We start from the raw sequence: 51146 nt of genomic DNA on the forward strand, positions 1-51146 counted from the left end.
CAAGTCAGGGGTTGGGGGCTGAGTGGCCCTCAACATCAAAAAATCGCAGCCTTCGGCAGCTCCTACAGGGGCATTACGCCGCAAAAACCTATACAGAAAATTTGACTTGTACAACTTCGAATCTATGATGAAGTTATCTTGTACAGACACAAATGTTTGTACAGGTTCAGATTCGAGGTGTTCCGATGTCCCAAGCCCCCGTCAAACCGAAAATAGCCATCAGCGCCTGCCTGATGGGGCTCGATGTGCGCTTCAACGGCGGGCACAAGGAATCGCGGCTGTGCAGCCGGACCCTCACTGATTATTTCGATTTCATCCCGGTCTGCCCGGAAGTGGCCATCGGCCTCGGCGTACCCCGCCAACCGATTCGGCTGGTGAGTGGTGCCGATCAACCCGAAGCCGTGGGAACCCTGGATCACAACCTGAACGTGACACAACCGCTGGCCACCTACGGCCGGGACATGGCAGCGCAGTTGGGGGATATTTGCGGTTATATCTTCATGCAAAATTCCCCGTCCTGCGGCCTGGAGCGGGTCAAGGTCTACCACGCCAACGGCACACGAGCGGACAGTGGCGGTCGCGGGATCTACGCCCGGGCCTTCTGCCTGCTGCACCCGGACTTGCCGGTGGAGGAAGACGGCCGGCTCAACGATCCGGTGCTTCGGGAAAACTTCCTCACCCGCGTATTCGCCTACAGTGCCTGGCAGCAGCTACGCCAGGAAGGCCTGACCCGGCGCGGCCTCACGGACTTTCACTCACGCTACAAATACCTGCTGATGGCTCACAACCCGGTGCAGTACAAAACCCTGGGCCACCTGCTGGGCAGCATGGGCAAAAACGATCCGCAGGAACTGGGCCCCCGCTATTTCAGCGAATTGATGGCGGCGCTGAAAAAGTGCGCCACCCGCCGCACCCATAGCAACGTCCTGCAACACCTCAGTGGCTACCTGAAACAAACCATCAGCCACGAAGACAAGCAGGAAGTGCAACAGCTGATCAGCCAGTACCGCCAAGGCATCGTGCCGCTGGTGGTGCCGCTCACGCTGCTCAAGCATCACTTTCGCCAACACCCTGATCCGTACATCGCCCAGCAGGTCTATCTGCAACCGCACCCGGAAAACCTCAGCCTGCGAAACGCCATCTGATGAAAAAAACACTCGACACCAGCGCCCGCGAAGACCTTGGCGATGACTTTGAAAAGGCGCTGGACGAAGGCTGGCTGCCGATCCGTGAAGTGGCGCGCCTGACCGGCGTCAATGCCGTGACCCTGCGCGCCTGGGAGCGGCGCTACGGCCTGATCGTGCCGCAACGCACACCCAAGGGGCATCGGCTGTTCTCGGCCGACCATGTACAACGTATCCAGGCCATCCTCACCTGGCTCAACCGTGGCGTCGCCGTCAGCCAGGTCAAGGAGTTGCTCGATACGCCGCCAGTATTCAGCGAGTCCGTCGACAACGATTGGCACACATTGCTGCTAACGTTGCTGCAGGCGGTCAGCGGATTGCAGGAACGCGCCCTGGATGACAACGTCAATCAGGCGATGGCGCTGTATCCGCCGAGAACCCTGTGCGAGCAATTATTGATGCCATTGCTGGCCGCTCTGGAGCAACGCTGGCAGGGCCAATTCGGTGCGCAGATGGAGCGGGGCTTTTTTTGTGCCTGGCTACGCAGCAAATTCGGCGCGCGCATCTACCATAACAATCGTCAGTTGCGCACCGCGCCAATGCTGTTGATCAATCACTCGGACCTGCCCATGGAACCTCAGCTGTGGCTTACGGCCTGGCTGATCAGCAGCGCGGACTGCCCGGTGGAGGTCTTCGACGGGCCGCTGCCTGTCGGCGAACTGGCATTGGCGGTCGAACTGCTGCAACCCCGCGGGGTTTTGCTGTACTCCAGCAAGGCCATGAACCTGGCGCAACTGCCGAAACTTTTCAAAGGCGTCAGTTGCCCAAAAATGATTGCCGGACCAACGGTGTGCATCCACCACGCCGAGTTGTCCGCAAGTACCACAGAGATCACTGACTTGTACCTGGCCGAAGATCCATTGTCGGCACATCAGGCACTCGTTCAGTGCGGGCTGATTTAAATGAATCGCATGGATCCCCCTATGCAATTGATCTGGCTGCGCAGCGACTTGCGTCTACATGACAACACCGCCCTCTCGGCCGCCGCGGCTCATGGCCCCTGCGTGGCGGTGTACCTGCTGAGTCCGGAGCAATGGCTGGAACATGACGATGCGCCCTGCAAAGTGGACTTCTGGCTGCGTAACCTGCGCGAGTTGAGCCGTGAACTGGCTCAACTGAACATTCCCCTGCTGGTCCGCCAGGCCCCCCGCTGGGATGACGCGCCCAGCGTATTGCTGAACCTGTGCCGACAGTGGCAGGTCAACGCCCTGCACCTCAACGATGAGTACGGCATTCACGAATCCCGTCGCGATGCAGCGGTCGCCCGGACGCTAGAGGCCGAAGGCATCGAAGTTCACCGTTACCTCGATCAATTGCTGTTCAAACCGGGAAGCGTGCTGACCCGGACCGGCACTTACTTTCAGGTCTTCAGCCAGTTCCGCAAAGTCTGCTACGAACGACTGCACCACTCACTGCCCAATCTGGTCCGTGCGCCGCACAAACAAGCGCCGCTGAACATTGCCAGCGATGCGGTCCCCTTGAGCGTCGAGGGTTACGCAACGCCCGGTGATCCTCTGCGCAGCCTGTGGCCGGCCGGCGAAACCGAAGCCCGCCGTCGCCTCGACAACTTTAGCGAAGCGCAGATCGACTACTACCAGAGCGAACGCGACTTCCCGGCAAAACCCGGTACCAGTCAGCTCTCGGCCTATCTTGCCGCTGGGGTGATTTCTCCACGCCAATGCCTGCACGCCGCGTTGAACAGCAATCAGGGTGAGTTCGAAAGCGGCAGCACAGGCGCCGTCACCTGGATCAACGAACTGCTGTGGCGCGAATTCTACAAACACATCCTGGTGGGCTACCCGCGAGTGTCCCGACACCGCGCGTTTCGCCCGGAAACCGAAGCGCTGGCCTGGCGCAACGCTCCCGATGAACTGGCCGCCTGGCAACAGGCGCGCACCGGTTTGCCGATCATCGACGCCGCCATGCGCCAACTGTTGACCACCGGCTGGATGCACAACCGCCTGCGCATGGTGGTGGCGATGTTCCTGACCAAGAACCTGCTGATCGACTGGCGCGAAGGCGAACGCTTTTTCATGCGTCACCTGATCGATGGCGACCTGGCGGCGAACAATGGTGGCTGGCAATGGAGCTCTTCCACCGGCACCGACTCGGCGCCTTACTTCCGGATTTTCAACCCGCTGAGTCAATCGGAAAAATTCGATCCCGAAGGTGTATTCATCAAGCGATGGCTGCCGGAGTTGGCAGGGCTGAATAAAAAAGATGTGCACAACCCCGCCAATCTCGGCGGACTGTTTGGTGGGGTGGATTACCCCTCACCGATCGTCGACTTGAACACATCCCGGACGCGTGCGTTGACGGCGTTCAAAAACCTGCCGTCACGACAATACGCCGCCGTTGGATCATGAATGACCGCCACCGGGATTATCTCGATGCCGGGGCTCTGCTTTATAAATGTTTACCCGTATTGGACCGGGCAATGGCCTGGCTGAAAAGGAGATTGGGATGAGTCGTACGCTCTCACGACGATACTGGCTGACCGGCGCCAGCAGCGGCATCGGTGCCGCCCTGGCTGAAGAAATCCTGAAAACCGGTGCGCACCTGGCCGTCAGTTCGCGCTCGGTGGCGCAGTTGAAAGTCTTGTCGCAACGCTATCCGGGGCAAGTGCTGGTTGTGGCCGGTGACCTGACCAACAGCCAGACCGTGCGCGAGATCGGCGAGCAGATTGCCGAGGACTGGGGTTCGCTGGACACCGTGATACTCAATGCCGGCACCAGCGAGTACGTGGATGCCAAGCAGTTCGATGCGTCGATTGTCGAGCACGTGTTGCGTACCAACCTGTTGGCCAGTAGCTATTGCATCGACGCCGCCCTGCCACTGCTGCGTGCCGGCACCGCACCCCATATGGTTGCCATGGCCAGTACGGTAACTTACCTGCCGCTGCCCGAGGCAGTAGCGTATGGCACCTCAAGGTCCGGGCTGCGTTACCTGTTCGAATCCCTGCGCATCGACCTGGCCCCTGAAGGCATAGAACTCACGGTGATCAGCCCCGGGTCTGTCGAAACGCCGCTGAAGGCGAAAAACGACTTTCCCATGCCCTTGAGCTGGCCGGTGGAGAAAGCTGCGCGGCACATCTTCGAAAAGCTCAAGGACCGACCGCTGGAAATCGCTTTCCCGGCTGCGTTCATGGCTGCCCTCTGGCCGCTCTCCAAACGGCCGGACCAATTGAAACTGGAGATCGGCAAGCGCATGGTGCGCAGCCAGCCACCGATCAAGGACCAACCCTGAAGATCGCCATCATCGGCAGCGGTATCCCGGACGCTCCGATACCTGGGCGTCCGTCAGACCTTTCACACAGCACCGGGTGACTGCCTTACACTGCGCGGCATGAAAACCATCCCCCATACGCAAATCGCGGAACCCGCAGTCACGTGCTCGACCTGCGCAGCCTGCTGCTGCCAGCTCGAAGTCATGTTGATCACCGACACGGGTGTGCCTGAACGGTTCATCGATACCGATGACTGGGGTGGGGAAGTCATGCTGCGTCTGGACGACGGCTGGTGTGCTGCACTGGATCGCAACACGATGATGTGCACCATCTACGAAAAACGTCCGCTGATCTGCCGGGAGTTCGAGATGGGCGCACCGGAGTGCATCGACGAACGCCTGGGGATTTCGACGGCGTATCGCTGAATTCAATTTCACCCTGAAACAAATGTGGGAGCGGGCTTGCTCGCGAAAGCGGTGGATCAGTCGACACTTTAATCGACTGACCTGACGCTTTCGCGAGCAAGCCCGCTCCCACATTTAGTACGGCGTTGCGTCTACAACGGCATCGTGTAATGCAATGCGTAACTTTCTACACCATCGTTCGGAGTAGCGATCCCTGCATTGGAATAGTGCGTTGCACGAACCCCGACTTCATGTCCGCCGGCAAAGCGCAAACCGAATCCAAAGCGGTCTTCAAACTGGAAGGCGCTGCCCAGATCGTTGCTTTCGACTTCGGTGCTGGCAAACGCCGCCACGCCAACCCCGAACTCGATGTAGGGTTTGACGTTCTGGCCGGAAAATTCATAAACGAGCACAGGCGAGAACGACAGGCTGTGGTTACTGGATTTCTCGTCACCTTCCCAATAGGTGTACGCGCCGTCCCAGTAACCGGTCAGACGCCCCACATCGCTCTGCCACCAACTCTGGTCCCAATCGAATTGCATGCCCAGTCGATACGTCATGGTCGAATCGCTGGTCTGACCTACCGCGAACTCCACACCTGCCGCCTGCGCTGTAAAGGTGTGCCCCATTAATGCGGCCGCAATCGCGGCCAAGCAGAATAGTCGCTTCACTAGAAACTTCCTTTTCCGAACGATTTCGTATGATTTTTTTGTTGCCTGGCCCAGCAAAACTATAGAAGTCAGCGATTTATCAGAAGTTCACCCCGATTTCTTCGTACTCCCCCCAGACAGCCTTCTACCGGTTGAAGCTTCGCACAACGCCAGAGGTATTCCACAGTATCGGCAAGATATTTCTGAAATGAAGCGGATCGGCGCTGGTCCAGAACTGCGCCTCACGGGCAGGCCCGGTGGCGAGCAGTTCGCGTTCGGCCAAAAGCCGCTGGAGTTGCCGCGCGACGGCGGCACCGGTATCGATCAGGCTGATGTCCGCGGGGATCATCTGCCGGAGCATCGGCTTGAGAAAGGGGTAATGGGTGCAGCCGAGAATCAGGGTGTCCGCGCCAGCCGCCAGCAGTGGCTCGACATACCCGGCCAACAGCTGACGCAGCTCGGCGCTCTGCAGATCGCCGTTTTCAATCAGCTCCACCAGCCCGGGACAGGGCTGGGTGATCACTTTCACGTCCGTGGCGAAGCGGTCGAGCAACGCGGCGAACTTGGCGCTCTGCAAGGTGCCGGTGGTGGCCAGCACCCCGACCACGCCGGAGCGGGTTGCGGCGGCGGCCGGCTTGACGGCCGGCTCCATGCCGACGATGGGCCATTCGGGATAGTCGCGACGCAAGTCGGCGACGCCGGCCACCGTTGCCGTGTTGCAGGCCAGCACCAGGGCTTTGGCGCCCTGCTGCTGAAAGAAATCGGCCATCACGCTGCAACGCTGCTGGATAAATGCCGGGGTTTTCTCGCCATAGGGCACATTGCCGCAATCGGCGACGTACATCAGCGTCTCGTTGGGCAGCAAGCGCTGGATCTCGGCCAGCACCGAGAGCCCACCGACACCGGAGTCGAACACGCCAATCGGCGCTTCACGCATGTTTCGACCCACAGACGCTACAGCCCGGATCACGCTTGACCCGCAATTCGCGAAAACGCGTGCCCAAGGCATCGATCAGCAACAGGCGCCCCACCAGTGGCTCGCCGAATCCGGCCAGCAACTTCAGCGCTTCAAGCGCTTGCAGGCTGCCGACCAGTCCCACCAGTGGACCGACCACGCCGGCCTCGCTGCAGGTCAGTTCGGCTTCGCTGCCGTGCCCGTACAAACAGTGGTAGCACGGACTCTCTGGCCGACGCGGATCGAACACCGACAGTTGGCCTTCGAGGCGAATCGCCGCACCGCTGACCAGCGGCTTGCCGGCGGCCACGCACGCGGCATTGACCGCTTCACGGGTGGAAAAATTGTCCGAGCAATCGAGGACCAGATCCACCCCGGCCACCACGGCGGCCAGGGAGTCTTCGTCCAGCGCCGCGCGATGGGCAATCAACCGGATCTCGGGATTGATCGCCGTCAGGCGCTTGATCGCTGAATCGACCTTGCCCATGCCGATGCTGTCGGTGTCATGAATGATCTGGCGTTGCAGGTTGGTCAGGTCGACCGTGTCGAAGTCCGCCAGGTGCATCTCGCCAATGCCGGCGGCCGCCAGATACAGCGCCACTGGCGCGCCAAGGCCGCCGAGTCCGACGATCAATACGCGGCTGTCCTTGAGCCGCAACTGGCCGTCGATATCGATGTGTTGCAGCAGAATCTGCCGACTGTAACGCAGCAACTCCTGATCATTCAGCACGGCAGGCGCCCCAGACTGATGCGTTGATGACCGCCCAGGTCGGTGCGGCTGTGGACTTCTTCAAAACCGCGGGTCAGCAGCAGGTCGCGGACCGCCTCGGCCTGATCGTAACCGTGTTCGAGCATCAGCCAGCCGCCAGCGTCGAGATGATCCGGCGCCTGGGCGACGATCAGACGCAAATCGTCGAGCCCGTCGACACCGGCCACCAGGGCACTGGCCGGCTCAAAGCGCACATCGCCCTCGACCAGATGCGGATCGGCCGCTGCAATGTAGGGCGGATTGCTGATGATCAGTTGAAAACGCTGACCTTCCAGGGCACTGAACCAATGGCTGCTCAGCACCTTGGCGTTATTCAGGTGCAGACGCTGGCGATTGCGCTCGGCCAGGGCGACGGCTTCCAGCACGCGATCCACGGCCGTGACGCTCCAGGCCGGACGCTCGCTGGCCAACGCCAGGGCAATCGCGCCGCTGCCGGTACCGAGGTCGAGCACCTTGGCCGGTGTGGCCGGCAACAATTCCAGCGCAGCCTCCACCAGCAGTTCGGTGTCCGGGCGCGGGATCAGCGTGTGCGGTGCCACTTCCAGGTCCAGCTTCCAGAAACCTTGCTGGCCGAGGATATAGGCCACCGGCTCACCGCTGCGGCGGCGCTGCAAATACTCGGCGAACGTCAGCGCCGCTTCGCTCGGCACGATACGTTCCGGCCAGGTGTGCAGGAAACTGCGGGACTTGCCCAACGCCGCCGCCAGCAGCAATTCGGCATCCAGACGCGCCGTCGGCGAGTCGGGCAGATCGGCGGCACGCAACAAACTGGCGATGATCGTCATTTACTCACCTATCGCCGCCAGTTGATCGGCCTGGTACTCGGCCAGCAACGGCTCGATCACCGCCTCGACGCCGCCGGCGAGGATCTCGTCGAGGGAATACAAGGTCAGGTTGACCCGGTGGTCGGTGACCCGGCCCTGGGCAAAATTGTAGGTGCGGATGCGCTCTGAGCGATCACCGGAACCCACCAGCAACTTGCGTTCGCTGGCGATGGCGTTGGCCGCGGCGGAGGTCTGCTGATCGTTCAGCTTGGCCGACAACCAGGACATCGCCCGGGCGCGGTTCTTGTGCTGCGAACGTTCTTCCTGGCACTCGACCACGATGCCGGACGGCAAGTGCGTAATGCGGATCGCCGAATCGGTCTTGTTGACGTGCTGGCCACCGGCGCCGGAGGAGCGATAGGTATCGATGCGCAGGTCGGCCGGGTTGATCTCGATGGCTTCCTGTTCGTCCGGCTCGGGCAATACCGCCACGGTGCAGGCCGACGTGTGGATGCGGCCTTGGGATTCGGTCGCCGGAACCCGCTGCACGCGGTGCGCACCGGATTCGAACTTGAGCTTGCCGTAGACGTTGTCACCCTCGACCCGGGCAATCACCTCTTTATAGCCGCCGTGTTCACCCTCGTTCTCCGAGAGGATCTCCACCCGCCAGCCACGACGCTCGGCGTAACGCGAATACATGCGGAACAGATCGCCGGAGAAAATCGCCGCCTCGTCGCCGCCGGTGCCGGCACGGATTTCGAGGAACACGTTGCGCCCGTCGTTCGGGTCCTTGGGCAGCAGCATGCGCTGCAGGTCGGCTTCGAGCGTGACCAGGCGTTCCTTGGCCTCGCGGACTTCTTCCACGGCCATTTCACGCATGTCCGGGTCGCTGTCCTTGAGCAGAGCCTGGGCGCCCTCGAGGTCATCCTGCACTTTCAGCAGTTCTTTATAGGTGCCCACGATCGGTTCAACTTCCGCGTACTCCTTGGAATAGGTACGGAATTTGTTCTGATCGGAAATGACCTCGCCGTCGCCCAGCAGGGCGGTCAATTCCTCGAAACGGTCCTGGAGAATATCCAGCTTATTGAGCAGTGACGCTTTCATTGCGGTTTTTTATCCGAAAAGCTATCCGATGAGCCCTCACCGAGGGCAAAGAGTTCCTGGGCCATCGCCAGCGCATCCAGGCGACCTTCGGCAGAGAGCTTTTTCAACTGCACGCTCGGTGCGTGCAAGAGTTTGTTGGTCAGCCCGCGAGCCAGTTGCACCAGCACTTCTTCGGCGCTGCTGCCGTTGGCCAGCAGGCGCTGGGCCTTTTGCAATTCTTCGTCGCGCAGGCGTTCGCTCTGTTGACGATAGGCCTTGAGCACGTCCACCGCCGCCAATTCACGCAGACGGACCATGAAGTCTTCGGCGCCGACCGAGACCATCTCTTCGGCGGCCTGGGCAGCGCCCTGGCGGCTCTTGAGGTTCTCGGCGACCACTTCGTGAAGATCGTCGACGCTATAGAGGTAAACGTCGTCCAACTCGCCGACTTCGGGTTCGATATCGCGGGGAACGGCGATATCCACCATGAAAATGGGTTTGTGCTTGCGCAGTTTCAAGGCACTTTCCACTGCGCCCTTGCCCAGGATCGGCAACTGGCTGGCGGTGGAACTGATGACGATATCGCTGCGCACCAGCTCTGCCGGAATATCCGACAGTAACACCGCATGGGCGCCGAACTGCTCGGCCAGGATGCTCGCGCGCTCCAGGGTACGGTTGGCGACCACGATGCGCTTTACCCCAAGATCATGCAGATGGCGGGCGACCAGGGTGATGGTCTCGCCGGCGCCGATCAACAACGCCTGGCTGCGTTGCAGGTCACTGAAAATCTGCTTGGCCAGGCTCACCGCGGCAAATGCCACCGACACCGGGTTCTCGCCGATGGCCGTGTCGGTGCGCACCTGCTTGGCCGCGTTGAACGTGGCCTGGAACAGCCGACCGAGCAACGGCCCGATGGTGCCCGCCTCGCGAGCCACGGCATAGGCCGACTTCATCTGGCCGAGAATCTGCGGCTCGCCCAACACCAGCGAGTCGAGCCCGGAGGCCACACGCATCATGTGACGAACTGCCGCATCATCTTCATGCACATAGGCGCTTTCGCGCAGCTCGTCGTAGCTCAAATGATGATATTCGGCCAGCCAGCGCAGCACGACGTCCGCCGACAGGTGATCCTGTTCTATATAGAGTTCACTGCGATTGCAGGTGGAGAGGATCGCAGCTTCGCGGCTGTCGGTGAGTCGGCAGAGCTGCTGCAAGGCCTCAACCAGCTGCTCAGGGGTAAAAGCCACGCGCTCGCGGACGTCTACTGAAGCAGTCTTGTGGTTAATACCGAGTGCAAGGAAGGCCATTCAAAGTCGCTGATGGTGACGTGAAGCCGGCAATTGTCCTACTTCGACGGAGTCAGAACAACTACTCGATATCTATCGCGCCGATGGGACGCCCCGGCTTGCGAGCCATTCTCGTTCCCGACCTGTAGGAGCTGCCGCAGGCTGCGATCTTTTGACTTTGTTTTTCAAGATCAAAAGATCGCAGCCTGCGGCAGCGCCTACAGGGGCATCGCGCAAGTACGGGGATTGGGTAAATTGGCGGGCCGGTTATGTTTGGCCTAAAGCTTGTGTCATGATGATCCGACCGCAGGTTAGTCGTCCTCTTCCTATATGAATAGATCTTCCGCGTTGCTCCTCGCTTTTGTCTTCCTCAGCGGCTGCCAGGCCTTGGCACCCGTTTCGTCGGACGGTACGCCGCCGGTTGAAGACAGCACCCCGGCCCCTGAAAAGCCGAAGGTCTACAGCTCCTTCAGCGAGGAAACCGTCTTCAGCCTGTTGAGCGCCGAACTGGCTGGCCAGCGCAATCGTTTCGACATTGCCTTGGACAACTATGTGACCCAGGCCATCAACACCCAGGATCCGGGCATCTCGGAGCGGGCATTTCGTATCGCCGAATACCTGGGCGCCGACCAGGCTGCCCTGGACACCGCGCTGATCTGGGCGAAAAACGCCCCCGACGACCTCGAAGCGCAACGCGCCGCTGCCGTGCAACTGGCCCGCGCCGGGCGTTATGACGACTCCATGGTCTATATGGAGAAAGTCCTGCAAGGCAAGGGCGACACTCATTTCGACTTCCTGGCGCTGTCGGCGGCCGACACCGACCAGGACACACGCAACGGCCTGATGAAAAGCTTCGACCGCCTGCTGCAGCGCCATCCGAACAACAGCCAGCTGATTTTCGGCAAGGCCCTGCTGATGCAACAGGATGGCGACACCAAAGGCGCACTGAAACTGCTGGAAGACAATCCGCCGGACGACGGCGAAATTGCCCCGATTCTGCTGCGCGCACGCCTGCTGCAAACCCTCGATCGCGGTGACGAGGCCTTGCCGCTGCTGCAGAAAAGCATCAAGAAATACCCGGACGACAAGCGCCTGCGCCTGACTTATGCGCGGATGCTGGTTGAACAGGACCGCATGGACGACGCCAAGGCCGAGTTCTCGAGCCTGGTCCAGCAATACCCGGAAGACGACGATCTGCGATATTCCCTGGCACTGGTCTGCCTGGAAGCCAAGGCCTGGAATGAGGCCAAGGGTTATCTTGAAGACCTGATCGCCCGGGACAGCCACGTCGACTCGGCGCACCTGAACCTCGGCCGCATAGCCGAAGAACAAAACGACCCGCAAGGCGCATTGATCGAGTACGCCAAGGTGGGCCCGAGCAACGATTTCCTGCCGGCGCAATTGCGTCAGGCCGACATCCTGATAGACAACGGCAGGACCGCCGAAGCGCAAAGAAAGCTGGCGGCAGAGCGCGACGAGCAGCCGGATTACGCGATCCAGCTGTACCTCATCGAAGCCGAAACCCTGTCCGCCAACAATCAGGGCGACAAGGCCTGGAGCGTTCTGCATCAAGCCCTGGAGCAATACCCGGACGATTTGAACCTGCTCTACACCCGTGCCATGCAGGCGGAAAAACGCAATGACCTGGCGCAGATGGAAAAAGACCTGCGCACGATCATCAAGCGCGACCCGGACAATGCCATGGCGTTGAACGCCCTCGGCTACACCTTGTCCGACCGCACCACACGCTACGCCGAAGCCAAGGCCCTGATCGAGCAGGCACACCAGATCAGTCCGGAAGATCCGGCGGTACTCGACAGCCTTGGCTGGGTGAATTATCGCCTGGGCAATCTCGACGAAGCCGAGCGTCTGCTGCGCCAGGCCCTGGAACGCTTCCCCGACCAGGAAGTCGCCGCTCACCTGGGCGAAGTCCTGTGGGCCAACGGCAAACAGCGCGAAGCCCGACAAGTCTGGGGCAAATTCCTCAAGGAACAGCCTGACAGCCCGACCCTGCGTGGCACCATCAAACGCCTGACCGGATCAGAGACTCTTTAAGATTATGTTTTTGCGCCACTTCATCGTTTTCAGCTTTATCGCCCTGCTCGCCGGTTGCGCAGGCCTTGGTCCCCGCGAATCGGTCGAGGGACATGGCAACGCCGCCCAATGGCGCGAGCACAAACAGCAACTGACCGGCCTCGATGGCTGGCAGATCGACGGCAAGATCGGCATCCGTGCGCCGAAAGACTCGGGCAGCGGCACGCTGTTCTGGTTGCAGCGCCAGGATTACTACGACATTCGCCTGTCCGGACCACTGGGCCGCGGTGCGGCTCGCCTGACCGGACGTCCGGGCAAGGTGTCGCTGGAAGTCGCCAACCAGGGACGCTACGACGCGCCGAACCCGGAAGTGCTGCTCGAAGAGCAGCTGGGCTGGAAGCTGCCGGTGTCCAATCTGGCCTGGTGGGTACGCGGGCTCCCGGCTCCGGACAGCAAAAGTCGCCTGACCCTGGATACCGACAGTCGCCTGGCCAACCTCGAACAGGATGGCTGGCAGGTCGAATACACCGACTACACCCAGCAAAACGGCTACTGGCTGCCCGAGCGCATCAAGCTGCATGGCACCGACCTTGACGTCACCCTGGTGATCAAGGCCTGGCAACCACGCAAACTGGGGTCATGACATGCCAGCCAATCGCCTGACTTTGCCGTCCCCGGCCAAACTCAATTTGATGCTGCACATTCTCGGTCGCCGCGAAGACGGCTACCACGAACTGCAAACGATGTTTCAGTTTCTCGATTACGGCGACGAAATCACCTACGCCCTGCGCGATGACGGTGTCATTCAACTGCACACCGAATTCGCCGGCGTACCCCACGACAGCAACCTGATCGTCAAGGCCGCGAAAAAACTCCAGGAGCAATCCGGTTGTTCGCTGGGTGTCGATATCTGGATCGAAAAGATCCTGCCCATGGGCGGCGGCATTGGCGGCGGCAGTTCGAATGCCGCAACGACGTTGCTCGGCCTCAATCACCTGTGGCAATTGGGCTGGGATGAAGATCGCCTGGCTGGCCTGGGATTGACGCTGGGCGCCGACGTCCCGGTTTTCGTTCGTGGTCATGCGGCTTTCGCCGAGGGCGTGGGGGAGAAACTGACCCCTGTCGACCCCGAAGAACCGTGGTATCTGGTGCTGGTGCCGCAAGTCTCTGTAAGTACGGCAGAAATTTTTTCAGATCCGTTGTTGACACGTAACACTCCTCCCATTAAAGTGCGCCCCGTTCCCAAGGGAAACAGTCGAAATGACTGCTTGCCGGTGGTAACAAGGCGTTATCCAGAGGTACGTAACGCTTTGAATTTGTTAGGTAAATTTACCGAAGCAAAACTCACCGGAACTGGAAGTTGTGTGTTTGGGGGCTTCCCAAGCAAAGCTGAAGCTGATAAAGTCTCGGCCCTTCTGACAGAGACCCTTACAGGTTTTGTAGCAAAAGGAAGCAACGTTTCGATGTTGCATCGCAAGCTTCAAAGTCTGCTCTAAAGGAACCGATTACCGGGTAATCGTTGCAACAGATACAGGGGCGTCGCCAAGCGGTAAGGCAGCAGGTTTTGATCCTGCCATGCGTTGGTTCGAATCCAGCCGCCCCTGCCATTTTCCTATACTCATCCAGGTTACCCTCAGCCTTCAGGTACTGCGCGTGTCCAAGATGATGGTCTTTACGGGGAACGCTAACCCCGATCTGGCTCGGCGTGTCGTACGTCAGCTGCATATCCCTCTCGGTGACATCTCTGTCGGTAAATTCTCCGACGGCGAAATTACAGCCGAGATCAATGAAAACGTCCGCGGTAAAGACGTCTTCATTATTCAGCCGACTTGCGCTCCGACCAACGATAACCTGATGGAACTGGTAGTGATGGCTGACGCCTTCCGCCGCTCCTCGGCTACTCGTATCACTGCTGTTATTCCTTACTTTGGTTATGCCCGTCAGGATCGCCGTCCGCGTTCCGCACGTGTGGCTATCAGCGCGAAAGTCGTGGCTGACATGCTTACCGTAGTCGGCATCGACCGTGTTCTCACGGTTGATCTGCATGCTGACCAAATCCAGGGTTTCTTCGATATTCCGGTAGATAACATCTACGGCTCCCCGGTTCTGGTGGATGACATCGAAGATCAGCGCTTCGAAAACCTGATGATCGTGTCCCCGGACATTGGCGGCGTCGTGCGTGCACGTGCCGTTGCCAAATCCCTGGGCGTGGATCTCGGGATCATCGACAAACGCCGTGAGAAAGCCAATCACTCTGAAGTGATGCATATCATCGGTGATGTCGAAGGGCGTACCTGTATTCTGGTCGATGACATGGTCGATACCGCCGGCACCCTGTGCCACGCGGCCAAGGCCCTGAAAGAGCATGGCGCTGCCAAGGTTTTCGCCTACTGCACGCACCCTGTGCTGTCGGGTCGGGCGATCGAAAACATTGAAAATTCCGTGCTGGACGAGCTGGTGGTGACCAACACCATCCCGCTGTCCGCTGCAGCACAAGCCTGTGCGCGTATCCGCCAACTGGATATCGCACCGGTAGTTGCCGAGGCGGTCCGCCGCATCAGCAATGAAGAATCGATCAGCGCGATGTTCCGCTAAGGGCCCTGCCCTTCTCGAAATGTCTCGTTGACGAAAAGCGCCCCGCCCCGGCATTCCTGTCGGGGCGGGGCTTTTTTGCCCATATCGCCTTTAGCGCTGGTCGCAAACGCTGGGGCGAGTGTGGTTATTTTGGAGATACAACATGAACGATTTTACTCTGAATGCTGAAGTGCGTTCCGACCTGGGGAAAGGTGCGAGCCGCCGCCTGCGTCGTCTCGCAAGCCTGGTTCCAGCTGTAGTTTACGGTGGCGACAAAGCCCCTGAATCCATCAGCATGCTGGCCAAAGAAGTTGCCAAACTGCTCGAAAACGAAGCGGCTTACAGCCACATCATCGAGCTGAACGTTGGTGGCACCAAGCAGAACGTCGTGATCAAAGCCCTGCAGCGTCACCCGGCCAAAGGCCACGTGATGCACGCTGACTTCGTACGCGTAGTCGCTGGCCAGAAACTGACCGCCATCGTTCCAGTGCACTTCATCAACGAAGAAGCACCGACCAAGAAAGGCGGCGAAATCTCGCACGTTGTTGCCGAGATCGAAGTTTCCTGCCTGCCGAAAGATCTGCCTGAGTTCATCGAAGTCGACCTGGCTAACGCTGAAATCGGTTCGATCATTCACCTGTCGGACCTCAAGGCGCCTAAAGGCGTTGAGTTCGTGGCCCTGGCACACGGCGATGACAAGGCTGTTGCCAACGTCCACGCTCCACGTGTTGCTCCAGAAGCTGCAGAAGGCGCTGCAGAGTAATTTTACTCTGTACGCCGGAGTGACCGGAAACATCGCGGACTAGAGCATAGCGAGAAAGCGGGCGAGAACGCGGAGTTTACATCATGGTAAATGAGCAATTTTCGTCCACTTTCGCCGCTCTCCCTGATTGCGGCGATGTTATCCACCACTCCAATGAAGGGCCCCTATCGTGACTGCCATCAAACTGATCGTTGGCCTGGGAAATCCAGGCGCTGAATACGAACAGACCCGGCATAACGCAGGGGCCCTTTTTGTTGAGCGCATCGCGAACGCACAAGGTGTAAATCTTGTGGCGGACCGCAAATATTTCGGCCTGACCGGGCGCTATTCGCATCAGGGTCAGGATGTTCGTCTGCTGATTCCTACCACTTACATGAACCGCAGCGGCCAGGCCGTGGCGGCACTCGCCGGTTTCTTCCGCATCAAGCCTGAAGAAATCCTCGTGGCGCATGACGAACTCGACCTGCCACCGGGCGTCGCCAAACTCAAAGTGGGCGGCGGCCACGGCGGTCACAACGGGTTGCGCGACATCATTGCGCAACTGGGCAATCAGAATACCTTTCACCGCTTGCGGCTTGGCATTGGCCACCCGGGCGTTGCCAGTATGGTTTCAAATTTCGTCCTGGGTCGTGCGCCACGCGCCGAACAGGAAAAACTCGATGCCAGCATCGACTTTGCCCTCGGCGTGCTGCCGGATATCCTCGCCGGGGAATGGAACCGCGCGATGAAAAACCTGCACAGCCAGAAGGCCTGACTCACTCCTCGGGGAAAACACCATGGGATTCAATTGCGGCATCGTCGGTCTGCCTAACGTCGGCAAGTCCACCCTGTTCAACGCCCTGACCAAATCCGGGATCGCGGCCGAGAACTTCCCCTTCTGCACCATCGAACCGAACAGCGGTATCGTGCCGATGCCGGATCCGCGTCTGGAAGCCCTGGCGGCCATCGTCAATCCAAAGCGCATCCTGCCGACCACCATGGAGTTCGTCGACATCGCGGGCCTGGTTGCCGGCGCGTCGAAAGGTGAAGGCCTGGGCAACAAGTTTTTGGCCAACATCCGTGAAACCGATGCCATCGCCCACGTGGTCCGCTGCTTCGAAGACGAGAACGTGATTCACGTCTCCAACAGCGTCGACCCGAAACGCGACATCGAAATCATCGACCTGGAACTGATCTTCGCCGACCTCGACAGCTGCGAGAAGCAACTGCAGAAAGTCGCGCGCAACGCCAAGGGCGGTGACAAGGACGCAGTAGTCCAGAAAGGCCTGCTGGAGCAACTGATCGCCCACTTCACCGAAGGCAAGCCGGCGCGCAGCCTGATGAAGAACATGGGTGCCGACGAAAAAGCGGTGATCAAGGGCTTCCACCTGCTGACCACCAAGCCGGTCATGTACATCGCCAACGTCGCTGAAGACGGTTTCGACAACAACCCGCACCTGGACGTGGTCCGCGCCATCGCCGAAGAAGAAGGCGCCGTGGTTGTACCGGTGTGCAACAAGATCGAAGCGGAAATCGCCGAGCTCGATGACGGCGAAGAGAAAGACATGTTCCTCGAAGCCCTGGGCCTCGAAGAGCCTGGCCTGAACCGTGTGATCCGCGCCGGCTACGAAATGCTGCACCTGCAGACCTACTTCACCGCCGGTGTCGAAGAAGTCCGCGCCTGGACCGTACGCGTCGGTGCCACCGCACCACAAGCTGCTGGCGTGATCCACACCGACTTCGAAAAAGGCTTCATCCGCGCCGAAGTGATCGCCTACAACGACTTCATCCAGTACAAGGGCGAAGCCGGTACCAAGGAAGCCGGTAAATGGCGTCTGGAAGGCAAGGATTACATCGTCAAGGACGGCGACGTGATGCACTTCCGCTTCAACGTGTAAGCCACACGCCCAAGAAAAAGCCGCGTTTGATACGCGGCTTTTTTTGTGCCTTGTTTTTGCTTTTCTGTGGGAGCGAGCTTGCTCGCGATAGCGGTGTGTCAGCCAACAAAGATACTGACTGACACTCCGTCATCGCGAGCAAGCTCGCTCCCACAGGGGATTTGTGCTGGATCAGGACTTTTTCGTACGAGGCAGGAAGATCGCCAACACCCCGAACAGCGGCAGGAACGAACACAGGTAATACACGTATTCGATACCGTGAATATCCGCCAGGTGCCCCAGCAACGCCGCGCCAATCCCGCCGAAACCGAACATCAAACCGAAGAACACCCCGGCGATCATCCCGACATTGCCCGGCACCAGTTCCTGGGCGTACACCACGATGGCCGAGAACGCCGAGGCGAGGATGAAGCCGATGATGACACTCAGGATGCTGGTCCAGAACAGGTCGACATGGGGCAGCAACAAGGTGAACGGTGCAACCCCGAGGATCGAGAACCAGATCACTGCCTTACGCCCGATCCTGTCGCCGATCGGCCCGCCAAAGAACGTCCCCGCCGCTACCGCACCAAGGAACAGGAACAGGTGCAACTGCGAACTGGCGACCGACAGGTCGAATTTCTCGATCAGGTAGAAGGTGAAATAGCTGGTGAGGCTGGCCATGTAGAAATACTTGGAGAACACCAGCAGCCCGAGCACCACCAGCGCGCTGGTCACTCGGCCCTTGGACAGGCCGTGAGTCGCTGCCTGACCTTGCTTGAGCTTGAACAGGTTCAAGTGGTTGGCGTACCAGCGGCTGATCCGGTACAGCACGAACAACGCAAACACCGCGAACAGGCCGAACCAGGCCACGTGCCCCTGGCCGTAGGGAATGATGATCGCTGCCGCCAGTAACGGACCGAACGCCGAGCCTGCGTTACCGCCGACCTGGAAGGTCGATTGCGCCAGCCCGAAGCGCCCGCCCGAAGCCAGTCGCGCCACGCGGGACGCTTCGGGGTGGAAGGTCGAAGAACCGATGCCAATCAAGCCCGCCGCCAGCAAAATCAGCGGGAAGCTGCCGACCACCGACATCATCAGAATACCGACCAGGGTGCACACCGTACCCGCCGGCAGCAGCCACGGCTTGGGGTGGCGGTCGGTGTAGTAACCCACCCACGGCTGCAACAGCGAGGCCGTCAACTGGAACGTCAGGGTGATCAGGCCGACCTGGGTGAAGCTCAGGCCATAGCTGGCCTTGAGCATCGGGTAGATCGACGGCAGCACCGACTGGATCAGGTCGTTGATCAAATGCGCCAGCGCCACCGCACCGATGATGCGCATCACCAGGGGGCTGCTTTGGGGCGTAGCGGACGCCGGCACTGAGCCGGTCTGGGCGTTGCTGATAGCCATGGGAATTTCCAGACAACAGGAGGTACAAACGGGGCAGATGCGCCAATGTGCCATTTTTCAGTGCAGCAACGCCATCCCCTTAGCCTGCTAACGACCTCGATTTTCATCGCCACAACATTGATGGCGCAACGCCATGGTCTGAATCTTGCCTTCTTTGTCGGCTTGAACGCGGCTTCCTTACAAAGGAGGCCGACAATGGGAAGTTTCGCCACAGAGTCAGCCTACAGAGCGGACAAGGGTGAACTTTCGAGGCCTTTTTAGAGGGCACGAGTCGGCGGTGCAACAACCTCCGACGCACGCCAATGGTGCGTGGTGTCCATAGGAGTCTTGGGGCATGCAGGCTTTTTTATCACCGGGGATCGGATTGCTGGGGCGTTTTGGCTTTGCGCGCAAATTCCAGCTGTTGTTTCTGCTGTTTATCCTGCCGCTGGCCGGCAGCCTGTGGATGATCGGCCAGGACTATCGCGACAAACTCAGCCTGATCTCCGGCGAACGTGCCGGGGTGCGGCAACTGCTGGCCCTTGATGCACTGGATGACCTGCTCGCCGCCCAGCGTGATCGCGCCGCCCGCTGGCGCGCCACGGAAACCAATCGCCAGCCGACACCGGCCACACTCGCCGCGATGGCCGCCTTCGATGCGGTCCAACCCGCCGTCAGCCAGGCCACTGCCGAACTGGGCAATGCCCTGCAAAAAGAAGCTGCCGAGAGTGAAACACTGAGCCGTTATCAGGCCCTGCAAGCCGCCCTCGATGGCCTCGACTCGAAAAGCCTGAGCAGCGTCGGCTGGTGGCCGGATGGCTACGATCGCTTCACCAACGCCCTGAGCGCCCTGCAGGCCTTGCGCGAGCAGATCGCCATGGACAATCGCCTGACACTGGCACCGTGGCTGGAGACCTATCTGCTGACGCAGATCTCCACCCAACACGCACCCGACCTGATCGAACGAGTCGGTCGCCTGGCGGCGGTGGGCCAGGCGTCGGTAGTGTCCGGGCAGTTCACCCTGCAAAGCCGCCTGCAACTGCGCGACCTGCGCAGCCGCATCGGCGATGCACGGGAGCAGCTGGTGAAAACCGCTGGCCTGCTCGAAGCGCGCTTGCCCAGCGCCCTGCAAACCTGGGCCGGGCAATACCACGACAGCCTCAAGCGCCTGGACTCAGGCCTGAAGGTGCTGGATGACGGCGTGTTCGGCGGCAGCATCAATCTCAAGCCGGAGGACTTCGAACGCAGTCTCGACGCCCTGCTCTCTGACCTTGCCTCGTTGCGCCAGCAGTCGCTGGTGTCGCTGGATCAACGCCTGGATTACTACCACGGCTCGGCGATCCGCCAGTTCATTGTGGTGGCCGCCGTGTTCGGCTGCCTGCTGTTGGCCGCGCTCTATCTGTTCATCTGCTTGCAGGCTTCGATCCGCCGCAGCGCCAGCGGCATCACGGTGCTGGCCGAGGCTCTGCGCGATGGCAATCTGAGCCTGCAAGTTCCGGTTCAAGGACGGGACGAACTGGCGGTCATCAGCACCGCGCTGAACGTCGCCGTGGTGCAACTGCGCACCAGCCTGCAGGGGGTGGATCACGAAACCCTGCAACTGAGCCACGCGGTGCAAAGCCTCAACCATCACTCCAGTGACGCCTTGGGCGAAGTCGAAGCCCAGCAATTGCAGATCAGCCAGATTGCCGCGGCGGCGACGCAACTGGCCGCCACCTCACAAGGGGTCGCCCACAGTTGCGAACAGGCGTCCGGCAGCGCCCAGCACACCCGGCGCATTGCCGCCGACAGCAGCCGCGACAGCCAGCGCACCACCGCGAGCATCCAGCAGCTCAATCAACGCCTGAACGAGACAGCGGCCGCCCTGGGCCGAGTCAGCGAGCAAGGACAGCAGATTCAACTGGTGGTCGACACCATTCGCGGCGTCGCCGAGCAGACCAACCTGCTGGCACTCAACGCCGCCATCGAGGCGGCGCGGGCGGGCGAACAAGGACGTGGCTTTGCGGTGGTGGCCGATGAAGTACGCAGCCTGTCGCAGCGCACCCAATCGTCGACCGCACAGATTGCCGGCACGGTCGACAGCCTGCGTCACACCGTGAACGAGGCCGTAAACCTGATGGAGGCCGCGTGCACTCAGGCAGAGAGCGATGCACAAGCGGTCACCGGACTTGGCGAACGCCTCGGGGAAATCGCCAGTGCAGTACAGAGTGTCACCGACACCCTGGCGCACATCGCCACGGCGGTGGAAGAGCAGGCCAGTACTGCCGACGAGGTCAGCGGTAATATCCAGCAGGTCGATCAGGCAGCGCTGCGTTTGCTCGAAGGTGCCCGCGCGGTGAACCAGGCAGCGGACACCCTGAGTCAGGGCAGCAAAGCGTTAAGCGACAACACCGGGCGCTTCCGCTTGAGTTGAGTCCGGCAGCCCTGCTCAGGCGCGGATCACCGCTTCCGGGAAGTCCTGCTCCAGTTCGGTCTTGAGCCAGTCGATAAACCACGCCACGTCCGCCGACAGCTCGGCGGACGGCGTAAGTACCCGATAGCTTTCCAGCTTCACTTGCGCGTCCACCACCCGCACCAACTTGCCGGTATTGAGTTCCTCGCGCACCAGCACTTCGTTGGCCAACGCAATGCCCTGCCCGCTCTCGGCCACCGACAGCGCGTGGTCGTTGTTGACGTAGAGCATGTCCGAATTGAGGTGGATGTCGAGTTCGTTGGCGGCGAACCACAGGTTCCACCACTCGCCGTCATCGACGTGGATCAGGTTGTGTTTCACCAGGTCCGCGGGGCTGCCGATGGGTTCGACGCTGGCCAGATATTCGGGGGAGCAGATCGGAAACACCCGAGGACAAATCAGGCTGGTGCGGGAGTGGGCATATTGGCCGTCCACCCCGTAGACAATGCCCAGGTCAGCGCTTTTGCCATCCACTTCGGTGAAGGTCGAATTGGGTTCGATGGCGAACTTCAAACCCGGGCGCAGGTGACGCATGGCCTCGATGCGCGGCATCAGCCAACGCTTGGCGAACCCCGGCACCACCATGATGCGCAGCCAGCGCTCGGCGTGTTTGGGCTGCGCCTCCTTGCCGGCTTCGATGATCAACTGCAAGGCGGCGGTGATCTTGCGGTGATACTTCTGCCCCGCCGCCGTCAGGTTGACCCCGCGAGAGGTGCGCTCGAACAGTTGGATGCCCAGCCAGTCTTCCAGCAACTTCACATGGCGGCCGATGGCCGGCTGGGTCACGTGCAGGGCTTTCGAGGCTTCGACATAGCTGCCCAAACGGGCCGCGGCATCAAAGGCACGCACCGCGTTGAGGGGTGGCAAACGCTGGTCAGGCATGGTTCTGAACGCCTTCTGCTGTTAAATTTTTTAACAGCCTCTATGTTAAAATTGAAGTTTCGCCCCCGCAACCCCTCGCTGATAATCCAGCCACAGCAGAACAAAAAAACAGCTGGTTACAACACTCGAACGCATCTCGATCCTGCCCAGAAAAATAATATCCATGGTCCGACGGCCCGGCTGACTACAGCACTCGCGGACGATGGGGGAATCGGAGGTAACGCATGAATGCCCTGCATTCGCTGCAAACGCTGGCGGTGTCCATCCGCTCAGTGCGTAAAGTCTACGGCGATCCAAAGAATGGCCCGGTGGCGCTCAAAAGCATCGACCTGGACATTCGCGACAACGAGTTCTTCACCCTTCTCGGCCCTTCGGGCTGCGGCAAAACCACGCTCCTGCGGATGATCGCCGGGTTCGAATTCCCTACCGAAGGCGAGATTCTGCTCTACGGCGAAAACATCGCCGACCGCCCGCCGTTCCAGCGCCCGGTCAACACGGTGTTCCAGCATTACGCGCTGTTCCCGCACATGACCATCGCCGAGAACCTGGCCTTCGGTCTTGAATCCCACCCGATGGGCAAGATCCTGAACAAAACGCAGATGGCCGAACGGGTGCGCGAGATGCTCGCCCTGGTGCAGATGGAGCGCTTTGCCAACCGCAAGCCGGCGCAACTGTCCGGCGGTCAGCAGCAGCGCGTCGCCCTCGCTCGTGCCTTGGCGCCGCATCCCAAAGTCTTGCTGCTCGACGAACCGCTCTCGGCCCTCGATCTCAAGCTGCGCCAGGCCATGCGCGAAGAGCTGAAAACCATTCAGGCGCGCACCGGCATCACCTTCATCTTCGTCACCCACGACCAGGAAGAAGCGCTGACCATGTCCGACCGCATCGCCGTGTTGTCCGAAGGCGAAGTGCAGCAGGTCGGTCGTCCGGAAGACATCTACGAACGCCCGCGCAATCGCTTTGTCGCCGACTTCATCGGTGAAACCAACTTCATTGAAGGCACGGTCACCCGCGTCGAAGACGGCCTGGCCTGGTTCGCCGGCCCGGCCGGCCACCCGCTGCCCGCACAGCCGTGCAGCGATGTGCGCGTGGGCGCCAACGTCGCACTGTCCGTGCGCCCCGAACGTTTGCATCTGGTGCCAGCCACCACTGAATACGCTCTGCCGTGTCGGATCGAAGCGCAGATCTACCTCGGCACCGACCTGCAATACCAGGTCAGCCTGAGCGACGGTTCGCGCCTCACCGTGCGCACCCCCAACTGCGTCGACCAGAGCAAACGCTTCGCCGTCGGCAGCCAGGCCGGTCTGTTGTTCGACCAGGGCAGCGCCAGCGTCCTGCACGATTGAGCACGAGGAGTTGCCATGCACGCATTACCGATTGCCAACACGCTGGAACGTCGGCGGGCCTTCCAGAGTTTTCTCGGTGTCAGCCCGGCGCTGATTGCCATCGGCCTGTTTCTGATCGTGCCGATCCTGATCGTCATCGGATACTCGCTGATGGAAGCCAACCCCTACGGCGGGGTGAACAAGGTCTTCAGCAGCGACGCCTACACCTCGCTGCTTTTCGAGCGACAACTGGATGACAGCCTGGCGTTTGCCGACTCCTATCTCATCATCGCCCTGCGTTCCATCGGCATCGCCGGGTTGACCACGCTCATCACCCTGTTGATCGGCTTTCCGGTCGCCGTGTGGCTGGCCATGCAGCCGGCGCATCGCCGCGGCCTGCTGATCTTCCTGATCACCGTGCCGTTCTGGGCCAACCTGTTGATCCGCACCTACGCCTGGATTCTGCTGCTGCGCAACACCGGGGTGATCAACAACAGCCTGATGGGCCTCGGGGTCATCGACCAGCCGTTGCAACTGCTCTACACCGACGGCGCGGTGCTGCTGGGGCTGGTCTACACCTATGCGCCCTTCGTCGTGCTGCCGATCTACGCCACGCTGGAGAAGATGGATACCCGCCTGCTCGAGGCCGCTCAGGACCTCTATGCAGGACGCGTGCGGACCTTGCGCAAAGTGGTGTTGCCGATCGCCAAACCGGGAATCATCGCCGGCGCCATCCTCACCTTCGTGCCTTGCCTGGGCGCGATGATCGCCCCGGAACTGCTCGGCGGCGGCACGCGGATGATGCTCGGCAACCTGATTTTCCGGCAGTTCAGCGATGCCCGTAACTGGCCATTCGGCGCTGCGCTGTCGCTGGTGTTGATGGCGGCGGTGATGTTGGTACTGACGGTCTATGCCCTGCGTGCCGAACGCCAGCGCATCGCCAAGGGAGGTGCGTAATGATCGGCCTGTTCAAGCGCAATACGCTGGGCGTGCAGGACTTCCCCGGCTTCGGCGGATTCAGTTTCCTGTTCTACCTGTACCTCTACGCGCCGATCGTCGTGCTGGTGGTGTTCTCGTTCAACGCCAACCAATCGGCCACGGTGTGGACCGGCTTCAGCCTCGACTGGTATCGCGCGGCCTTCGCCAACCAGGCCCTGCGCCAGGCGGCCGGCAACAGCCTGTTGATCGCGGTTTGCGCCAGCATGGTTGCCACGGCCATCGCTACCCTCGCCGCCCTGGGCACTTCGCGGGGTGCGAAATTCAAGGGCCTGCAACTGTCCATGGGCGCGATCATGCTGCCTCTGGTACTGCCGGAAATCGTGGTCGGCGTCGCCACCCTGGCGCTGTTCTCCACCATCGGCCTGTCCCTGGGCTACGGCAACCTGATCATCGCGCACACGGTGTTCTGTATTCCGTTTGCCTTTCTGCCGATCCGCGCCCGCCTGAACGACATGGACCTGTCCCTGGAACAGGCCTCGGCCGACCTCTACGCCGGCCCGTGGCGAACCTTTCGCAAGGTCACGTTGCCGCTGCTGATGCCGGGGATTTTCTCCGGGCTGATGCTGGCCTTCATCGTCTCACTGGATAACTTCGTGATCTCGATGATGGTCTCCCAGGCCGGCACCACCACCTTGCCGATCTTCATCTTCGGCCTGTTGCGCATGGGCGTGACACCCGACGTCAACGCCGTGTCGACCCTGATCCTGGGCGTCTCGGTGCTGTTCGTGACCCTTTCCTATCTGCTGGGCAAAAAGAAATCCTGAACCTTCTACGTACTGTGGGGAAATAGCATGAGCAAGTGGATTAAAAGCATCGGCACTTCGTTGTTCCTGACTTTGCCGCTGACCATGGCCGGCAGCGTTCAGGCCGCGGAAAAACTCAACGTGGTGAGCTGGAGCGGTTACTTTTCGCCGGAAATTCTCGCCAAATTCCAGAAGCAGACCGGCATTGAAGTCACCGTCGACTCCTACGACTCCAACGAAACCCTGCTGGCCAAATTGAAACAGGGCGGCGCCGGTTATGACGTGGCGATCCCTTCCCACCAGTTCATTCCGATCCTGATCAAGGAAAAACTGCTGGAGCGTTTCGATCCGGTCAACGAGCCTTACTACGCTGACGTCGTCGACAACCTGAAAAAGCCGACCTGGGACCCGGAAGGCGCCTATTCCGTACCGTTCATCTGGGGCACCACCAGCGTGGTGATCAATACCGAACGCTACAAAGGCCCTGCCGACAGCCTCAAGGTGCTTTACGAGCCACCGGCCGAGCTGCAAGGGCGAATCAACATGTTCGACTCGGTCAGTGACGTGGTGGACATGGCCAGCCTGTACCTGAACATTCCGCTGTGCAGTGAAGATCCGAAGCAGATGCAGCAGATCCTGACCCTGCTCAAGGCGCAGAAGCCCTTCGTCAAAACCTACAGTTCCAAGGCAGGTTCAATCCGCGAAAACCTGGCATCCGGTGAAATCGACATGTCGACCTTCTGGGGCGGTTCGTCGATGCGCGCCCGGGAAATGAAACCGAGCCTGAAATACCTGTACCCGAAAGAAGGCGTACTGGCCTGGGTCGACAACATGGTCATTCCGACCGGCAGCAAGAACCCGGCGAACGCCAAGGCGTTCATCGCGTTCCTCAGCCAGCCTGAAAACGCAGCGATGACCCAGAACTTCCTCAAGCACCAGAGCCCGATCAAGGGTGTGGAGCCGTTCCTCGACGCAGGCCTCAAGGACGCGCCGGAACTGCACATTCCCGAAGGCACCCAGGTGGTGTTCAGCAAGACCTGCGGCGAAGGCGCGATCCGCCTGGCCGACCGCCTCTGGACCAACCTGATGCGTTGATCTCCACCGCCCCGACGCAAAGGCGGGGCGCTTTTCCAGCCGTCTGAAAGGCCGCTTGCAATGAACTCCAATAACATCAGCGAACTGGTCCTGTTGCAGGCCCATGAGCTCGCCGAACGCATCCGCCTGCGCCAGGTTTCCTGCCGGGAAGTGATGCAGACTTATCTTACCCATATCGAACGCTTCAATCCGCAAGTCAATGCACTGATCAGCCTGCAAGCGCCTGAGGACCTGCTGGCCCAGGCGGATGGCCGTGATGCCGAGCTGGCCCGCGGCCAATACCGTGGCTGGATGCACGGCCTGCCCCATGCCATCAAGGATCTGTCCCTGACGCGCGGCATCCGCACCACCCTGGGTTCGCCGCTGTACAAGGACTTCATCCCCGAACGCGATGGCATCATGGTCGAGCGGATCAAGGGCGCCGGCGCGATCATCATTGGCAAGAGCAACACCCCGGAATTCGGCCTTGGCTCGCAAAGCTATAACCCGCTGTTCGGTGCGACCGGTTGCGCCTACGACCCGAGCAAGACCGCTGGCGGCAGCAGCGGCGGCGCAGCGGCGGCACTGGCCATGCACCTGGTGCCGGTGGCCGATGGCAGCGACATGATGGGTTCGCTGCGCAATCCGGCCGCGTTCAACAACATTTTCGGTTTCCGTCCGTCCCAGGGCCGCGTGCCCTTCGATGACAGTGCCGACCTGTTTATCGACCAACTCGGCTACGAAGGCCCCATGGCGCGCAGCGTGCGCGATGCCGCGTTGCTGTTGTCGGTGCAGGCCGGAGCCGATGCGCGGGCGCCACTGTCGATTGCCGAGTCCGGCAGTGCCTTTGCGGCACCGCTGGATCGCGATTTCAAAGGTACTCGCCTGGGCTGGCTCGGCGACTTCAACGGCTACCTGCCGATGGAAAAAGGCATCCTCTCGCTGTGCGAAAAGGCCTTTGCCGACTTCGAAAGCCTGGGTTGCCACATTGAACCGGCTCAATCCGAATTCGCGCCAGAGAAGCTGTGGAGCAGTTGGCGAACCTTGCGCCACTGGATGGTCGCCGGCTCGTTGGGTGCGACCTATGCCGACCCGCAAAAGCGTGCGCTGTTGAAACCGGAAGCCTGCTGGGAAGTGGAAAACGGCCTGAAACTCTCGGCCAGCGACGTGTTTGCCGCTTCAGTGACGCGCAGCGACTGGTATCGGGCGATCTCCAGGCTGTTCGAACAATATGACTACCTGCTACTGCCCAGCGCCCAGGTCTTCCCGTTCGACAAGACCCAAGCGTGGCCCGCTTCCATTGAAGGCGTGAGCATGGACACCTATCACCGATGGATGGAGGTGGTGATTCCCGGCACCTTGTCCGGCTGCCCGGTGGCCAACGTACAGGTCGGCTTCAACGCCAGCGGCCTGCCGATGGGTCTGCAAATCATCGGCAGACACCAGGCCGACTTCGCTGTCCTGCAATTGGCGCACGCGTACGAACAGGCCAGCCGCTGGTTCCAGCGCTGCCCTTCACCGCTGCTTGGAAGGTAGATTTTGATAAACGGTTGAAAGCGCAGAGAAATATTTTAGATTTATGCTTGACGCATCCCCGTTACCGGTGAATAATGCGCGCCACTTGGCTACATAGCTCAGTTGGTTAGAGCATAGCATTCATAATGCTGGGGTCCGGGGTTCAAGTCCCTGTGTAGCCACCAAGTACTAAAAACGGCTTACCGAAAGGTAGGCCGTTTTTTTATGCCTCGTTTTTATATCCCTGTAGGAGCGAGCTTGCTCGCGATGGACTCAAGAGCACCGCGTTTAGCCAGTAAACACGCGTTATCGTTAACGACCATCGCGAGCAGGCTCGCTCCTACACGGTCGGCAATGCCGACAACGCCCGTTCCCAGATCTGCCACGTGCGCAACCAGACCATCGACTGCCAATCGCTATCGGCCGGATAGAACTGCTCCAGCAGATTCAACTTGATTCCGCGCCCTGTTGCGTCACCCGGATTGCCATACAGATGCAGCCAGTGATCATCGCGCAAATGGCGGTGAACGTCCGGCCCCGGATATGTCCCGCACTCGATGACAAAAGGCATCAGGCGCACCTGCGGCAGCGCATCGATCAACGCCTGCGAGGTGTAGCCGGTGGCCGTCGCCGCTACGCCGGTTTCGCTCAGGGTATCGGCGCCGGTTTGCAGACTGTAGAGCCACGGCCCGTAGATCGCCTGCGCATCCGGCAGCGCCGGGTAGGCCGATTCGGTGATGGTCAGCAGCATCGGATGACCGTATTCACCCGCCCCTGTGTGCAAGTCGAAACACATGGCCACTTCAGCATGGGCCACGTGCTTTTGCACGATCCGGTGCAGCGTGCGGTTCGACCAGCTCGGCGCCAGCCCGCCGTAGAACAGGCCATCGGGGTGAGCATGCTGACCGCCCTCGACAATCGACATCACCGCCGGCCAGCCATGCAGGCGAATCTGCTCGTCGAGCAAGGCATCGGCACGCTCACGCTCGGGGCCGTGCAACTGCGGGCAGGCATAGATTTCATGCAAGGCGTTGTAGGCCTGGTTGTCCGGCAGCGGGCGCTGGAAATCCAGATGATTGCGGTTCAGGTCGATGTTGTCTTCGTTGACCCGGCGCAACCACGCCATGCCCCAGGGGTTGATGGCATGGATCATGACCACGGCCACATCCGTTGGCAGGGAGCGCTTGCCCAACTCCTGCAGCCATTTGATCTGGCAGCCCGAGCCATAGAAGCCTTCAACTCCGTGAGTGCCGCTCAGCGCCACCAACAGACGCTTGGCGCCCGGATCACCCAACACCGCCACATCGGTACTCAACGATTCACCGAACGGACCTTTGAGCGGGTGTGGATACTCAGTCAAGATTGCGCCTGCGGCAGCCGCTGCGGCCAGGAACTGTTCTCGCTGGGTGCGATAGCCGGGCTGGGTTGGGAACTCGGTGTGCATGTCTGCCTCTTGTTGATTTTCTGGCCTGTCTGTTGGCAACGACCCTACAGAAATTCCTGCCATTGATGAAGGACAAAAACGTCAGCGCCATGGGACCCCGGTTTGCGTCCCTCCCGGTCGGCCGATAAAGTCCACTGATCGTAGATCCAACGGACGGAGTACCTCACGTGTTTTCAACCTTCGCTTTGCGCCGCCATCGCCTGCCTGCCCTGGCACTGGTCGTCAGTGCCTTGACCCTGGCCGCGTGCAACAACGCTTCGGTGCCGACGCTGCCGCTCGCCCCGGAAAGCGCTTCCGGTTTCCGCACCGACCTGAAAGCTCAACACGCCGAAAAATACATGGCAGCGGCGGCCAACCCGCTGGCAGCCGAAGCCGGGCGGGAGATGCTGCGCCGGGGCGGCTCGGCCATCGACGCGGCAATTGCGATGCAAGCGGTGTTGACGCTGGTCGAGCCACAGTCGTCGGGCATCGGTGGCGGTGCATTGATCGTACTCTGGGATGGCAAGGCCGTACGCACCTACGACGGCCGTGAAACCGCCCCGGCCGGTGCCACCGAGAAGCTTTTCCTGCAAGCCAATGGACAACCGATGGGTTTCACCCAGGCGCAGATTGGCGGCCGCTCGGTGGGCACGCCCGGTGTACTACGCGCCCTCGAACTGGCCCATGAAAAACACGGACGCCTGCTCTGGGCGCAGCTGTTTGAACCGGCCATCCGGCTCGCCGAGCAAGGCTTTGCCATCTCGCCACGCCTGCACCAGTTGATCGCTGCGGACTCGTCCATGCCACGCTCACCGGAAATGATGGCTTACTTCCGCAATGCCGATGGCAGCCCGAAAGCCGTCGGCACCAAACTCAAGAACCCGGCACTGGCCGCCGTGTTCAAACGCATCGCCCATGAAGGCCCGGATGCCCTGTACAAAGGCCCGGTCGCCGAGGAAATCGCTGCCAAGGTTCAGGGCCACGCCAACCCCGGCAGCCTGTCCCTGACCGATCTCGCCAACTACCAGGCCAAGGAACGCGCACCGCTGTGTACCGACTACAAGCGCTGGCAAGTCTGCGGCATGCCACCACCGTCCTCGGGCGGGATCGCCGTGGCGCAGATCCTCGGCACGCTGCAAGCCCTGGAGGCTCGCGACAAGCGCCTGGCGCTGGCACCGCTGAAGCCGGTCAAGACCACAGCCCCGGCCGGCAGCGAACCCGACCCGCAAGCCGTGCACCTGATCTCGGAAGCCGAACGCCTGGCCTACGCTGACCGCGCGCAGTACCTGGCCGATACCGACTTCGTGCCCGTGCCGGTCAAGGGCCTGGTCGACCCGGCCTACCTCGCCAGCCGCGCTGCCCTGATCGGCGAACGCAGCATGGGCACGGCCAAACCCGGCACGCCGCCGGGCATCCAGGTGGCCTATGCGCCGGACCGTTCGCCGCTGCGGATTTCCACCTCGCAAGTGGTGGCCGTCGATGACACGGGCGGCGCCGTGTCGATGACCACCACCATCGAGTCAGCGTTTGGCTCGCACATCATGGTTCAGGGTTTCATGCTCAATAACGAGATGACCGACTTCTCGTTCATCCCCGAGGAAAACGGGCAGAAAGTCGCCAACCGCGTCGAACCCGGCAAACGCCCGCGCTCGTCCATGGCACCGACCCTGATCTTCGACCGCCAGAGCGGCGAATTCCTCGCCACTGTCGGCTCCCCCGGCGGCTCGCAAATCATCGAATACGTGGCCAAATCCACCATCGGCCTGCTTGACTGGAATCTCGATGCGCAAGCGGCCATCAACCTGCCCAACTTCGGCAGCCGCAACGGCCCGACAGAACTGGAACAGGGCCAGTTCAGCCCCGCGCTGATTCAGGCGCTGAAAGACAAAGGGCACAGCGTGAGCGAAATCGACATGACCAGCGGCACCCAGGCGATTGTTCGGGTCAAGGACGCCCAGGGCAAAGCGTCGCTGACGGGAGGTGCAGATCCACGGCGTGAGGGGCAAGCGCTGGGGGATTGAGTCGCACGCGAAAAAAAGGGCCTACCGGTGGGTAGGCCCTTTTAGTTTGTAAGCAGGCGAACTTCAGCCGCGCACTTAACGACTGATCTTCAACCCCTGCCGAACCTGATGTTTTTCCAGCGCCAGCTCAATCAACCGCGTCACCAGCTCGCTGTAGGTCATGCCGGTGGCCTGCCACAATTTCGGGTACATGCTGATGCGGGTGAAACCGGGCAGCGAGTTGATTTCGTTGATCAGCACTTCGCCGCTGTCGGTCAGGAACACATCGACACGGGCCAGGCCGGAGCAGCCCAGGATCTGGAACGCCTCAACGGCCAGGGCGCGAATACGCTCGCTGGCCTCGACGCTGATATTGGCCGGCACCACGACTTCAGCGGCCGTGTCGTCGATGTATTTGCTGTCGTAGGAATAGAACCCGCTGCGCACCACAATCTCGCCGCAACCACTGGCGATCGCCTCTTCATTGCCGAGCACTGCGCATTCAATCTCGCGGCCGCTGACGGCAGATTCGACCAACACCTTGGTATCGAAACTCAACGCCAGCTCCACCGCTGCACTGTATTCGGCCTCGTCGGTGACCTTGCTCACGCCCACGGAAGAGCCCTGGTTCGCCGGCTTGACGAACAGCGGCAAACCGAGCCGGGACTGAACCTCGGCAAACCCGGTGCGCGCCGCCGAGGCTCGGGTCAATGTCACGAACGGCGTCACGGCCAGGCCGGCATCACGCAGCAGACGCTTGCTGATGTCCTTGTCCATGCACACGGCCGAGCCAAGCACATCGGAGCCGACAAACGGCAGATCGGCCATCCGCAGCAAACCTTGCAGACAACCGTCTTCACCGAGGGTGCCGTGGACGATCGGGAAGATCACATCGACATGACCGAGCATTTCCTGACTGCTGGTTTCCACCAGTTGCTGGCTGGCTTTTCCTGGCACCACGGCCAGCTCGCGATTGGACTGATTGAGGGCGATCAGCGCCGGGTTTTCCTGATTCAGCAAAAAGTTGGAAGGGTCGTTGAGGTGCCAGTGGCCTTGTTTGTCGATACCGATCAGCACCGGTTCGAAGCGAGAGCGATCGAGAGCGTCGACGATATTCTTCGCCGATTGCAACGACACTTCGTGCTCCGCCGAGCGCCCGCCAAAGATTATCCCTACACGCAGCTTTCTCATCGCCTGGCCTCCTGGTGAATGTGCTTACAACCTGAATAGTCGAAACCTTACGGCTGCAAGGTCTTGCCGTCCACCGGCTCGCCAATGGTCAGGAAGTGCCCGCCCGCCACGTGGTGCAAGGTGCGCAAGGCATCTTGCCCTTCGAAGTGCCAGCGCCCTTCGCTGAACACGCGCTCGTCGGCCTGGGCGGCAATCACTTCGGCCAGGAACAGATCGTATTGCTGGTGGTTGTTCGGCTCCGGCAACAGGCGACATTCCAGCCAGGCCACGCAGCCCTCGAGCATCGGCGCTTCGAGCGATTCACCGGTGAAGGTCTGCAAGTCGTAGGTCTCGAACTTGTCGCGCCCCTGGCCCTGGGTCAACTCCAGGCCGGAGGTCGAACCAACGGTCTGCACAATGTCGGCCTGGGCAGCGCAGGGAACGTTCAACACAAACGTGCCCGAGGCCTCCAGCAATTGGCGAGTCCAGGTCGACTTGTCCAGCACCACGGCAATTTTCGGTGGTTCGAAATCCAGCGGCATGGCCCAGGCTGCCGCCATGATGTTGCGCCGGCCATCGTGGGCGGCGCTGACCAGCACGGTCGGGCCATGATTGAGCAGACGATAAGCCTTGGACAAGGGAACCGGACGGCGGTGGGAAGCGCTCATGGAAGTCTGCTCCAGGGGGAAAGAGCCGATTGTAGCGCCCACTTAACCCTGTGGGAGCGGGCTTGCTCGCGAAGGCGTCAGTTCAGTCACAGTTGCGTTAAATGACACACCGCCTTCGCGAGCAAGCCCGCTCCCACCAAAAGCTGATCGCAGGTCAGTAAGTGAGTTGATTGGCAAACTGCCCCACCGCATTGACCACTTTCTGGGCGCCGTCCTGAATCTCGACAATCACCGTGCCCGCTTCCGCCGCCAGTGCCAGGCCCTGTTCGGCCTGGAGTTTGCCATCGGTCATCAATGCCACGGCGTTGCGCGCCATGTCCTGGTTCTGCCGCACCACGAGGACGATTTCGTCGGTGGCCTGGCTGGTGCGCGACGCCAGTTGCCGGACTTCATCCGCCACCACGGCGAAGCCGCGGCCCTGCTCGCCCGCACGCGCCGCTTCGATGGCCGCGTTGAGCGCCAGCAGGTTGGTCTGTTCGGCAATACCGCTGATGGTTTTGACGATGGTGCCGATCACCAGCGACTGCTCGTTCAAGGCTTCGATGCCGTCGCCGGCGGTTTGCATGTGTTTGGCCAGGTCACGCATCACGTCCACGGCCTGGGTCACCACGGCGTTGCCGCGCTGGGCGCTTTGGTCGGTTTGCTGCGAGGTGCTGTAGGCAATGTTGGCGGCCTCGGCGACGGCCTGTTCCTGATTGACCTGATCGGTAATCACCGTGGCGAACTTCACCACTTTGTAGAGATTATTGTTGGCATCGGTCACCGGGTTGTAGGACGCCTCAAGCCAGACTGTACGACCATGGCTGTCGACACGTTTGAAACGGCCGGCCACGTACTCACCCGCGTTCAGGCGACGCCAGAAGTTCTGGTACTCGGCACTGTTGTACTCCTCCGGCTGGCAGAAGGTGCGGTGATGTTTGCCTTTGATCTGCGCCAGGCTGTAACCCATGCCACTGAGGAAGCGGTCGTTGGCGGTCAGCACGTTGCCGTTGAGGTCGAATTCGATCACCGCCGTGGAGCGCACCAGCGCACCGATCAGGTTCTCGTGTTCGCGGGAGGCCTCGATGGTGCGGGTCAGGTCGCTGGAGAAGATCGAAAAGTTCTTGATCCGCCCGTCCGCCGAGCGCACTGGCTGCAGGATCGAACGCAACCAGGCTTCCTGGCCCGTGCCACGCAACAGGCGTACCGCGCCAGCGAAGTGCTCGCCCCGGGTCAACGCGTTCTTGAAGCGCTGCTGGAATTCGTCGAATTTCACGTGTTCCGGGACGAGGTCGTCGAGGTGTCGACCAATCAGTTCGGCGCTCTTGTAATGCATTTCAGCAAGGAAGTTCTGATTGACTGACTGAACCCGTCCATCGCTGTCGAGGGTCAGCACCAGCATCTCGCTTTCCAGACTTTCCTTCACTTGCTGGAGGCTGGAGAGTTCTTCACGAAGAGCCGACAGCTCCTGCTTCAAGCGTTTATTGAACATGGGAAAGCACCGATGGACAGGGGTAGAAAGCGATATGCAGCCTAACCATCGGCCTTGGAAACATTTACTTAAGCGTGTTTCAGGTTTGTCCTACAAAAATAGTTACTACGCGCCCGATCAATGCGCGCCAGCGGCAGAACAGCCTGCGATTCTCGGCATCCGCACACCGAAGTACGCCGCACTGCCCACGCCCACCGCGCCCATCACCACACTGAAGATCACGCAGATCCACGGACTCCACGGCATCAGGCCGATCAACAACAGGGGTGTGATGCTCGCCCACGCGGCGTAGGCAATGTTGTAGGTGAACGAGATGCCCGAGACGCGAATTCGCGCCGGGAACAGGCTGACCATCACCGATGGCACCGCACCGACCACCCCGCAGGCCAGCCCTGCCACAGCGTAGGCCAGGCCGATCCAGTCACCGCCCATGATCAGGCAGCTGTAAAGCACACCGATGCCCAGCGGCAGCAGCAGGCTATAGAGCATCACCGTGCGCCAGGCGCCAATGCGGTCGACCAGCAACCCGGCGAGCACGCAGCCGATGTTCAGGAACACGATGCCCAGCGCGCTCAAGGCGAAGGTATGGCTGGCGGTCATGCCAAAGGTTTTTTGCATCATGGTCGGGGTAATGACCACGAATACCACCACGGCCGAGGTCAGCACACAGGTGAGAATCATCGCTGGCAAAATGGCCAGCCGATGCTCGCGCAAGACTGTGCGCAGCGGCAGTTCGCCGGCCGCCTCGCGCTGCGTCTGCATGGCCATGAACACCGGGGTTTCGCTGAGCCAGCGACGCAGCCAGACGCCGATCACACCAAACACGCCGCCAAGCAGGAACGGGTAACGCCAGGCGTAATCGAGAATTTCCACCGGAGTGAAGGCCTGCGCCAGGAAGGTCGCGGTCAATGCACCGATCAGATAGCCGAAAGTCAGCCCCGCCTGCAGGAAACCCAGGGCATAGCCTCGGTGACCGATCGGCGCATGCTCGGCGACGAAAACCCAGGCACTCGGCACTTCGCCGCCCACCGCCGCGCCCTGGAGAACGCGCAGGACCAGTAGCAACAAGGGGGCGAAATAACCGATTTGCGCGTAGGTCGGCATGATCCCGATCAGCAGGCAGGGCAACGCCATCATCAGGATGCTCAGACTGAAGACTTTCTTGCGCCCCAGGCGATCGGCGAAGTGCGCCATCAGGATGCCGCCCAACGGTCGCGCCAGGTAACCGGTGACGAAAATCCCGAAGCTTTGCAGCAGGCGCAGCCACTCGGGCATTTCCGGCGGGAAGAACAACTGGCTGAGGGTCAGGGCGAAAAACACGAAAATGATGAAGTCGTAGATTTCCAGCGCCCCGCCGAGGGCGGCAAGCCCCAGGGTCTTGTAGTCCGAGCGGCTGAACGGCGCCGGGCGCGAATCGGTGTTGGCAGTCATGTAAAGAACTCTGGCACAGGCAAAAACCAAGGCGCCCATGGTCTACGCAAACGCGCTGGCGGACAACCCGTTAGACCAAAGTCCCATAGCCACAAATCAGCCCCGCAAAAATCCACGGCTTGAATTAATGTTGGCGTCTGTCCAGACGGGCGGTTACCCGCCCCGAAGACCACTACAAACATAAAAATTCGAGGTACCCCCGTGGCCGCTGATATCGAAGATAGCCGCTCCGCCCGCTTTGCCCTGCGCTGCTCAAGTTTTGCCGAACGCTGGTTCCCCGACTCCTGGGTGTTTGCTGCCCTGGCGGTGATTATCGTGGCGGTGGCCACTATGGCCATGGGCGCCAAGCCCACCGACGCCGCCATGGCCTTCGGCGATGGCTTCTGGAGCCTGATCCCCTTCACCATGCAGATGGCCTTCGTGGTGATCGGCGGTTATGTGGTCGCCAGTTCACCGCCGGCGGTGAAACTGATTGACCGCCTGGCGAAAATCCCGAAAAACGGCCGCTCTGCCGTAGCCTGGGTCGCGCTGATCTCGATGGTCGCCTCGCTGCTCAACTGGGGCTTGTCCCTGGTGTTCGGCGGATTGCTGGTGCGCGCCCTCGCCCGCCGCACCGATCTGAAGATGGATTACCGTGCCGCCGGTGCCGCCGCTTACCTGGGCCTCGGTGCCGTGTGGGCCCTGGGCCTGTCGTCATCGGCCGCTCAATTGCAGGCCAACCCGGGTAGCCTGCCGCCCTCGATTCTGTCGATCACCGGGGTGATTCCATTCACCCAGACGATCTTTCTCTGGCAGTCCGGCGTGATGTTGCTGGCCTTGATCGTGATTTCGCTGATCATCGCCTACGCCACCGCCCCCGGCCCGAATTCGGCGCGTGACGCCAAGGCCTGTGGCGTCGACCCGAGTTTCAACCTGCCCCCGCTGCAACCACGCACCCGCCCCGGCGAATGGCTGGAACACAGCCCGCTGCTGACGATTCTGCTGGTGTTGCTGGCTGCCGGGTGGTTGTTCCATGAGTTTTCGACCAAACCGGCCATCAGTGCGATTTCCGGGCTGAACACCTACAACTTCCTGTTCATCATGCTGGGTGCCCTGCTGCACTGGCGCCCTCGCAGCTTTCTGGATGCCGTGTCCCGTGCGGTGCCGACCACCACCGGGGTGTTGATCCAGTTTCCGCTGTATGGCTCGATCGCGGCACTGATGACCACGGTCAAGGGCGCCGATGCGCAGACCCTGGCGCATCACATCTCGACCTTCTTCGTCAGCATTGCCTCCCACGACACCTATGCCCTGCTGATGGGTGTGTACTCGGCGATCCTCGGTTTCTTCATTCCGTCCGGTGGCGGCAAGTGGATCATCGAAGCGCCGTACGTGATGCAGGTGGCCAATGACCTGAACTATCACCTGGGTTGGGCGGTACAGATCTACAACGCCGCCGAAGCCTTGCCGAACCTGATCAACCCCTTCTACATGCTGCCATTGCTGGGCGTGCTGGGGCTGAAGGCGCGGGACCTGATCGGCTTCTCGTTCGTGCAATTACTGGTACACACGCCACTGGTGCTAGTGTTGTTATGGGCACTGGGGACGACGCTGGCGTATTTGCCGCCAGTCATGCCGTAACCTGAAAGATAGGGGCCGGTATTGATCGGCCCTTTGTTGTTCCGCCCGTCGGTTTCAGTATCTGCTGGTCTAATACGCTGAAAAGGATCTGAGCATGTTCAAACTTGCGGCACTCACCCTCGCAGCCTTCACCCTGGGCACCACCGCCCACGCCGATGTCAATTTGAAGCTGGGCACTACCGAACGCGTTACCCGCCTCTTCGCCTACCCCAACAATTGCAACGTGATCTGCTTTCGCAACTGGACGCTCGAGCAAACCGTCGAGCATTACCTGACCCAAAGCGTGCAGCGCGATGGCTACGGTGACGCGAAGGTTCTGGTCAAAACCGATAATGGTCAGCTCTACGCGGAAATCATCGGCGTGCCCAATGGCTATGAAAAACCATTGGCAGCGCTGCTCGATGCCGGTGACCTGGCCTATAACGGCGCCAGCAAACTGAATGCCGACGGCAAGTGGGCGTATAGCTGGTACCTGTTCCTGCCGCTGGGCATGGCCCTGGAGAACCGCAGAAGTGTCGAGCTGCTGCACTTCCCGCCCGACTATTCGTTGACTCAGGCCCAGGATTACCTGAAGTCCGCCACCACGGATCGCTGGGCCTCGCTGCTCACCGTCAATGGCATCCCGGCCGAGCAGACGCCGGCCTTTCAGACCATCATCGACATCGCCCCTATCGCCGCCCCCTCCAACGCCGGCAAGGACCTGGAGGGCGTCTACAGCTACTTCAACGACTACCAGACCACCATGGTCAGGAACGTCAGCCTGCACTCCAGCGGTGAAACATTGCCGATGGTCGCCTTCGGCTCACCGGTGCGTAACTGGATCAAGCAACAATACGGGGCGACCGTGAATGTGCTGGGGCTGGCGACGATCAGCCCGAGTGACGGGGTGAAAGTGCGGGTGCTGGGCTCCAACCACCCAAGCTACATCTGGTATGCCGCCGATCCGGCAAGCTATTCCGGCAACGATGCCAAGGCCAAGGCCGATGCGGCGGGGCTGAAAGTCATGGGCCAGGATTTGAGTGCCGCCTGCTGGCAGGCCGTCATGGGCCGCCAACCGGACAGCAATGCCGATATCGAGCTGAAAACCTGCACACAAACCTGGCAAGTGGCCGAGAAGGAAAAAACCTGCGCGCTGTTCTACACCTCGATTCGCAACCTGACGCCGGGACAAGCGGCGGCCAAATGCTCGACAGCAGCGACCCAGTTGCAGCTCAAACAGCTCAAGGCACCCGCACCGGCCACCGCCCTGCCCGCGCCACCGCTGTAAACCGACTATCGGCAGTCCATCTGTCAGTTATGACAGTAGACCGCCCGCGATATCTGCGAGAGCCTTGGGCCGTACCTCATGTGCTGCAGCGCTGACTGGATCGTCAGCCGATGGAAGTCGCAGCACCCAGCCGACAGGGATCGTTATGAAAGCCGATGCACTGCGCAAGTCTCTCGCACCACCGCCGCAGGGTGTTTACCCTTTTGTGGAGTTACGCCCGCACCTTGGATACCCATCCCTGGCCGATTTCGAGATTATCTCGAACGACCAGGGCACACCCATGGCCGCGGCAGCATTGCGCGAGTTCCCCCGCATAAGCCGGATCTGCCGGGTATCGGGGCATTTGCTGCCCTGTCGTGGCCGGCATACCCGACAACTGGCCCGAGATATTCATGTCCATGACCCGCATTTCTGCGGGCTGCTGCGCCACTCTTGCGACCCGAACGTATTTCTCGACATGAGTGAGCTGTGGTTGTGGGCGCTCAAAGACATTCAGAAAGGTGACTGGCTGTCGATGGATTACGCCGCCACGGAAGACAAACTGCTGCGCCAGTTCGCCTGCCGCTGCGGTTCGTACAACTGCCGGGGCTGGATCACCGGCTTCGATGAAGCGCCGAATGCCGACGGCCAGCTGTTTTTGCAACAGTGGCGTCGGCAAAGTCCGCGCTGAAGGGCTTTACAGGGGTTCGAACGGACGCAGGCGGTACTGCGGCGGCAACTGCTCGAAGCCGCTGATGGTGGCGTTCAGGCTCTTCCAGCGACCGTCCTTGATACCGTAGATGCAGCCATGAATCGACAGGCTCTGCCCACGGTGCCAGGCGTTTTGCACAATGCTGGTGTGCCCGACGTTGGCCACTTGCTGGATCACGTTGAGTTCGCAGAGACGGTCGACCCGCTCTTCTTCGGTGTCCAGTTTGGCGAGTTCTTCGCGCTTTTCGTAATACAGGTCGCGAATCGAGCGCAGCCAGCCGTCGATCAGGCCGAACTGGCGATCCTGCATCGAGGCGCGCACGCCGCCGCAGCCATAGTGGCCGGTGACGAGGATGTGCTTGACCTTGAGTACGTCGACTGCGTACTGAATCACCGACAGGCAGTTGAGGTCGGTGTGCAGCACGACGTTGGCCACATTACGGTGTACGAACAGATCGCCCGGCAGCATGCCGACGATCTCGTTGGCCGGCACCCGCGCATCGGAACAACCGATCCACAGGAACTCAGGGGTCTGTTGGCGGGCCAGCTTGGCGAAGAAGTCAGGATCCTCCTCCTTGATCGCAGCGGCCCAACGCTCGTTGTTATCAATCAGATCTTGTAATTCGTTCATGCTCTGAAGCCTCAAGAATGATGCGCAGCTTTGACTGACAACCGTCCGTCGAGGTCACGCGCGAAATGCGGATGCTCTCCTGATCCGGTACACGGGGCTCCATGCCGGCGGAATTCTCGGTAGCCACGTGGGTCAACCGTAGTAAGGCCTACAGTATGAGGAATTGCCATGAATGATTCACGACGTCCGTACGATGCGGTGCAACCGGAACCCGTCGACGACAACGAAGACCGCATGGGCTCGGTGCGTGAGCTGGATTTCGAAACCGAAGAACCCAGCGCCAGGATCGGTGACGAACTGCCGGAAAACGAGCGCGAACAACTGATGCCACGCCGCCGCGGACGTGAAGCAGGCCTGACGGGTGCCTCGACCGGCGACCATCAACCTACCGACGACGACATGAGCCCGGAAACCCTGATCCGTGAAGACGGCGCCCGGGATGCCCATGAGGTCGGCAATCATAAGCGCGCGGATTGGGACCTGAGCATCGTCGATGAGGACGATATTGGCGGTGGCAATGGCCTGGATGAGGCGGAAATGGCGCAGCGCGATCCTCTCGACAAAAAACGCTGAGCTCTACGGACATCTGTAGGAGCTGCCGAAGGCTGCGATCTTTTGATCCTTGAAAAGATCGCAGCCTTCGGCAGCTCCTACAGGGTTCAATCGACCAATGTGCAGGCCATGTACAGGGTTCAATCGACCAACGTGCAGGCCATGACCACCGCATCTTCGCGCCCACCCACCGCCGGGTAGTAATCCCGGCGCCGGCCGATCTCGTTGAAACCATAACGCTCGTACAGTTTGAACGCCGCGGTATTGCTGTCGCGCACTTCCAGGAAACACTCCCGGGCGTCGGCCTTGTAGGCAATCGACATCAAATGCTCCAGCAATGTCAGCCCCAGGCCGCGGCCCTGGTTTTCCGGCTTGACCGTGATGTTCAGCAGGTGCGCCTCGTCGAGGATGATCTGCACCACACCGTGGCCCACCTGTTGCTGGCCTTCGAACATCAGCCAGATCTGGTACTTGCCCAGGCCGTCGAGGAAAATCCCGCGGGTCCAGGGATGGCTATAGGCCGCGTACTCGATTTTCAGCACGGTTTCCAGGTCCGCCTCGGTCATCGGGCGAAACGATACAGCGTCACTCATTCGATTCTTTCCAGCGCGCCATCAGCCGACGCATGGCTTGCCAGACATCAGCCTTACGCTGTGGCTCTTCCATTAATAATTCCAGGCCCGGTACCGCCCAGGCCGAGCCCAGGCCTTCGATCTGCAATTCGCGATTGAACGCCTCGGCATCCGCTTCGCCGGCAAAACGCACAGCGGGCAGGCCGATCAGCCACAGGCAGGCGCATGGCGTTTCTTCCATGCGCACCGAGAGAAAACCTTGCACGAAGTCGCGGGCCGCTTCCGGGCCCTGGTCCATCGTGCCACGCACCAGCAGCGGCCAGCGCACCGGCTCGCCGACGATCTGCGGGCTGTCCGGCAGACCGGCGGCGCGCAGCATGTCCTTGAGCAGCAGATAAGCAGGGTCGCGGGTCTGGAAGGATTCGCCTGTGGGTAACTCCACCAGCAGCAGGCAACGCCCGGCCCGCAGCAATTGCAGGGCGAAACGCGGCGGCGGCACGACCGGTGCCTTGACCACGACGGTTGCCTCTTCGGCTTCTTCCACCGGTTTGGCACCGGTGCGGGTGCTCGCCAGCGATGGCCGCGGCACCTCGATCTTCACCCGCTCGGCCGGTTTGACCACAGGCGCCACGGGCGTCTCAGCCACGACAGCCGGCACGACAGGCGCGACCACAGCCGGCTCGGACATCTCCAGCAGCTCGGGCCGTGACGGCGCAGCAAAGGGCAATTCGGTGCGCGGCAGCCAGTTGACCACCTGCATGGCGTTCAAATAAGCGCGACGACGGGACTCGATAAGCAAAGGTCGGCCACTTGTGGATAACTAAAGTGCGCTGATTCTACCGCCGTTCGCAGAAGATCGCGCGCTGTTGATCGATAGACTTTACGGACAGAAAAAACAACAGCCTGTCCCGAGAGTGAATCGCATTGCCCCCGATGCAGTACAATCGCTGCTTTTAATCGCCAACCAGCCGGCCATTCCGATGATCGAACCCAAGCGCGTCTTGCGCGCCCTCGCTGAACACTGGGCACTTCTGGAGCCACTGTGCGAGCACTTCGACCAAGGCACATTGAGCCTCAACGAACTGCGCACGCAACTGGCCGCCCAGCAACTCGACAGCACGCCGCAGGACATTACCAGCCTGCTCGACGTGTGGATTCGCCTCGACATCCTGGTTCCCGTGGCCAAAAGCCCGAACCGTTTCGAGCTCAATGCGCAGATTCACGACTTCCTCGCCTATCTGCGCCGTGAACACCGTCTGGGCCTGTGCCTGGAGATCGAAGCCTACCTGCGCCACCTTGAGCGTCTGGCCGGCTACATCCAGGACGCGTTCGACATCCGCGACGGCAATGACCTGGCCCGCCAGTTGCGCCTGCTCGACATGCGCGTGCGTGACGTGCTGAAAAAACTCGATAACGATGAACAGGCACTGGTGGCCGTCGCCGAACGGGCAAAAACCAGCGACCGGCAGATTCCGTTGCGCCAGCGTTACGCGGAAGTGCTGGCGACCTGGGACGAATACGTCGAGCCGATGATTGATCTGGTGAACGCCGACGGCGCCTTCGAACAGGGCGTGCGCAAGGTCGAAACCGTGCTGCTGAAGATGCTCAGCGAACAGCAGCGCCTCGGCCACCTGGTCGACGACGACATGCTGCTGCGCACCCACGCGCGCATCCTCGAAATGCAGACCAGCGCCCAGCTGACCCTGCGCCATGCCCGCGAGCTGCTCTTGCCGTTGCGTGAAGAGGCCCGCCGGCACAACGCCGTGACCCGTGGCGCAGCGCTGGCCCTGGCCGCCATCCGGCGCAAGGGCATCGATGCCGTACCACAAGCGGCGATGCCGCTGTTCACACGGCCGCAAAGCACTTTCCTCGGCAGCGCCAGTCAGGTTGAAGCCTACGTCTACGCGCTGGCGCGTTTCGAACCGAAACCGGCGCGCTTCCCCAAGGCGCACAAGACCCACAAGGGCGGCGATGCACCACGCGCGCCTCGCACGGTTCGGGAAATGCTCGAACGCTGCGAAGACGCCCTGCCGATGCCGGACCTGATGACCTGGCTGCTGGAGCAGGAACCGGACGGCGCTACCGACGAATTGCTGTACTGGTTCTCGCGCCTGTCGCGGGAAAAACGCTTCAAGCGCGAGCGTCTGGAACGTCGCGAATACCATACTCACGAGCACCAGGTCAGCCTGCGCTCCTTCGCCCTGCTCTCGGTCAGCGATGACGCCGCCGAGAATTCTGCGAGCATTCCTCATGCATCTTGATCTATCCGAACTGTCCCATCTGGCGCCGATCTTTCGCGAACTGTTCAAGGGTTACCACGTCAGCCGCCGCGATCCGGAGCTGTACGCACAGTTGTCGAACTTTCAGGACCAATACCGCACGCTGTTCAAGGCACTGGGTTTTGAACTGGTCTGCGACACCCGCGGCTTCTACTACTTCGTGCCGGACCTCGCGGCAGCGGCGGTGAACAAGACCGCCCAGCGCCTGGCGCTGTTCACCTTCATCCTCGTCGAGCACCTGGCCGACCAGGGCCGCGACCCGATCTCCGTGCTCGACGGTGGCAGCCTCGGCCGCGATGAACTGCCGTCGCTGCTGGAAAAGTACCGCGACCTGTTCATCCAGGCCGAAGTGCAGACCCAGGACGAGCTGGAAGAAAAGATCATGCGCCGCATGACCCAGCTCGGTTTCGCCAGTGAAGAAAACGGCGTCTACCGTTTTCTGCCGCCGATGCACCGTTTCCTCGATGTGTGCCTGTCGGTGCAGCAGGACCGCGATCTGGCCGCCAGCCTGCACAGCGTCCTGCCGTTGCCAGTGCCGGTGCTGATCGATGAAGACAGCGACGAAAAACTGCTGCAGACCGACGACCCGCTCGACTTGAGCGAATTCGAAAGTGAAAGCGAAGAAGACGCCCTGGCCCGGGCCATTGCCGAAGAACAGGAGCTCGACGCATGAGCAAGGAACGTTACGGCATCCGCCGCTTTGCCCTTTTGAACACCGCCGGCTACAGCCTCGGCCTGTTCCCGCTGGAAGAGCCGCTGTCGGTGTACGGCGCGAACAACCTCGGTAAATCCGCCTCGATCAACGCCCTGCAGTTCCCGATCCTGGCGCGCATGTCGGACATGAGCTTCGGCAAGTACAGCCTGGAACAATCCCGGCGCTTCTACTTCGCCTCGGACACCAGCTATATCCTGGTCGAAGTCAACCTGCCCCACGGTCCGCACGTGATCGGTGTGGTCGGTCGCGGCCCCGGTGGCGGTTTCGGTCACCAGTTCTTTGCCTACGCCGGCAAGCTGGACCTGGCCCACTACCAGAAAAACGACACCTGCCTGCGTCAGAAAGAGCTGTTCACCAACCTTGAGCGCGAAGGCCTGAAAGCCTACGAACTCAAGCCGGACGAACTGCGCCGCTTGCTGGTCGGTGGCCACACCTCGATCCCGCTGGATCTGACGCTGATCCCATTGCGCTCCACCAGCGAGCAGAGCCTGAAGACCTTCCGCGCCCTGTTCATCAACCTGCTGCACATGCGCGAAATCACCGCGGCCAAACTCAAGCAACTGTTCCTCGATGCCTTCGAACACAGCCTGCGTTCCGGCAGCGTCGATTACATTGCCGCGTGCGAAGAAGCCTTCCGCGATGTACGACGCATGGAGCAGGACTACAACTCGCTGGTCGCCGCCGGTCCGTTGGTCGAAGCGTTGGCCAACGGCGTGAAGCAACGCGACATCCTGCGCGGCAAGCTGCACCGCATCTCGCCGCTGCTCGATTCACTGCTGGGCACCTGGTCGGACTACGCCAGTGCGCGCAAGGAAGAACTGACCATTCAGGCCGAGCACTACCGCAACGAGCAGGACGCCCTGCAAAACGACCAGCGCGGTGGCACTCAGGAACTGATGCGCCTGGAGCGGGAAATCACCGGAATCCAGCGCTGGCTCGGCGAATTGTCGGTGCTCAAGCATCGCTTTGCCCTGGTCGATGACGTCAAGGTGCTGGAGCAGCAACTGCTGGCCGCCAAGGACGCCCACGATGAACTGGCCGGCGCCTTGGCGCAGTCTCGTCAGTTCAGCGCCGAAGACCTCGACGAGCGCCTGCGCGATCTGGAAAAACGCCTGAAGTCGGTCAAGCAGCAGCTCGATCACGCCGACAACAACAGCTACGCCCGACTGCGCGAAGAGTTTTCGCAGCAGGACGTCGAGCGCCTGATGCGCCTGTTCAACAGTGCGCTGTTCAGCCTGCCACTGGGCGAACATGGCATCACCCTCGATGAAAACGGCGACTGGGTGAAATCCGTGGAGCTGATCCTCGACGGCTTCAAAGGCGAACGCTTCGAAGTGCCGGGCCTGTCCATCGACATCTCGCACATCGAACCACCGGCCTTGCAGGCTTTGGCTGACCGTGCGGCCCTGCGCGACCAGAAAGAACGCCTGGAAAAAGAACTCAAGCAACTGAAAACCCAGCAAGCCGTGGCTGCCGACCGTGCCGCGAGCAAGACCCAGACCGAAGTGCTGTACCAGCAAGTGCTGGATGCGCAGAAAGCCCTGGAAGATTTCCGTCGCGCGCAAACCCTGAGCGCCGAAGAAGGCGACAAGCTGGAACAGATGGCTCAGATGGAAGCCGCACAGGACGAATTGAAACGTTCCAGCGATGCCTTTACCGAGCGCGTCCAGCAACTGTCGGCCAAGCTGCAATTGGTCGGCCGGCAGATCGGCGACATGGAAGCCAAGCAACGCACCCTCGACGACGCCCTGCGCCGCCGTCAGCTGTTGCCGGCGGACCTGCCGTTCGGCACGCCGTTCATGGACCCGATCGACGACTCCATGGACAACCTGCTGCCGCTGCTCAACGACTATCAGGACAGCTGGCAAGGCCTGCTGCGGGCCGATGGCCAGATCGAAGCGTTGTACGCTCAGGTGCGCCTCAAAGGCGTGGCCAAGTTCGACAGCGAAGACGATATGGAGCGTCGCCTGCAACTGTTGATCAACGCCTATGCACACCGCACCGACGAAGCCCTGACCCTGGGCAAGGCTCGCCGTGCCGCCGTGACGGACATCGCCCGGACCCTGCGCAACATCCGCAGCGACTACGACAGCCTCGAACACCAACTGGCGCTGTTCAACCGCGAAATCAACAAACGCCAGGTCTCCAACCTGCAAAGCTTCCGTATCGTGCTCGCACCAAACAAGGAAGCGCTCAAGCACATCGACCAGATCATCCACAGCGCCGGTCAGTATGAGGAAGGCGAAACCCTGTCGGTCTTCGACCTCAGCCAAAGTGCCGAGCAGGACAACAAGAACGAAGAGGCCAAGGAATACCTGGCACGGCTGGTGGCGGCGAACCACAACCAGCTCGGCCTCAAAGACTTGTTCGAGCTGGCGTTCGAGATCACCAAGGTCAACGGCCAACCGGTGATCCACACCGACATCGACGGCGCCGCGTCCAACGGCACCACCATGACCATCAAGGCGCTGACCAACATGTACTTGTTGCTGCACTTGATGGACCGTGACCAGGCCGGTCGTGTACGCCTGCCGTACTACCTCGATGAGGCAGCGGACATCGATGAGAAGAACCAGGCCGCTTTGCTGGAAACCAGCCTGCAACTGGGCTTCGTACCGATCCTGGCGAGCGTGAAGCCGCAGGTCTGCGCCAGTGTCGCCATCGACCTGGAAGGCGGCAGCGGCCCGGCCGGCATCTACATCGACGAGGCGGACTGGAAGTACATCCGTCGTCACGACCAGGTGAAGGCGACGGTCAACGAACAAGCGGATGAACCGGAGCTGGATGCGGTCTGAGGCTTGAGTCGAAGGCAATAAAAAAGGCCGCGGTCCAATGGATCGCGGCCTTTTTCATAGGTGTGTCAGTTAGCTTTGCAGTGAACTTCAGGGCCTCTTCGCGGGCAAGCCCGCTCCCACAGAGTCTGTGGCCAACCGATAACCCTGTGGGAGCGGGCTTGCCCGCGAAGGCGTCATCACTGACGCCAGAAAACTACTTGCCCAGCGAAATCTTCGGCGCCCAGCCCAGCCACTCCTCTTCGAACTTGTCGAACAACGCGAAGGTCTGCTCCGGTCGCGCCGGACTGCCCATGCGCTCGCCGTCCGGTGTAGCGAAGGCGACACCGCCCTGAATCATCGTCTCCAGGGATTCAGTGCGCACCGTTGCACCTCTGAACAGTCCGACATCGAAGTCGAAACCGCTGGTGTTCCAGAACCGCGTGCCGCTACGCACCAGTGGCGCGTACTTCGGCTCGATCAGGATATGGATCAGGACACGATCAGCGGTCTGCCCCAATTCATAACCCGTCACCTTGCCCACCGTGATTTCGCGATACGTCACCGGCACACCGGCCTTCAGCGAACCGCGACGAGCGGCGCTGAGCACCAGACTCAAACCGTCTTCACGCTTTACAGCTTCAGGCGGGCTGGCCAGGGCCATGAAGCTTTTCTGCGGACCCAGACTCTTGGCAGCTGGCAGTACTTCGATGTATTGCCCGGTCACCAGGGTTTCAAGGTTCGATGTCTTGATCAGCCCCAGTTCAGGCTTGACCACCCAGAACTGACTGCCGACCCGGGCGATGCGCTCCGGCACTTCGGTAATCCGCGCGGTCAGCAGCACCGATTGCAGGTCGTCACTCAGGTCAACGTCCTCGATCTTGCCGACATCCAGGCCCTTGAAGCGAATCGGTGTGCCCGTACGCAATCCATCGGCGCGATCGACCTTGATGGTAATCACCTCGCCCTTTTGCGTGGCGTCGTCATGGCTGGCGAACAAGCGGAAACGTGGAATGCGCTTTTGTAGCGGCGCCTTGGCTTCCGGGGTTTCAAACGCGATACCGCCGGCCATCAGGCTTTGCAGCGACTCACTCTTGACTTGAATGCCACCGGTCAGGCCACCCGAGAGCGTGATACCGCTGGCATTCCAGAAGCGTGTCGAGGCGTTGACCAGATCCTCGTATTCCTTCTCGATATGCACGCCGATAATCAATTGCTTTTTTTTGCGCGAGAACTGATAGCTCTGTACCGAACCGACCTTGACCTGCTTGTAGAGAACCGGGCTGCCGACTTCCAGCGAGCCAAGGTTTTCGGTGAACAACACCAGGTGCAGGCCCGGCGCACGCAGATCCAGGGGTGGCGCCTTGGGCCGCGCGACGAATTCGCGTTGCGGCGCGGCCCCCTTGTCGCCAGGACGCACAGCGATGTAGTTACCTTTGACCAGCGCCTCGAGACCGGTAATCCCGGCGAGAGAAATCGACGGCTTGACCACCCAGAACTGCGTACCGTCGACCAGGTAATCTTCGGCCAACGGGTCCATCGTCAACTCGGCGGTGGCTCCGGACAGGTCAGGATCGACCTTCAGCGCCTTGAGATTGCCGACCTGAATGCCTTTGTACATCACCGGCGTACGACCGGCCTGCAAGCCTTCGAAGTCGCTGAGCTTGACCTTGATCCGGATACCGGCCGCCGCCGCATCGAAGTCTTCATAGAGTCTGAACGGCAGGCTTGGGTCGGTAGGCGGGCTGTCCTTACGGTTTTCGGGTGTAGCGAACGCAATACCACCGGCGACAATGCTGGCCAGGGATTCACTGCGAATCTTCACCCCCGACAGATTGGCGTCGATGCTGACGCCGCTGGCATTCCAGAAACGTGTGTGTTTGCGCACCAGTTTGGCGTAAGTCGGCTCGATGAAGACCTTGAGCTCGACGGTGCTCTGGTCCTCGGACAACACGTAGCTTTTGATCTGACCCACTTTGATCTGTTTGTAAAACACCGGGCTGCCACGGTTCAGCGAGCCCAGGCGGTCAGCCTTGATGGTCAAGTGCAGACCGGGCTGGGCATCGGAAAGCGGCGGTTCCTGGGCCAGGGCCTTGAACTTGCGAACCGGTTCACCCTCGCCCGGACTGATCGCAACGTAGTTGCCCGAAACCAGCGTCTCAAGACCGGTAATCCCTGCCAACGTCACGCTTGGTTTGACCAACCAGAAACGCGTACTGGTGCGCAGGTATTGCTCTACGTCCTTGTTCATTTCGATGCTGGCGATCACGCCTTTGGAACTGCCTTCGTCATCGAGCTTGAGGCTTTTTACCTTGCCGACCGACATGCCTTTATAGACAACTTCGGTCTTGTTGGCCTGAATGCCTTCGCCACTTTCAAAGCGTACCTGAATCTCGATACCGGTCTCGTTATAGGCACGCCAGCCGAGCCAGCCGCCGATGATCAAGGCGATCAGGGGCAACACCCAAATGGCAGACCAGTTCGAAGCCGGTCGGGTTTTCGCTACAGGCAAATCAGTCATGGTCGTCGTCCGACTCCGTGTTATCCCAAATCAGTCGGGGATCAAAGGTTACTGCGGCAAGCATCGTCAGAATCACCACCGAGGCGAAAGCGATGGCGCCAAGATTGGCTTCGATACTGGCAAGCCGCCCAAAATTCACGACCGCCACGAGGATGGCAATCACAAAGATATCGAGCATCGACCAGCGGCCGATGAATTCAATGAAACGGTACATCCAGATACGCTGGCGAGCCGAAAGGGGCTGACGGCGCTGCACGGAAAACAGCAGCAGAGCAATGCCCACCAGCTTGAACGTGGGCACCACGATACTGGCGATAAACACCACGGCCGCAATGGGGAACATGCCGTAGTGCACCAACTCGATCACACCCGCCATGATCGTGCTGGGCGCTCCTTTGCCGAGGGAGTTCACGGTCATGATCGGCAACAAATTGGCCGGTATGTAAAGAATGGCGGCGGTAATCAGCAATGCCCAGGTGCGCACCAGGCTATTCGGGCTGCGGGCATGCACCAACGCTCCGCAGCGTGTACAGACCTGCTCGTCGGTATCAGCTTCCTGCCTGTTCAATTCATGACATTCCTTGCAAATCAGAATGCCTGCATCAATCGCCCGCATGGGCATCCTCTCCTGATAACGCCTGCCAGATCTGGTGAGGCGACATTACGACCTCCAGCCAGACTTGAATCAGCAATAAACCAATGAAGCACGCCAGGCCGAGGCCGACGGTGATGGCTGCCATATCTGCCAGTTTGACGATCGCCACCAGCACGCCCATGAAGTAGACCTCGAGCATCCCCCATTCGCGTATATGGTGATAAATGCGATAGAGCAACAAACCGTAGCTGCGCCCGACATCAAAACGGATACTCAACAATACGGCCAGTTGGCACAGCAACTTGAGCAGCGGGATCCCCATGCTGCACAGGAATACAATCACTGAAACGCTTTGCATGCCCGTGTCAAAAAGGGCGACAACGCCGCTCCAGACAGTGTCTTGCGAAGACTGCCCGAGTAGATGGAGCTGCATGATGGGTAAAAAGTTCGCCGGAATAAACAACAACAAGGCGGCTATGACCAGGGCGAGACTGCGCTGTACGACGTTGTACCGATTGGCATAAAGCTCGTAGCCGCAGCGCGGGCACAGGGCTTTTTCGCCATGGGCGAGTTCTGGCTTACGCATGAGCAAGTCGCACTCATGACAGGCAACCAGATTTTCCAGTGGTAATTCTGACAGCTCTTTGGCGTCAACCGAATCCGGCATAAGCGCTCTGACTCTAAAAAAGTTGGACCTATTCTAGTGTCCCGGGACAAAAATAACTGCGCCAATTTGTGCTCGATTGAGCGTGCTTTTTCTACGCCCAAAACAAAACCCCAACTGCTTTCGCAATTGGGGTTTCGGAATTTAATCTTGACGATGACCTACTCTCACATGGGGAAACC

The 51146-nt window shown here is 60.7% G+C and carries 45 protein-coding genes, 2 tRNA genes and 2 pseudogenes; 29 read left to right on the forward strand and 20 right to left on the reverse strand.

Going from position 1 to position 51146, the window contains the following annotated elements:
- Positions 1-185 precede the first annotated feature (185 nt).
- From AC07YV_RS17145 to AC07YV_RS17170, 6 genes and pseudogenes are all read left to right on the forward strand, one after another.
- Positions 186-1145 carry a YbgA family protein gene (locus AC07YV_RS17145; RefSeq protein ID WP_102701530.1) on the forward strand — a complete coding sequence of 320 codons (960 nt, stop codon included), beginning with the start codon at positions 186-188 and terminating at the stop codon, positions 1143-1145.
- Entirely contained in the window at positions 1145-2086 is a 942-nt protein-coding gene (locus AC07YV_RS17150; protein ID WP_102701529.1) for a MerR family transcriptional regulator, read from the forward strand. Before AC07YV_RS17145 ends, AC07YV_RS17150 begins: the two co-directional genes overlap by 1 nt.
- Before the next feature lie 21 nt (positions 2087-2107).
- Positions 2108-3550, forward strand: a complete 1443-nt coding sequence (phrB, locus tag AC07YV_RS17155) for a deoxyribodipyrimidine photo-lyase (protein ID WP_102701528.1) — start codon at positions 2108-2110, stop codon at positions 3548-3550.
- A 5-nt stretch (positions 3551-3555) separates the two neighbouring features.
- A pseudogene (locus tag AC07YV_RS17160) lies at positions 3556-3651 on the forward strand (transcriptional regulator); the annotation flags it as partial.
- Positions 3648-4430, forward strand: a complete 783-nt coding sequence (locus tag AC07YV_RS17165; protein WP_102701526.1) for an SDR family NAD(P)-dependent oxidoreductase — start codon at positions 3648-3650, stop codon at positions 4428-4430. The pseudogene AC07YV_RS17160 and the gene AC07YV_RS17165, both read left to right, overlap by 4 nt.
- 99 nt (positions 4431-4529) lie before the next feature.
- Positions 4530-4835 carry a YkgJ family cysteine cluster protein gene (locus AC07YV_RS17170; protein ID WP_015096814.1) on the forward strand — a complete coding sequence of 102 codons (306 nt, stop codon included), beginning with the start codon at positions 4530-4532 and terminating at the stop codon, positions 4833-4835.
- Positions 4836-4966: 131 nt separating this feature from the next.
- On the opposite strand, the gene AC07YV_RS17175 is transcribed toward AC07YV_RS17170, so the two are convergent.
- From AC07YV_RS17175 to hemA, 6 genes are all read right to left on the reverse strand, one after another.
- Entirely contained in the window at positions 4967-5485 is a 519-nt protein-coding gene (locus AC07YV_RS17175; protein ID WP_102701525.1) for an acyloxyacyl hydrolase, read from the reverse strand.
- Positions 5486-5609: 124 nt separating this feature from the next.
- The gene (gene murI / locus AC07YV_RS17180) at positions 5610-6401 is read right to left on the reverse strand and encodes a glutamate racemase (protein WP_102701524.1); all 792 of its coding nucleotides are present in this window, start codon (positions 6399-6401) and stop codon (positions 5610-5612) included.
- Positions 6394-7149: a molybdopterin-synthase adenylyltransferase MoeB gene (locus tag AC07YV_RS17185; protein ID WP_102701523.1), complete on the reverse strand. Its 756-nt coding sequence runs from the start codon at positions 7147-7149 to the stop codon at positions 6394-6396. The genes murI and AC07YV_RS17185 overlap by 8 nt, the downstream gene beginning before the upstream one ends.
- Positions 7143-7973: a peptide chain release factor N(5)-glutamine methyltransferase gene (prmC, locus tag AC07YV_RS17190; RefSeq protein ID WP_007973878.1), complete on the reverse strand. Its 831-nt coding sequence runs from the start codon at positions 7971-7973 to the stop codon at positions 7143-7145. Before prmC ends, AC07YV_RS17185 begins: the two co-directional genes overlap by 7 nt.
- The gene (gene prfA, locus AC07YV_RS17195) at positions 7974-9056 is read right to left on the reverse strand and encodes a peptide chain release factor 1 (RefSeq protein WP_007973879.1); all 1083 of its coding nucleotides are present in this window, start codon (positions 9054-9056) and stop codon (positions 7974-7976) included.
- The gene (gene hemA / locus AC07YV_RS17200; RefSeq protein WP_102701522.1) at positions 9053-10342 is read right to left on the reverse strand and encodes a glutamyl-tRNA reductase; all 1290 of its coding nucleotides are present in this window, start codon (positions 10340-10342) and stop codon (positions 9053-9055) included. The genes prfA and hemA overlap by 4 nt, the downstream gene beginning before the upstream one ends.
- A gap of 309 nt (positions 10343-10651) precedes the next feature.
- Between hemA and AC07YV_RS17205 the strand changes: the two genes are divergently transcribed.
- The 8 genes from AC07YV_RS17205 (at position 10652) to ychF (ending at position 17569) form a co-directional block, all read left to right on the forward strand.
- Positions 10652-12376 carry a tetratricopeptide repeat protein gene (locus tag AC07YV_RS17205; protein WP_102701521.1) on the forward strand — a complete coding sequence of 575 codons (1725 nt, stop codon included), beginning with the start codon at positions 10652-10654 and terminating at the stop codon, positions 12374-12376.
- A gap of 4 nt (positions 12377-12380) precedes the next feature.
- A complete protein-coding gene (lolB, locus tag AC07YV_RS17210; RefSeq protein WP_008046036.1) occupies positions 12381-12998 on the forward strand; it encodes a lipoprotein insertase outer membrane protein LolB in 618 nt (205 codons plus the stop codon).
- Between the two features lies 1 nt (position 12999).
- A complete protein-coding gene (gene ispE, locus AC07YV_RS17215) occupies positions 13000-13851 on the forward strand; it encodes a 4-(cytidine 5'-diphospho)-2-C-methyl-D-erythritol kinase (protein ID WP_102673422.1) in 852 nt (283 codons plus the stop codon).
- Positions 13852-13887: 36 nt separating this feature from the next.
- Positions 13888-13962: transfer RNA gene (locus AC07YV_RS17220), tRNA-Gln, on the forward strand.
- 46 nt (positions 13963-14008) lie between these two features.
- Positions 14009-14950 carry a ribose-phosphate pyrophosphokinase gene (locus tag AC07YV_RS17225; RefSeq protein WP_003171603.1) on the forward strand — a complete coding sequence of 314 codons (942 nt, stop codon included), beginning with the start codon at positions 14009-14011 and terminating at the stop codon, positions 14948-14950.
- A gap of 142 nt (positions 14951-15092) precedes the next feature.
- Positions 15093-15692, forward strand: a complete 600-nt coding sequence (locus AC07YV_RS17230) for a 50S ribosomal protein L25/general stress protein Ctc (RefSeq protein WP_007973891.1) — start codon at positions 15093-15095, stop codon at positions 15690-15692.
- 169 nt (positions 15693-15861) lie between these two features.
- On the forward strand, positions 15862-16446 hold the full coding sequence (gene pth, locus AC07YV_RS17235) for an aminoacyl-tRNA hydrolase (RefSeq protein ID WP_007973893.1): 585 nt from the start codon (positions 15862-15864) through the stop codon (positions 16444-16446).
- Positions 16447-16468: 22 nt separating this feature from the next.
- Positions 16469-17569: a redox-regulated ATPase YchF gene (gene ychF / locus AC07YV_RS17240; protein WP_102701520.1), complete on the forward strand. Its 1101-nt coding sequence runs from the start codon at positions 16469-16471 to the stop codon at positions 17567-17569.
- Positions 17570-17740: 171 nt separating this feature from the next.
- Here ychF and AC07YV_RS17245 read toward each other — a convergent pair whose 3' ends face one another.
- Positions 17741-18958, reverse strand: a complete 1218-nt coding sequence (locus AC07YV_RS17245; RefSeq protein ID WP_102701519.1) for an MFS transporter — start codon at positions 18956-18958, stop codon at positions 17741-17743.
- An 856-nt stretch (positions 18959-19814) separates the two neighbouring features.
- Here AC07YV_RS17245 and AC07YV_RS17250 point away from each other — a divergent pair.
- Complete coding sequence (locus AC07YV_RS17250; RefSeq protein ID WP_371317822.1) at positions 19815-21350, forward strand: methyl-accepting chemotaxis protein; 1536 nt, start codon at positions 19815-19817, stop codon at positions 21348-21350.
- A gap of 15 nt (positions 21351-21365) precedes the next feature.
- Here the strand turns inward: AC07YV_RS17250 and AC07YV_RS17255 are convergent, their stop codons facing one another.
- The gene (locus tag AC07YV_RS17255; RefSeq protein WP_102701517.1) at positions 21366-22271 is read right to left on the reverse strand and encodes a LysR substrate-binding domain-containing protein; all 906 of its coding nucleotides are present in this window, start codon (positions 22269-22271) and stop codon (positions 21366-21368) included.
- 224 nt (positions 22272-22495) lie between these two features.
- Here AC07YV_RS17255 and AC07YV_RS17260 point away from each other — a divergent pair, with 224 nt between their 5' ends.
- From AC07YV_RS17260 to AC07YV_RS17285, 6 genes are all read left to right on the forward strand, one after another.
- Positions 22496-23614, forward strand: a complete 1119-nt coding sequence (locus AC07YV_RS17260; protein ID WP_102701516.1) for an ABC transporter ATP-binding protein — start codon at positions 22496-22498, stop codon at positions 23612-23614.
- A 15-nt stretch (positions 23615-23629) separates the two neighbouring features.
- On the forward strand, positions 23630-24550 hold the full coding sequence (locus tag AC07YV_RS17265) for an ABC transporter permease (RefSeq protein WP_102701515.1): 921 nt from the start codon (positions 23630-23632) through the stop codon (positions 24548-24550).
- Positions 24550-25356, forward strand: coding sequence for an ABC transporter permease (locus AC07YV_RS17270; RefSeq protein ID WP_007981818.1), 807 nt, complete (start codon positions 24550-24552; stop codon positions 25354-25356). The genes AC07YV_RS17265 and AC07YV_RS17270 overlap by 1 nt, the downstream gene beginning before the upstream one ends.
- Before the next feature lie 27 nt (positions 25357-25383).
- A complete protein-coding gene (locus AC07YV_RS17275; protein WP_102701514.1) occupies positions 25384-26430 on the forward strand; it encodes an ABC transporter substrate-binding protein in 1047 nt (348 codons plus the stop codon).
- Positions 26431-26490: 60 nt separating this feature from the next.
- On the forward strand, positions 26491-27945 hold the full coding sequence (locus tag AC07YV_RS17280) for an amidase (protein WP_102701513.1): 1455 nt from the start codon (positions 26491-26493) through the stop codon (positions 27943-27945).
- An 87-nt stretch (positions 27946-28032) separates the two neighbouring features.
- Positions 28033-28109 (forward strand) — tRNA-Met (locus AC07YV_RS17285).
- Positions 28110-28264: 155 nt separating this feature from the next.
- Here AC07YV_RS17285 and AC07YV_RS17290 read toward each other — a convergent pair.
- Positions 28265-29368: a DUF2817 domain-containing protein gene (locus tag AC07YV_RS17290; protein WP_102701512.1), complete on the reverse strand. Its 1104-nt coding sequence runs from the start codon at positions 29366-29368 to the stop codon at positions 28265-28267.
- Positions 29369-29535: 167 nt separating this feature from the next.
- Here AC07YV_RS17290 and ggt point away from each other — a divergent pair, with 167 nt between their 5' ends.
- Positions 29536-31368, forward strand: coding sequence for a gamma-glutamyltransferase (gene ggt, locus AC07YV_RS17295; protein ID WP_102701511.1), 1833 nt, complete (start codon positions 29536-29538; stop codon positions 31366-31368).
- Between the two features lie 75 nt (positions 31369-31443).
- Here the strand turns inward: ggt and ddlA are convergent, their stop codons facing one another.
- The 5 genes and pseudogenes from ddlA to AC07YV_RS17320 all read right to left on the reverse strand — a co-directional run bounded on the left by ddlA (position 31444) and on the right by AC07YV_RS17320 (position 36087).
- A complete protein-coding gene (gene ddlA / locus AC07YV_RS17300) occupies positions 31444-32538 on the reverse strand; it encodes a D-alanine--D-alanine ligase (RefSeq protein WP_102701510.1) in 1095 nt (364 codons plus the stop codon).
- Positions 32539-32585: 47 nt separating this feature from the next.
- Positions 32586-33185, reverse strand: coding sequence for a flavin reductase family protein (locus tag AC07YV_RS17305; protein WP_102701509.1), 600 nt, complete (start codon positions 33183-33185; stop codon positions 32586-32588).
- 154 nt (positions 33186-33339) lie between these two features.
- Positions 33340-33948 carry a methyl-accepting chemotaxis protein gene (locus tag AC07YV_RS17310; RefSeq protein ID WP_371317823.1) on the reverse strand — a complete coding sequence of 203 codons (609 nt, stop codon included), beginning with the start codon at positions 33946-33948 and terminating at the stop codon, positions 33340-33342.
- A pseudogene (locus tag AC07YV_RS17315) lies at positions 33928-34656 on the reverse strand (PAS domain-containing protein); the annotation flags it as partial. The gene AC07YV_RS17310 and the pseudogene AC07YV_RS17315, both read right to left, overlap by 21 nt.
- A 117-nt stretch (positions 34657-34773) precedes the next feature.
- Entirely contained in the window at positions 34774-36087 is a 1314-nt protein-coding gene (locus AC07YV_RS17320) for an MFS transporter (protein WP_102701507.1), read from the reverse strand.
- Positions 36088-36288: 201 nt separating this feature from the next.
- Here AC07YV_RS17320 and AC07YV_RS17325 point away from each other — a divergent pair, with 201 nt between their 5' ends.
- The 3 genes from AC07YV_RS17325 to AC07YV_RS17335 all read left to right on the forward strand — a co-directional run bounded on the left by AC07YV_RS17325 (position 36289) and on the right by AC07YV_RS17335 (position 39644).
- Positions 36289-37707 carry a short-chain fatty acid transporter gene (locus tag AC07YV_RS17325; RefSeq protein ID WP_102701506.1) on the forward strand — a complete coding sequence of 473 codons (1419 nt, stop codon included), beginning with the start codon at positions 36289-36291 and terminating at the stop codon, positions 37705-37707.
- 94 nt (positions 37708-37801) lie between these two features.
- Complete coding sequence (locus AC07YV_RS17330) at positions 37802-38974, forward strand: hypothetical protein (RefSeq protein ID WP_102701505.1); 1173 nt, start codon at positions 37802-37804, stop codon at positions 38972-38974.
- A gap of 145 nt (positions 38975-39119) precedes the next feature.
- Positions 39120-39644: an SET domain-containing protein-lysine N-methyltransferase gene (locus AC07YV_RS17335; protein ID WP_102701504.1), complete on the forward strand. Its 525-nt coding sequence runs from the start codon at positions 39120-39122 to the stop codon at positions 39642-39644.
- Positions 39645-39650: 6 nt separating this feature from the next.
- On the opposite strand, the gene can is transcribed toward AC07YV_RS17335, so the two are convergent.
- Entirely contained in the window at positions 39651-40295 is a 645-nt protein-coding gene (gene can / locus AC07YV_RS17340; protein ID WP_015096835.1) for a carbonate dehydratase, read from the reverse strand.
- 168 nt (positions 40296-40463) lie between these two features.
- On the opposite strand from can, the gene AC07YV_RS17345 reads away from it, so the two are divergent.
- Positions 40464-40868, forward strand: a complete 405-nt coding sequence (locus AC07YV_RS17345) for a serine kinase/phosphatase (protein WP_102701503.1) — start codon at positions 40464-40466, stop codon at positions 40866-40868.
- 119 nt (positions 40869-40987) lie between these two features.
- Here AC07YV_RS17345 and rimI read toward each other — a convergent pair whose 3' ends face one another.
- Together rimI and AC07YV_RS17355 are read right to left on the reverse strand one after the other, a co-directional pair.
- The gene (gene rimI, locus AC07YV_RS17350) at positions 40988-41440 is read right to left on the reverse strand and encodes a ribosomal protein S18-alanine N-acetyltransferase (protein ID WP_007978046.1); all 453 of its coding nucleotides are present in this window, start codon (positions 41438-41440) and stop codon (positions 40988-40990) included.
- Complete coding sequence (locus AC07YV_RS17355; protein WP_102701502.1) at positions 41433-42179, reverse strand: energy transducer TonB; 747 nt, start codon at positions 42177-42179, stop codon at positions 41433-41435. Before AC07YV_RS17355 ends, rimI begins: the two co-directional genes overlap by 8 nt.
- Positions 42180-42399: 220 nt before the next feature.
- On the opposite strand from AC07YV_RS17355, the gene mksB reads away from it, so the two are divergent.
- The 3 genes from mksB to mksF are packed head-to-tail and all read left to right on the forward strand — an operon-like array spanning position 42400 to position 47208.
- Complete coding sequence (gene mksB, locus AC07YV_RS17360) at positions 42400-43680, forward strand: Mks condensin complex protein MksB (RefSeq protein WP_173900844.1); 1281 nt, start codon at positions 42400-42402, stop codon at positions 43678-43680.
- Positions 43670-44371 carry an Mks condensin complex protein MksE gene (gene mksE, locus AC07YV_RS17365; protein WP_007978043.1) on the forward strand — a complete coding sequence of 234 codons (702 nt, stop codon included), beginning with the start codon at positions 43670-43672 and terminating at the stop codon, positions 44369-44371. Before mksB ends, mksE begins: the two co-directional genes overlap by 11 nt.
- Positions 44368-47208, forward strand: a complete 2841-nt coding sequence (gene mksF, locus AC07YV_RS17370; RefSeq protein ID WP_102701500.1) for an Mks condensin complex protein MksF — start codon at positions 44368-44370, stop codon at positions 47206-47208. The genes mksE and mksF overlap by 4 nt, the downstream gene beginning before the upstream one ends.
- A gap of 193 nt (positions 47209-47401) precedes the next feature.
- On the opposite strand, the gene AC07YV_RS17375 is transcribed toward mksF, so the two are convergent.
- From AC07YV_RS17375 to AC07YV_RS17385, 3 genes are read right to left on the reverse strand one after another with little or no spacing between them, the layout of a single operon-like run.
- Positions 47402-49705, reverse strand: a complete 2304-nt coding sequence (locus AC07YV_RS17375; RefSeq protein ID WP_102701499.1) for a PqiB family protein — start codon at positions 49703-49705, stop codon at positions 47402-47404.
- Complete coding sequence (locus AC07YV_RS17380; RefSeq protein WP_102701498.1) at positions 49698-50321, reverse strand: paraquat-inducible protein A; 624 nt, start codon at positions 50319-50321, stop codon at positions 49698-49700. The genes AC07YV_RS17375 and AC07YV_RS17380 overlap by 8 nt, the downstream gene beginning before the upstream one ends.
- Positions 50308-50967, reverse strand: coding sequence for a paraquat-inducible protein A (locus AC07YV_RS17385; RefSeq protein ID WP_015096843.1), 660 nt, complete (start codon positions 50965-50967; stop codon positions 50308-50310). Before AC07YV_RS17385 ends, AC07YV_RS17380 begins: the two co-directional genes overlap by 14 nt.
- Between the last annotated feature and the right edge of the window lie 179 nt (positions 50968-51146).

This window comes from Pseudomonas sp. GW456-E7, assembly GCF_059424105.1.

What these genes read in the sequence shown, in the direction of transcription:
- AC07YV_RS17145 (WP_102701530.1), top strand. Translation starts at nt 186, where the DNA reads ATGTCCCAAGCCCCCGTCAAACCGAAAATAGCCATCAGCGCCTGCCTG.
- AC07YV_RS17150 (WP_102701529.1), top strand. Translation starts at nt 1,145, where the DNA reads ATGAAAAAAACACTCGACACCAGCGCCCGCGAAGACCTTGGCGATGAC.
- phrB (WP_102701528.1), top strand. Translation starts at nt 2,108, where the DNA reads ATGCAATTGATCTGGCTGCGCAGCGACTTGCGTCTACATGACAACACC.
- AC07YV_RS17165 (WP_102701526.1), top strand. Translation starts at nt 3,648, where the DNA reads ATGAGTCGTACGCTCTCACGACGATACTGGCTGACCGGCGCCAGCAGC.
- AC07YV_RS17170 (WP_015096814.1), top strand. Translation starts at nt 4,530, where the DNA reads ATGAAAACCATCCCCCATACGCAAATCGCGGAACCCGCAGTCACGTGC.
- murI (WP_102701524.1), bottom strand. Translation starts at nt 6,401, where the DNA reads ATGCGTGAAGCGCCGATTGGCGTGTTCGACTCCGGTGTCGGTGGGCTC.
- prmC (WP_007973878.1), bottom strand. Translation starts at nt 7,973, where the DNA reads ATGACGATCATCGCCAGTTTGTTGCGTGCCGCCGATCTGCCCGACTCG.
- prfA (WP_007973879.1), bottom strand. Translation starts at nt 9,056, where the DNA reads ATGAAAGCGTCACTGCTCAATAAGCTGGATATTCTCCAGGACCGTTTC.
- hemA (WP_102701522.1), bottom strand. Translation starts at nt 10,342, where the DNA reads ATGGCCTTCCTTGCACTCGGTATTAACCACAAGACTGCTTCAGTAGAC.
- AC07YV_RS17205 (WP_102701521.1), top strand. Translation starts at nt 10,652, where the DNA reads ATGAATAGATCTTCCGCGTTGCTCCTCGCTTTTGTCTTCCTCAGCGGC.
- lolB (WP_008046036.1), top strand. Translation starts at nt 12,381, where the DNA reads ATGTTTTTGCGCCACTTCATCGTTTTCAGCTTTATCGCCCTGCTCGCC.
- ispE (WP_102673422.1), top strand. Translation starts at nt 13,000, where the DNA reads ATGCCAGCCAATCGCCTGACTTTGCCGTCCCCGGCCAAACTCAATTTG.
- AC07YV_RS17230 (WP_007973891.1), top strand. Translation starts at nt 15,093, where the DNA reads ATGAACGATTTTACTCTGAATGCTGAAGTGCGTTCCGACCTGGGGAAA.
- ychF (WP_102701520.1), top strand. Translation starts at nt 16,469, where the DNA reads ATGGGATTCAATTGCGGCATCGTCGGTCTGCCTAACGTCGGCAAGTCC.
- AC07YV_RS17245 (WP_102701519.1), bottom strand. Translation starts at nt 18,958, where the DNA reads ATGGCTATCAGCAACGCCCAGACCGGCTCAGTGCCGGCGTCCGCTACG.
- AC07YV_RS17250 (WP_371317822.1), top strand. Translation starts at nt 19,815, where the DNA reads ATGGACAATCGCCTGACACTGGCACCGTGGCTGGAGACCTATCTGCTG.
- AC07YV_RS17255 (WP_102701517.1), bottom strand. Translation starts at nt 22,271, where the DNA reads ATGCCTGACCAGCGTTTGCCACCCCTCAACGCGGTGCGTGCCTTTGAT.
- AC07YV_RS17260 (WP_102701516.1), top strand. Translation starts at nt 22,496, where the DNA reads ATGAATGCCCTGCATTCGCTGCAAACGCTGGCGGTGTCCATCCGCTCA.
- AC07YV_RS17265 (WP_102701515.1), top strand. Translation starts at nt 23,630, where the DNA reads ATGCACGCATTACCGATTGCCAACACGCTGGAACGTCGGCGGGCCTTC.
- AC07YV_RS17270 (WP_007981818.1), top strand. Translation starts at nt 24,550, where the DNA reads ATGATCGGCCTGTTCAAGCGCAATACGCTGGGCGTGCAGGACTTCCCC.
- AC07YV_RS17275 (WP_102701514.1), top strand. Translation starts at nt 25,384, where the DNA reads ATGAGCAAGTGGATTAAAAGCATCGGCACTTCGTTGTTCCTGACTTTG.
- AC07YV_RS17280 (WP_102701513.1), top strand. Translation starts at nt 26,491, where the DNA reads ATGAACTCCAATAACATCAGCGAACTGGTCCTGTTGCAGGCCCATGAG.
- AC07YV_RS17290 (WP_102701512.1), bottom strand. Translation starts at nt 29,368, where the DNA reads ATGCACACCGAGTTCCCAACCCAGCCCGGCTATCGCACCCAGCGAGAA.
- ddlA (WP_102701510.1), bottom strand. Translation starts at nt 32,538, where the DNA reads ATGAGAAAGCTGCGTGTAGGGATAATCTTTGGCGGGCGCTCGGCGGAG.
- AC07YV_RS17305 (WP_102701509.1), bottom strand. Translation starts at nt 33,185, where the DNA reads ATGAGCGCTTCCCACCGCCGTCCGGTTCCCTTGTCCAAGGCTTATCGT.
- AC07YV_RS17320 (WP_102701507.1), bottom strand. Translation starts at nt 36,087, where the DNA reads ATGACTGCCAACACCGATTCGCGCCCGGCGCCGTTCAGCCGCTCGGAC.
- AC07YV_RS17330 (WP_102701505.1), top strand. Translation starts at nt 37,802, where the DNA reads ATGTTCAAACTTGCGGCACTCACCCTCGCAGCCTTCACCCTGGGCACC.
- AC07YV_RS17335 (WP_102701504.1), top strand. Translation starts at nt 39,120, where the DNA reads ATGAAAGCCGATGCACTGCGCAAGTCTCTCGCACCACCGCCGCAGGGT.
- can (WP_015096835.1), bottom strand. Translation starts at nt 40,295, where the DNA reads ATGAACGAATTACAAGATCTGATTGATAACAACGAGCGTTGGGCCGCT.
- AC07YV_RS17345 (WP_102701503.1), top strand. Translation starts at nt 40,464, where the DNA reads ATGAATGATTCACGACGTCCGTACGATGCGGTGCAACCGGAACCCGTC.
- rimI (WP_007978046.1), bottom strand. Translation starts at nt 41,440, where the DNA reads ATGAGTGACGCTGTATCGTTTCGCCCGATGACCGAGGCGGACCTGGAA.
- AC07YV_RS17355 (WP_102701502.1), bottom strand. Translation starts at nt 42,179, where the DNA reads ATGCAGGTGGTCAACTGGCTGCCGCGCACCGAATTGCCCTTTGCTGCG.
- mksB (WP_173900844.1), top strand. Translation starts at nt 42,400, where the DNA reads ATGATCGAACCCAAGCGCGTCTTGCGCGCCCTCGCTGAACACTGGGCA.
- mksE (WP_007978043.1), top strand. Translation starts at nt 43,670, where the DNA reads ATGCATCTTGATCTATCCGAACTGTCCCATCTGGCGCCGATCTTTCGC.
- mksF (WP_102701500.1), top strand. Translation starts at nt 44,368, where the DNA reads ATGAGCAAGGAACGTTACGGCATCCGCCGCTTTGCCCTTTTGAACACC.
- AC07YV_RS17375 (WP_102701499.1), bottom strand. Translation starts at nt 49,705, where the DNA reads ATGACTGATTTGCCTGTAGCGAAAACCCGACCGGCTTCGAACTGGTCT.
- AC07YV_RS17380 (WP_102701498.1), bottom strand. Translation starts at nt 50,321, where the DNA reads ATGCGGGCGATTGATGCAGGCATTCTGATTTGCAAGGAATGTCATGAA.
- AC07YV_RS17385 (WP_015096843.1), bottom strand. Translation starts at nt 50,967, where the DNA reads ATGCCGGATTCGGTTGACGCCAAAGAGCTGTCAGAATTACCACTGGAA.